Raw genomic sequence first — 57,671 nt, forward strand, 5'->3', positions numbered from 1 at the left:
AGGCAGCCAGCCCCTCCGAACTGCGCGCGGCACTGACCGCCTATTACGGCGCCAGCCCGATCGTGACGGTGGAAAGCGACAAGCCGGACGAACTGTTGCTGCGCGGCTCGATGGAACCGTCCGACAGCCTGACCCTGCGCGTGCTCGGTTCCGCCGACGGCAGCCAGGCACGCCTGATCGCCGTGCTCGACAATCTCGGCAAGGGTGCCAGCGGTGCTGCAGTGCAGAACCTCAACCTGATGGCCGGCCTCGACGAGACGGCGGGGCTGCGGCTCTAAGCTTCCGGACAAGCGTTGCGTGAGCGTCTTCCGCACCTTGCGGCAGGCCGTGACGCGCCCGATTGTCGCATCACGCATTGCTCCTGAAACGGCCACTGCACAATTTTCAGGCATCGACTGCCCAAATCTTGAACAGAACTTGCTGCAATGCCCCCCGCCGCAACACGTATGCATGTTATATGACTTGGTAATTCGTGCGATTCCGCTCTTTTCGCGCCTGCACACATGCCCTACCAATACGACGATCGCATTGGCACGATTCTTGATGGGAATCGCGCGCGGGGCATCTGGTTCCCGGACCGGAAACCTCCTCAATAATGTCCGGGAACAAGTGCAGGGGTCTAGACAGGCGTGAAGAAGATCGAAGCCATCATCAAGCCTTTCAAACTCGACGAAGTGAAGGAAGCGCTGCACGAAGTGGGCGTCTCCGGCATCACCGTGACCGAAGCCAAGGGCTTCGGACGCCAGAAAGGCCACACTGAACTCTATCGCGGCGCAGAATACGTCGTCGATTTCCTGCCCAAGGTAAAACTCGAAGTCGTCGTGGCCGACTCGCTCGCCGAGCGCGTGGTCGAAGCGATTGCAGACGCTGCCCAGACCGGCCGCATTGGCGACGGCAAGATCTTCGTCGTGCCGGTCGAAACGGCGGTGCGCATCCGCACCGGCGAGCGCGACGACGACGCACTCTGAGTTCCCGGCCGCGCGCCGGGAACGTCATCCGCCTGGCGGAGCCGGGCAGCAAGATCGGATCCGGCCTCGCCGGACCGGGGATAAGCCGGAAATGGGGGCCGGCGCCGTTCCCGGAATGCCATCCACCCCTAACCTCTTTCGGGATCGGAAGAGAAAATCTGGAGAACCAAAAACATGGCAAGTGCAAAGGACGTCCTCAAGAAGATCAAGGACGAGGAGATCGAGTGGGTCGATCTTCGCTTCACCGACCCCAAGGGTAAGTGGCAGCACCTCACGATGTGCGCGGGCGTGATCGGCGAAGACGAGCTCGAGGACGGCCTCATGTTCGACGGTTCCTCGATCGAGGGCTGGAAGGCCATCAACGAGTCGGACATGATCCTCAAGCCCGACCTCGAAGCGGTTTATGTCGATCCGTTCTCGGCCACTCCGATGATGATCCTGTTTTGCGACATCGTCGAGCCTTCGACCGGCGAACTCTACGCCCGCGACCCGCGCTCGACCGCGAAGCGCGCTGAAGCGTTCGTCAAGTCGGCCGGTTTCGGCGACACCGTCTATGTCGGCCCGGAAGCCGAATTCTTCATGTTCGACGACGTGAAGTTCTATGACGGCTACGACGGCAACGGCTTCAAGATCGACGACATCGAGCTGCCGACCAACTCGAACAAGGACTACGACACGGGCAACCTCGCCCACCGTCCGCGCGCCAAGGGCGGCTACTTCCCCGTCGCTCCGGTCGATCCCTGCACCGACATCCGCGGCGAGATGGTCTCGACCATGCTCGAAATGGGCCTGCCCTGCGACAAGCACCACCACGAAGTGGCGGCTGCCCAGCACGAGCTCGGCCTGACCTTCGGCAAGCTGGTCACCACCGCTGACCGCATGCAGATCTACAAGTACGTCGTCATGATGGTGGCTCAGGCCTACGGAAAGACCGCCACGTTCATGCCGAAGCCGATCATGAAGGACAACGGTTCGGGTATGCACACGCATATCTCGATCTGGAACGACGGCGAGAACACCTTCGCCGGCAACGGCTACGCCGGCCTGTCGGACACCTGCCTGTACTTCATCGGCGGCGTCATCAAGCACGCCAAGGCCCTCAACGCCTTCACCAACCCGACCACCAACAGCTACAAGCGCCTGGTGCCGGGTTACGAAGCTCCGGTTCTGCTCGCCTACTCGGCCCGCAACCGTTCGGCTTCGTGCCGCATCCCCTACGGTGCCGGCACCAAGGCAAAGCGCGTGGAATTCCGCTTCCCCGACGCGATGGCCAACCCCTACCTGTGCTACGCCTCGCTGCTCATGGCCGGCCTCGATGGTATCAAGAACAAGATCCATCCGGGCGAAGCCATGGACAAGAACCTCTACGATCTGCCGCCGGCCGAACTCGCCGAAGTGCCGACTGTCTGCGGTTCGCTGCGCGAAGCTCTGGAATCGCTGGCCGCTGACCATGCCTTCCTCCTCGAGGGCGGCGTGTTCACCGAAGACCAGATCGAAGCCTACCTCGAACTGAAGTGGCCGGAAGTGCTGCGTTGGGAAACCACGCCGTCGGCCGTCGAGTTCGACATGTACTACAGCCTCTGATCTTTCGATCAGGCGGCGGCACAGTTCGCCGAGTGGGGCGTCCGGAGCAATCCGGGCGCCCTTTTCTTATTGTGGCCGGTGCGGCGGACGATGCCGCCAAGGCAGTGGCAAGCAAGGCAACGGCTCGCGAAAGTCCTGGCTGCCCCGAAGCACAAACCGTTTTCCTACAGCCCCGCTTCCGGTTTACTTGATTCGCCTTTCCCGCCAGCCACGGAGAAGGCCCATGCTGAACCGCAAGCCGATTTTCGATGAAGTACGCCTCTTGCTGGGGCGCGGCTTTGTGCAGGATGAAGTGTCCCGGCTTGATGGCGCGATCGACCGTTCGCTCGGCTTGTCATCCGGCGCCGCCGGGCCATGGCGGCTGGGCGCGGCCGGCACGGCGCTGATCCGGAAATGGGAGGGCTGCGGCAGGCGCCGTGCCGACCGCCGTTTCGAATCCTACCCCGATCCCGGCAGCGCCGACGGCAAGCCCTGGACGATCGGCTGGGGCTCAACCGGCCCCGATATCAGGCCCGGCACGATCTGGACCCAGGCCGAGTGCGACGCGCGGTTCGACCGGGACATTGTCCGCTACATCGAGGACGTGGCCAAGAGGCTGGGCGATGCCGCCACCACCCAGAACCAGTTCGATGCGCTGGTCTCGTTCCACTACAACACCGGCGCCATAGGCACCGCGACGCTGACCAAGCTGCACAGGCAAGGCCGGTTTACCGAAGCGCGGGCGGAATTCGGCAAGTGGATCTACAACGCCGGAAAACCGATGGAAGGCCTGAAAGCCCGCCGCGCCGAAGAAGCGGCGCTCTACGCCACTACGTGATCTACAGCCGCGGCAGCGTCACGCCCTTCTGGCCCATGTACTTGCCCGCACGGTCGGCATAGCTCGTCTCACACGGCTCGTTGCCCTGCAGGAAGAGGAACTGGCAGGCGCCTTCGTTGGCGTAGATCTTGGCGGGCAGCGGCGTGGTGTTGGAGAATTCCAGCGTCACGTGGCCTTCCCAGCCCGGCTCCAGAGGCGTGACGTTCACGATGATGCCGCAGCGGGCATACGTGCTCTTGCCGAGGCAGATCACCAGCACGTCACGCGGCACGCGGAAGTATTCAACGGTGCGGGCAAGTGCGAAGGAATTGGGCGGGATCACGCAAACGTCCGTCGTGCGGTCCACAAAGGAGTTTGCCGCAAAATCCTTGGGATCGACCACGGCCGAATCGACATTGGTGAAGATCTTGAACTCGGGCGCGACGCGCGCATCGTAGCCGTAGGAGGACAGGCCATAGGAAATGCACCCGTCGCGGCGCTGGGCCTCCACGAAGGGCTCGATCATGCCATTTTCCAGCGCCTGTTGCCGGATCCATTTATCGCTGAGAATCGCCATCCCCGGGTGATTCCCCAAGGCTGGCGCCGGAGCAAGGGACCCGCGCGAATTGTCCACCAGTCCTCCCCGATAATGGAGGTCGAAATATGTGTCAGTCCGCGCCCTTCACCAGCACGGCCAGCACAAGCGTTGCGGCAAGTTTCAATCTGGCGGTCTTAACCGGCGTCCTCGCTGTTCTGTTGGAAGCCGGTCTGGTTGCGGTCCTTCTAAACGCCCGCCACTCAGCCGCTCCGGAGGATTGACCAGACGCTGTTAAGCCTCGCGGGCCATGCTCAGCACGTGTCGCCTGGCGGGCACTGAGGGCGTCCGCCCTGCGGCGGACCGAAGCCGCCCGGCCCGCCCGGTCCATGCGTCTTGCCGGAACGGTCATCCGGGCGCAGTTCATCCATGGTGAGGAAGCCGTCCTGGTTCTTGTCCGCCGCGTCGAAGCGCTTGCCTTCGTAAGCCAGCAACTCATCCAGCGAGACGCCGGCATCGTAGTTGGTATTGGCCCTGGCGATCACGGTCCCGCTCAGCGGCTCGATCATATCGGCCAGCATGAGATCTTCCATGTCCTTGCCGGTCTCGGGCTTGATGGCATCGGCAATCTGCCCGTCGCGCGCACCGAAACCGCCACCTTCGCTGGACGCGGCCGAACCCATCTGTTTCTGCCAGACGACGAATTCGGCACGTGAAAGCATACCATTGCGATCGGTATCGACCGCCTCGAAGCGTGCCGAAATCACCGCCTCCCGCCGCGCGTCGATCACGGCGTGGAGTTCATCAAGCGCAACCGTGCCGTCGTGGTCTGCGTCCGCCATGCGAAACATGCCCGTGACCAGCTTGTCGAAATCCTTGCGCTTCACCGGCTTGGGCGCGCGCGGGGCCTTTCCGCCACCCGGCCCGCCTCCGGGACCTCCACGACCGCCGCCCATGCCGCCCCCCATGCCGCCGCCATCGCCCATGCCTCCCGGCATGCCCTGGGCCATGACAGCAGGAGATGACAGCAGCACCGAGGCTGCAACGAGCAGGGAGATCATGCGCATGGAGGCCCTATGCCTCCGCAATTTAGCCAGAAGATTGCACCGAGGGGAAAAAATGTCGCAACTTGTCGCGCTGCAGCTAGGCACTTTATTTCAAGGTTAACAATAGGCTGGTATTCCGCCCTCCATGACCCGTCCGGCACGCATCCTCGTGATCTTCGGCACCCGTCCCGAAGCAATCAAGCTGTTCCCTGTCGTCCATGCCCTCAAGGCTGACCCACGCTTCGAATGCGTGGTCTGCGTGTCCGCGCAGCACCGGCAGATGCTCGATCAGGTGCTGGAGATTTCCGGAATCGAGCCCGATCACGATCTCGACGTGATGCAGCCTGACCAGACGCTCGATGCACTCACCGCGAATCTTCTCACCGGTCTCGGCAAGGTGATGGATGCAGTGCAGCCGGATCGTGTCATCGTGCAGGGCGACACCGCCACCGCCATGACAGGCGCGCTCGCCGCCTATTACCGCAAGGTGCCCGTCGATCATGTCGAGGCGGGGCTGCGCAGCTACAACATCTATCACCCCTGGCCCGAAGAGGTGAACCGCAAGATCATCGGTGCCATGGCCAGCCTGCACTTTGCGCCCACCACCACCAGCGAGGCTGCGCTGCTCAAGGAAAACGTCGATCCCTCGCGCGTCCACGTCACCGGCAATACCGTGATCGACGCGCTCCACTGGGTCAGCGCCAAAATCGAATGCGAACCGGCGCTCGCATCCGGGCTCACCGAACTGGAAGCGAAATTCGCAGGAAAGCGCATCATCGGCGTCACCAGCCACCGGCGCGAGAACTTCGGCGAAGGCATGGAACAGATCGCGCAGGCCATTCGCCAGATTGCCGAACGACCCGATACGGCGGTGATCTTCCCCGTCCATCTCAACCCCAACGTGCGCAAGGTGATGAACGAGCGCCTTGCCGGCCTCGACAATGTCGCCCTGATCGAGCCGCTCGACTATCCGCATTTCGCACGCCTGCTGAACATCGCCGAGATCATGCTGACCGATAGCGGCGGCGTGCAGGAGGAAGCGCCCGCGCTCGGCAAGCCGGTGCTCGTCATGCGCGAGACGACCGAGCGCCCCGAAGGCGTTGAAGCCGGCACCGCGAAACTCGTCGGCACCGATGCCACGCGGATCGTTACCGAAATATCAACCTTGCTCGACGATACCGAGGCCTACAAGGCCATGGCGCGCGCCCACAATCCGTTCGGGGATGGGCAATCCGCGCGCCGGATTGTGGAGCTGCTCGCGAATGAAATCGGACAACAAGCCTGACGTCTGTGTCGTAGGGCTGGGTTATATCGGACTTCCCACTGCCGCCGTGATCGCCCGCGCCGGGTGCAAGGTGCTCGGCCTCGATGTTTCGCAGAACGTAGTCGACACGATCAATCGCGGCGAGATCCATATCGAGGAAGTCGATCTCGATGGACTCGTCCACGGTGTCGTCGCGCGGGGATTGCTCTCCGCCTCGACCGAGGTCGCCCCCTGCGATGTCTTCGTAATCGCTGTGCCGACGCCCTTCGACAAGAACCATGCGCCGGACATTTCCTATGTGCTGGCCGCCGGACGCACGATTGCGCCGGTGCTCAGGCACGGCGATGTGGTGATCCTCGAATCGACGTCACCGGTCGGCACCACCGAACAACTTCGCGACATGATCGCCACAATGCGTCCCGACCTCAAGGTTCCGGGGTTCACCGGCGAAATCCCCGACATCGCGATCGCCTATTGCCCCGAGCGCGTCCTGCCGGGCCGCATCCTCGAGGAACTGACTAACAACGACCGCTCGATCGGCGGCATCACGCCGCGCTGCGCCCGCAAGGCGCTCGCCTTCTACAAGCGCTTCGTGCGCGGCGAATGCGTCACCACTGACGCACGCTCGGCGGAAATGACCAAGCTGGTCGAGAACGCCTATCGCGACGTCAACATCGCCTTCGCCAACGAACTGTCGATCGTCGCGGACACAATGGGGCTGGACGTTTGGGAAGTGATCCGCCTTGCCAACCGCCACCCGCGCGTGAACATCCTCTCGCCCGGCCCCGGCGTCGGCGGCCACTGCATCGCGGTGGACCCGTGGTTCATCGTCCACAGCGCACCGGACGAAACCCCGCTGATCCGCACCGCGCGCGGCGTCAACGACGGCAAGATGCACCACGTGATCGCCGAGGCCGAAGCGCTGGTGGAAGCGCATCCTGACGCGAAAGTCGCCTGCCTCGGCCTCGCCTTCAAGGCCAACATCGATGACTTCCGCGAAAGCCCGGCCCGCTTCGTTACCAGCCGCCTCGCCCGCAAGTTCGGCAACCGCATCCATATCGTCGAGCCCTATGCCGCCGAACTGCCGATCGAATTCACGGATACCGGCGCGGTGCAGATCGACATCGACGATGCGCTGGAAACCTGCGAGATCCTGATCGTGCTCGTCGACCATGACGTGTTCCGCGTCGTGCCCCTCGCCGAACGGGCGGACAAGCTTGTCTACGACACGCGAGGGATCTGGCCCGACCAGCCCCGCGTGGTGCGCGAGGAGGAAGCGCAGCTGAAACTGGTGGGCTGAACGCACAAGCCGTCTGGAAATGCCGTTCGCCTCCTGCTAGTTGACCAGCTCATGATGAACCCGCCCGAAACCGTCTACACCGATTCCCACCGCGCCTGCTGCGACGGGGCAACCGACATCCGCGCCGGGGCCGCGCTCGGCCATCCGCGTGTCTGGCTGGAAATCGACGAGAAGGGCTATGTCGAATGCGGCTATTGCGATCGCCGTTTCGTACTCAAGGGCGGCCCGGCCGACCAGCAGGCAGCGTAAACGGCCGTTTCAATTCCCGTCACGCCCCCTATATCAGGGGGCATGACAGCTTCCGATCCCCGCTCGCTCCTCTATCGCCAGCTCACCCCCGAAGATGCACAGGCGCTTGCCGCCGAAACGCTCAAGGCCTGTGACGACGGCGAACTCTTCCTGCAGTTCGTGGCGAGCGAGGCCTTCGGGTTCGACGATGGCCGGCTGAAGACCGCAGATTATTCGCGCGATGCCGGCTTCGGCCTGCGAGGTGTTTCCGGCGAGATGACCGGCTTCGCCCACGCCAACGAGATTTCGGCGGCCGCGATTCGCCGCGCAGGCGAAACGCTGCAATTGCTCGATCCCGCCAAGGGCGCGATGGCGCCGCCGCCCGTGAAGAGCAACCGCCACCTCTATACAGACGCTTCGCCGCTCGACCTCGTGGGCTTCGCCGAAAAGGTGAAGCTGCTGGAGACCATCGACGCCGCCGCCCGTGCCCGCGATCCGCGCGTGGCACAAGTCAGCGCCTCGCTCACCGGATCCTGGTCTATCGTGGAGATCGTGCGCGCCGACGGGTTCCTCGCCACTGACGTGCGCCCGCTGGTGCGCCTCAGTGTCTCGATCGTTGCCGAGAGCAACGGACGGCGCGAGACCGGCTCGTTCGGGATTGGCGGCCGCTGGCTCTACGAAGACCTGTTCAAGCCGGAAACCTGGAACGAGGCCATCGACGTCGCGTTGAACCAGGCTCTGGTCAACCTTGAGAGCGTGGATGCCCCGGCGGGCGAAATGCCCGTGCTGCTCGCGCCCGGCTGGCCCGGCGTGATCCTGCACGAGGCGATCGGCCACGGCCTCGAAGGCGATTTCAACCGGAAGGGTACTTCCGCCTTCTCTGGCCGGATCGGCGAGCGGGTCGGTGCGCCGGGCGTCACCGTGGTCGATGACGGCTCGATCGAGGCACGGCGTGGTTCGCTTTCCATCGACGACGAAGGAACACCGACTCAGGAAACCGTGCTGATCGAGGACGGCATCCTCAAGGGCTACATGCAGGACCGCCTAAACGCCCGCCTGATGGGCGTCGAGCCGACCGGCAACGGCCGCCGCGAAAGCTATGCCCATGCGCCCATGCCGCGCATGACCAACACCTTCATGAGGGCGGGCAACGACGATCCCTCCGAACTGCTCAGCCGCATCAAGAACGGCATCTTCGCCAAGAACTTCGGCGGCGGCCAGGTCGACATCGTCTCGGGCAAGTTCGTGTTCTCCTGCACCGAGGCCTACAAGGTCGAGAACGGCAAGCTGGGCGCACCGATCAAGGGCGCGACACTGATCGGCGACGGCCCATCGGTACTAACCAAGGTCAAGGGCATCGGCAACGATCTCGAACTCGACCGCGGCGTCGGCGTATGCGGCAAAGGCGGCCAGAGCGTGCCCGCCGGCGTGGGTCAGCCGACCCTGTTGGTCGAGGGACTGACAGTTGGCGGCACAGCCTGACAGCGGTCATCTTGCGTTCAGAACGGCACACTAAGGTGCTCAAACGGGTGAGGTTTTCCGTCAGGAGAAATGGCCGTGAAGAAGTTGACCGCAGCACTCATTGCAACCCTGGCCGCTGGTGCCGTCATATCCGCATCACCGGCAGTGGCAGCCAAGTCCAAGCCAAAGCTGACGGGTGAGGAAAAGCTCGCCAAGATGCTGGAAGGACGCGAGGCCGGAAAGCCCGTGAACTGCATCTCCCTGTCCCAGGTTTCGCAGACCACCGTGATCGACAAGACCGCGATCGTCTATCAGGTCGGCTCGACATATTACGTCAACCGGCCGACCAATGCCGACCTGCTCGACAACGACGATATTCTGGTAACCCGCCTGTGGGGTTCGCAGCTATGCAGCGTGGACACCGTGCAACTGCACGATCGCATGGCTGGCCACATGTGGAGCGGTTTCGTCGGCCTGCGTGAATTCGTGCCGTACAAAAAGGTCAAGAAGTAAGAGCATAACCTGCTGCGGGCAGCTGGCTCCGTCCGCCCGGCACCCCCTCGCGCAGCCTTTCTGCACTATCTCCCGACCCGGTGCGCACAGCCGCCACGGGTCGGGCCCTTACGCGGTAGAGCGGCGATCGGCACAAGATGCAGACCTGCGCCCTGGCACCTGAATCGTGTCCCCTGCAGTCATCATCCGGACTAGGGCAACCGGGACAGCCTCCTCGGACGCGGCGCCGCAGGATTTCTGTGTTCGGCAATACAGTGGCCGTCCGGAACTGGCGCAGTCCGTTATTTGGGCCTATTCTTTATCCTGCGAAATGGACCCGACCGGAACTGAAACAAAATGTCTCATTTCCGCACGATGACTTGTTTCATCGCACCCCCAATTCGGTTGACCAGGCGACGACAAATGGCACAGATACAAGCATTGGGCGGGTGACAGGGGCCACAACCGTGCTGGATGAAATTGCTGACGTGCATACTGCTGAAAACCGGGTATCCGCAGCGATTTCCGTAGTAATTCCATCCTATAAGTCGGCGAACACCATCGGACTCACTTTGGAGAGCCTGTTGTGCCAGAGCTGGCAAGACTGGGAAGCCGTGGTGGTGGACGATGGCTCACCGCAAGACGATGCCGCCGTGGTGGAGCGCTACGCGCAGCTGGACGGCCGGATCCGGCTGGTCCGGCAGGAGAACCAGGGAGCGGGCCCCGCCCGGAACACCGGCCTTCTCCACGCCACGGGCGAATGGGTTATTTTTCTGGATTCCGATGATCAGCTGATACCGGATCATATGGAAAAGATGATGGCGGCCAGCCAGAGAAATCCGGATGCCGGATTGCTCCATTGCTCATGGCGGCGACTGCTGAACGGCGAGCCATGGGGCTTGACCCATGACGCAGCGGACGTGATCGATCCCTTCGCGATTTCCACCCGGACCTGCCCTTTCGCGATTCACAGCGCGATGACCAAACGCGCGGCGATCATGGAGGCTGGGGCGTTCGACCCGGCCTTGCGGGTGTGCGAGGACTGGGACCTGTGGCAGAAGCTGGCACGGATGGGCGAGCAGTTCGCACCAGTCTCCGAGATGGTGGCCGACATTCATGTCCGCGAGGGATCGCTCTCCAGCAACATGCTGCAGATGCAGAAGGACAGCGAGGCTGTGATCCTCCGAGGCCACGGCGTGGATGTGCGCCTGCCGCGCACCTTGCCTGAACTGGCCAAGGGGGGGTCCTCGCGAGGGCACGTCATAGCCATCTGGTGCACTGCGGTCTGGCTTGCCGGTATTTGCATCGGCCGGGGCGAAGATCCCACACCAGTGCTTGATCAGGTTCAGACCGAAGTGCCCGACGCAATGAATGGCTCGGTTCCGGCTTCCGGTCTGGGGGATCTGGTTTCCAGTCTGGCAGGAGGTATTGCCGTCGGCGTCTTCGGACCAGAGCCGGACTGGCTGCAACTCTGGCCGCAAATTGCTCCGGGCGTGGTCAGCCTGCGCAAGTTCCTGGATGGGAAGTCCATTTCCGGATCGTTCGGGAGCAGCCTTGTACTGGCGTTCGAGAAACAGCTGGCATCCCAGTTTCCAAGGGGAACCACGCTTGCGATGTCATGCCTGCATTTGCAGAAGCTGGACATCGCGCAGTCCATCCCGAACCTGATCCTGCCGGATGTGCGTCGCTTGAAATGCTGGGTATTCTTTGACGGCGAGGATCTGGGCGACTTCGAAAAGTTGGTTTTCGACGGTATTTCCGGGCAAAAGCTTGCGACCGAAATCCGCGCCCGGTTCGGGACGCCGGATCTGCGGCGGGCTCTCGCACGCAAGCGGCTTCTCCAGGGCCCTTTCCGGCGATGGAAAGGGCGCTATCTCTCCCATCGCAGCACGACGCGTTTGTGGCGAGCGTGGGCACGGCAATGGGTGCGCGACCGGCGGGGGCGCCAATGCCCCCCTTTCGAACGCATCACCGACCTGCTCTACGATGCCGCGCTCGCTCCACCGATCCTGACCGAGGCCGATACCGCCATTGAACGGATCATCGCCGACGAAGAAGAAAAGGCGGCCCGACATCCTCATCGCATGCCGGTCCCGGGCATGAGCACCATCAGGCCCCAGTCCGGGGAAATCATCGACTATGGTGACAAGGCCTATTGGGAGAACATCTACAATTCGGAAGATCCCTGGAACTACACGAACAACTACGAGACGGCCAAGTACGACCAGACGGCGGCGCTGATCGCCGGACGCCACTACCCCGAAGCGCTGGAACTGGCCTGCTCGGAGGGGCTGTTCACGCCCCAGTTGGCGCCTCTTTGCGGCCGGATTCTGGCTACGGACATTTCCTCTACCGCTATCGGTCGGGCCGAAGCAGCGCTGGCGTGCTTTCCGAACATTTCGACGGCCCAGCTTGATTTCGCAACCGATGACATTCCGGGCACCTATGACCTGATCGTCTGCAGCGAAGTTCTCTATTACTATGAGGAGCCCGGTGCACTTGACCGTCTGGCCGCGAAATTCGCCGCCCGCCTCAATCCTGGCGGCACGCTGGTCATGGCCCATGTCAACATGCTTGCCGACGAACCCGACCGAACGGGCTTCAAATGGGGCCACAGCGTGGGCGCCGTCAGCATTGGCCGGCAGTTCTCTGCCCATCCGGAACTGCAACTTTCCGCCGAGCTGCGGACCCCGCTCTATCGCATCCAGCGCTTCGAAAAGTGCGCTGCCGGTGCGCGGATCGAGCCCGATATTCTCTGGAGCGATACCGCCCACCCGCTGCCCGCCCGCGTTGCCGAAGCTGTGGCCTGGCGTGCGGAAAAACCGTCTGAGATCTCCGGCCAATGGCATGACCTCCCGATCCTGATGTACCATCGTATTGCCAATGACGGCCCTGAGGGTCTCGCGCAGTGGCGAACACTCCCCGCCGCCTTCGAACAGCAGCTGTCATGGATGCGGGACAACGGCTGGCAGGGCATCACGCTCTCACGCCTGCAAGAGACATTTGAACGCGGCCGTGCCCTTCCCGAGCGATCGGTGCTCCTCACGTTCGATGATGCAACGCGCGATTTCATGGACACCGCCCTGCCCCTGCTCCACCGCTACGGGTTTCCTTCGGCACTGTTCGTCCCCACCGGCAAAGTCGGGCAAACGGCGGACTGGGACCAGAGCTTCGGCGAAGCCGCCCCCTTGCTGAACTGGGAAGAGATCACGGCACTCCGATTTTGCGACGTGGAAATCGGCGCGCACGGCATCATGCACCTGCCCCTGACCGGGCTGCCCTCCGCACAGCTGTTACGGGAACTGGCCGGATCCCGCGCGGTGCTGCAACGGGTTCTTGACACACCGGTAACTGCCCTCGCCTATCCCTTTGGCGATTTCGATCCGGTCATCCGTGACGTTGCCGAGACCTGCGGGTATCGCCTGGCCTTCAGCTGTATCGATGGCCTCATGCAGCAGAATTCCGACAGCCTGGTGCTGCCGCGGCAGGAAGTGCGCGGTGGCATCAGCGTCACGGAATTCGCCGCGCTGCTGGGCGTTCAGGACAAGGCCTGATCCGGCGCACTGCTGCGCCCGGCACGAGGCACTCGGCCGCCATAGCCGTCGTGCCACCCACGACTGAGACCTCAACGGTCTCGAAAAATCTCCCCCCTGTCGGGAATTTCCCCGATGGCCCCTGTCTTTGCCAGCCCGCATGTTGGCGATCATCCCGCGCAATCAGGCTGCCCGGAGAAGACGGCGTTGGCATTCGCAACCTCTTCAATGATGGACTCTTGCGCAGAGTCGAGAATGCCCCGGGACCGTCTGGGATCCGGCATACCGGGAACAGCAACGGCTCTCGCCGTGCTGCTCGCAACAAGCCCTTCGCCTTCCTCAGCGACACCTCCCCGGCAACCCGAAAGCGCCGAAACAGAAAAGGCATCGCCGGAAGACCCATTGGGGCGCGGAACACCGCGAACCATGCAGATCGGCCTGCTCGACGCACTGGCCAAGAGGGATCTGGCGCACCTCACCCGGTATCTGGACGTCAAGGACCCAACATCAAAGGCCAGCCTGCGCAAGGCCAGGACGTTTTCCGAAGTCCTCGACAGCCAGGGCACGATGCTGCCCCGCATCGATCTTTCGCTGCGTCCCGAAGGCAATCTCGATGACGGGCTTCCCCCGGACGAGGAAACGATCGGCAGTTACGAACAGGACGGTGAGATCATTCCTGTTCTCGCGCGCCGTGTGACCCACGATGACGAGACCCCGCTGTGGCTCATTTCCGCGGACACCCTGGCGCAGTTGCCGGACCTTCCCGAAGCGCCCGCCAGCGAAATGGCGACGGCGGACCTCGAGGAGGACCACAGCCTCATGCTGTTCGGCGCCCCGCTCAAGAGCTGGGCGTTGCTGGCGGGGCTGGGCCTGACCCTTTTCAGTGTCATCGTCCTGGTATTCCGGGCGCTCTGCAGCCGGATAGGCCTGAGGCGTGGAGACATCGAACGCCACCCCGTATCCGACATCATCTTCGCGATCGTTCCGCCCGGCGCCCTGATGCTGGTCTATGGCGCGATGTCGCAGCTGGCCGTACCGCTCGGCGCCGGTCTCGTCGAGCGAACCGCCATTGCCCGATACTCCGGGATCTTCGTCTGGGCCGCCGCGACCTGGCTGGGATGGCGCCTGATCGGCGTTATGGGCGATCTCGCTGCCTGGCGGTTCCGCCGTGCCGGCCGCGTGCAATGGATCGGTGCTTCGAACTTCCTCATGCGTACGCTGCGGCTCGCCATGGTCATGCTTGGCGCCGCCGCACTCCTCGCCACATTCGGGATCGATGTCACCGCCGGGCTCGCCGCGCTAGGGGTTGGAGGCCTCGCGCTCGCGCTGGGCAGCAAGACGGCTGTGGCAGACCTAGTCGGCAGTATTGTCATCCTCGCGGACAAGCCCGTCCGAATTGGCGACAAGTGCAAGGTGGGCGGACGCATCGGGGATGTTGTCGACATCGGCATGAGGTCAACGCGCATTCGCACAATGGAACGTTCGATCCTGTCGATTCCGAACAGCGCCCTTGCCGACAAGGAGATCGAGAATCTCACCCTGCGAGATCACTTTCATGTCGAGCAAATGTTCGGAATATCCTTCGACGCAAACGCGCGGACTATTAAAAAGGTGCTCGATACCGCGCGGGCCGTGCTGGAGGCCGATCCGGACTATGTTCCCAGCACTTGCCCGGTCCGCTTCCGAGGGTTTGGCGAAGACTGTTTCCGGTTCCAGATTCGCGCGAACCTGCAGTGCCTTTCGCATGACGACGGCTATCTGCGGCAAGAACGCCTGCTGCTGGAACTGTTGAAACAGCTTGAGGCGGCAGGGATCACAATTGCCCTGCCTGCCCGAAGGCTCGAATTGGCGCCTGGCCCGGTGAGCGGCCCCTCGGACTCTTGGGAATCACCCGGAGCGCACATGGGGACAAACCCTGATTAGCCCGGCCCGGTGCTCCGGTTAGCCTTCATTTGGACTGACTTCAGTACGGCGTGCGGTGCGTGCCATTCAAGGTAGGAAATCCAGATGGGCAACAGCGATTTTTCCAACGCAGGAACAGTCAACCACACGCACTCGAAGGCGATCCGGATCGCCAGCGTGGCATCGGCCGCGGCTGTCGCGGCGGCCCTATCCTGCCCTGCCCCCGTCCGGGCGCAAACACTGGATGACGACTACTGGCTCAACGTCCAGGCCTACTATCCCAGGGTAGACACCAATGCCCGGGTGACGGCGAAGACCGAACAGGCAATCGGCACGGACATCGACTTCGAGAAGGATCTCAAACTCGATAACCGGGACGTTCTGCCCGCAGTATCGGCGGGGGCCCGCTTCGGGCACGTGGTTGTCGCCGCAGACTTCTTCAAGCTCAAGCGGAGCGGAAGCATCGATCTGGCCCGCGACCTCGTATTCGACGATGTGACGTACCCGGTGAATGCCCGCATCTCCAGCGGGTTCGACAGCAACATCTATCGCCTGACCGTGGGCTATGCCCTGGTACAACAGCCCGATCTGGAATTGGGCGCGGCCATCGGCGTTCATGCGACGCAATTCCAGCTTGAGCTTTCCGGCCAGGCGACGACCGATGGCGAGACGTTCGCGACCGAGAGGCGCCGGAAAAAAGTGTTCGCGCCGCTGCCGACAGTCGGCCTCTTTGCAACCTGGCGCCTTGCCCCGCGGCTGGAAGCCACCGGACGCGTCGACTACCTCTCGCTGAAGATCGGAGACTACGACGGCAGGCTGGTCAATGCGCAAGCCGGCGTGTCTTACAAAGTGCTGAAGAATGCCAGCATCGGTCTGGCCTACCGCTACGTCAATTATCGCATCAAGATCGACAAGGATGTCTGGAGCGGCCGGATCCGCTACGCACTCAACGGGCCGGCACTCATATTGCAGGCCTCATTCTGAAAAACCGCAGATGGAAGAAAAGGCCGCAGCCGGATCAGGCTGCCGCTTTCCGAGGCTGCTTGCCCATGTAACGAAGATACGGGATGCACAGCACCGTCGAAAGCACCAGCGACAGCACGATAGCGGCTGGCGCCAGAGACGCGGCGGGGAAGGTCTGAGTTGCGATGGCGACAGCCACCCCCGGGTGCCGGGTTGCCGCGGCAAGCGACAGGGCTGCCTTGTCACCCCGCTCGGGGCCACCGAAGAAATAGCCTGCTACCATCCCTGCGGCGATCGTGATGCACAACACCACCAGTGTCCCCTGCCCGATCACGTCACGGATGCCCGGAAGCATCATCACGACCAAGCCCAGCACCGCGAGGACCAGGAGAGCAGTACCGATCTTGCTGAGGATCGGGCTCAGCTGCGAAACGGCCGTGCCGAACATCGGGGAGAGCGCGAGGCCCGCAAGAAGCGGCGCCAGAACCGTGACGATAAGCGGCATGGCCACCGCCATGGGCGTTATCGCCGCTTCGACATCAAAAATACTTGCAGCAAAGGCGATGCCGAACGGCGCGACCACGATTGAGGCGAGCGTCGCTGCGAAGAGCAGGCCCGTCACATAGCAGGCCTCGCCCCCGGCCTTGATCTGCTTTCCCGGCAGGATCGGCGGCAGGGGAGAAAAGGCGATCGCGACAAGAGCAACCTTTACGGCGGGATTGAGATCGAATGTGCGTGCCAGAAGAATCGCCACCACCGGCACGACCACGAACATGGCGGCAAACGCCCCCAGGCCGAGGCGCCAATGAACGAACAGATAGCCGAGATCGGCGACCCTGGCCCGCAGGGCCAGTGCGAACAGCATCAGTGCAATGCTGATGACAAGCATAAGCTTGAGGATCACAATCACGCTCATCGGGATGTCCCCCAGGATGCGGCGCGGCGGGATGCCGCGCCAATCGGTCAGCGCGGCGGATTGACCACCACATATTGCACGGAGGAACCGGAATACTGCGGCTGATACCAGGTGTTGCCGCATTGCGAGTAGCTGATCCCGTTCACAGCCACAGTGCTGCAGTTCGGCGGGACACTACGCACGATCGAGCCCACTACGGCAGCGGTCACGGCCACCGTGGCCGCAGTCCGCGCCGGATGCCAGTGATCGTCCCAGTCGTCCCAATGGTCATGATGGTTATAGTGACCGCCGTGATGGCCCCGGTCGTTGTAGTTCACGTTGACGTTGTGATTGACGTTGACGTTGGCATTGCCACGCGCGGGCGGACGAGGACGGGAATGTCCTCCACCGCCACCACCGGGCCTTTTGCCGCCTGCGGCTGGCCGCCCTCCGCCACCGCCGCCGGGCTTTTTCGGAGGTGCGAGATGCGCCCCCGTTTCGTGGGCGTTGCCGACGCCCGGTCCGCCATGACCCGAGCGAAACGCAAAGCCGCTGGCGGGGACACTGGCAAGGACCAATACCAGCGTGGCTGATGCGGCGACGCCGCGAGAGTGGATGCCAGTCATTGATCGTCTCCCTTCTGTCCTGCGGCTTCGGCGATGGTGATGCGCTTCGCCGTGGCAGGCGGCGTGAACGCCAGCGTCGATGCGGGAATGTTCATCGCGGTGTCCCAGTGAAGAACCGCGGTATATTGCGGCATCGCCGGATCGACGCGGCTGGTTATGATGATCTTGCAAGGCAACGGCTTGTCGCTCTCTTCAAGCCAGAGCTGCCAGTCGACCTTTTCCTGCCGGAAAGCGTAGTGCATGCAGGTGCGATTGCCGATGTGCTCGGGCCTGATGACCAGGGCCTCCTTGATGCGCGCCCGGATCGTCTGATCGGTGCCCCAGGTAAACAGATCAGCCAGCGGTATTTCGATGTCGTATTCGGTGCGGGCCTTGTCCAGGGTCAGGCCGATCGTCGGCGGCGCAGCGAAGTCGGCGTAATATCCCAGCACAGGGGCATAGATCGTGAAGAGCTTGCCGTCATAGTACATCTCGCGCGTGCGGGTGTCAGACGCGGCGACGATCTTGAAGGCATCGGGCCTGTGAACCTTGAGGTCCAGTGCACCGCCGAACTGGACCTTCTGTCCGCCCTCCAGGACCACTTCCGTCGTGACATCCGATTTGACTTCGAAGGACGTCAGCGTCTGCAGGTACTGCGCCATGTGGTCCAGCGCGTCGAAAGCGTCCTGATCGATCAGGGAGTCGTCCGCCTCGGGCTGGTCCGCGGCCTGCGCCCATGCAGAGGCCGACACGCATGTTCCCACAAAGGCAAGGGTAGTAAGAGCACGTCGGAAAGTTCCTGGATTGGCCATTGCATCATTCCTCTTTCCCGGCTGGAAACCCCGCCTTCCTGCCCTGTCGGGCAAGCCTTGGGGGGTGTGGGGCCAGCGTTCGATCCGCCCGAACTATTGGCCCTGATCTCGGCGGTCCCTATCGGGGTTTTCTCCCATTAGCGGCGCTATCGACCCTGCCTGCCAAGGCTGCTTGCCCCCGATCGGCAATGGTTGTTCCGATCATTTCGGGAAAAGCAGGGTCATCACGAACCGCGCCCCCCATTCGGGGCCTCCGGCCGGACGCTCTGCATAGTATTTCGCGCCCACGCCGAGGCTGACCGGCTGTTTGCCGAATGCAAAAACATGGCTGACGGTCGCGTTGACCGGCACGGTCCAGGTCTTGTGCTTCCAGTCATAGGTGGTCTCGGTGTTGAGGCCGAAACTCGTCGAATCCGGCAGCGTTTTCGTGATGAAGGGCTGGATGAACGTCGCGCTGATGTCTTCCCGCTCGGACTTTCCGGCGAACGACCAGATGTGGTTGGCCAGCAGACCGAAAGTCATCCCCCCACCTTGCTTCAGGACAACAGCAGTGGGCCCGGCACCGAACTTCTTGGAGCCAAAGGTAGAATTGCCAGTAGGCCAGAGAATGACGGGTCCTACGCCCCAGACCAGTCCATTGCTGGATGCCTTTGGGGACAGGAAGAAGCTCTGCACCGTATCGCCCAGCCCGGTGTCGCCCCCTTGACCGCGAACGGTCTCGGACTGGGAGATTACCGGCAGGATGGTGCGGGTAATCAGGTTCCAGTCGGATGAAGCCGAAACAGGAATGACCGGCTGAATGTTAAGTGTAAAGCGGTCCCCGTCGGCCGGCCCGTAGCAGCAGTCGTAGTTGAACTGGAACGGTACCGAGATCAGGTTGGAAATCGGGTTCGCCAGCTGCTCCGCCAGCCCCTGTCCATTGCCCGCTTCTTCGGCATCCTGAGCGTGAACTGCACAGGAAACCAGCAGTGCTGCGGCGGCGAGCGCCCTTCCGGAAAAAGTAAAATGCATCTCGTGGTATCCGATCCCGTTTGAAGATCACCGCAATCCCGTCAGGTGAGACAGCAAGCCCTCAAGGTATCGATGCTGGCGGCCCGGGCAGCCATCAGGGCCAGCCCCGGTCGGAGCCGGGAAATACCGCCAAATCGACAGTCTGTTGCCGCCGCTCCAGCCGCCACCTCAGGAACCGCGGGCCTTCCCGGGCGGGATTACCCTGATTGCTCCCTGATACCGGTGTCTTCCAGACTGCGAACCAGACCAGCAACCCGGAGCACAAGCCAGATGACAGGCCAATCGCCCGCAGAATCATTCGCCCGGCCGGCACGGTCCGAGCCCGAGGACGTGCCCGAGCTTCCCACGATCGGCGCGGATGAGGCGGCCGAGGCCTCAACCATCTACTCCCGGTTCCGCACGGGCCTGTCGCGCCGTAGAACCAGTCTCTCGGAACACCGCACGGACTTGTCCGAGTTCCGCACCGACCTCTCCGGGACACGCACCGAACTGGGAATGCGACGCACGGGGATGGCCCTCCAGCGAACCCGCATGGCGGCCGACAGAACCTTGATGGCCGAAATCCGCACGTCGCTGTCAATGATAGGTTTCGGATTCACCTTGTACGAGACGTTCCGCCGGCTGAGTGCGGCCGTAGCGATCGCCGATTCCCATGCCCCCCGCAATTTCGGCCTGAGCCTGATCGTTCTGGGTTTGCTCATCCTCACGGGCGGAATCTGGCGCCACGTCCAGTTCGCCAACGAACTGCGCGCACGGCGCAAGGAACTGGTGGCCGACACCCTCATCCATGGCGACAGCGCCTACCCGATATCGGTGAGCCTGCTTGTGGCAATGGGGCTGTTTGTCGTGGGTGTCCTCGCTGTGCTGACCGTTGCCTTCGGACTCAGTCCGTTCGAATAGAAGACCCGGGACGCACCTTCACCCTTCGGCCGCCCCCCTCATGTCCGGCTCTTCAAACGCCTCGATGTCGCGTTCGAGGAAAAAGCTCAGTCCTGTGCGGATCGCGGCGATGGCAGCAAGTTTGCCGACGTCGTCCCACGAGGGGGAAATGGCGGTGCGAATGATGTCCGCGCCGAGCGCGAACTCCAGCGCCAGAATAATCCACTGGGCGAAGCGCATCCAGATCAGGCGCCTTGTCACGCTTTCGCTTTGCACGACGAGATGGACCGCCATGCGCGCCAGCGCCTCGACGGCACCATACATGACCAGCACCGCGACGACGCCTTCGAGCATCAGTGCCGAGGCCGAGGCAAATGTCATGAGGATTTCTTCCATGGTCATCAGGCCTCCCCGGAAAACTCACTGCTGCGGCAGGTTCATGGAAATCGGAACCGAGAAATCGAGCCAGAACGACATGCCCTTGAGTCGGTTAGTCGTTTCCAGTTCCCGGAACACGCGCGTCCGGAAGGTCGCAGGCACCCCCGCCATGACGACATTCGTCGCAGCGGTCACGCCAACCGCCACGGTTTCCCCGCGAAACGGCCCCAGCACACCGTTGTCGTTGCTGATTTGCCTAGCGTAGTACCCTTGTACGCCCAAGGAAAACCTGGGCGAGAATGCCTTTTCCACCGCTGCCTCGACATGGACTTCGTCGCCGCTGTCGTAGCCGGTATCGTCGTTCTTTCCATTGAACGTGTATCCGGCCTTGGCGGACAGGTCCCAGCCAGAGGCAGGGTCGTGCCAGCTCACTGCGGCCGAACCGTCCACGGCCCAGCGATGCAGCGAAAGATTGGCCAGCTGCCCCTCACGGTAATTGCCGACGGGCACATTGATCATCGACGAGAGTTCAAGGTGAACCTTCTCGCCATGCCAGCCGAGCATCACCAGCCCGACGGGATCTCCCGTCGTCAACGCGGTATCGCGCCGCCGGGCCGTAAGGGCAGCGCCACCCGGACCGGTGAGGACCGCGTCAACGTCGAGCATCGGCGCGCCCAGCGGAGCGGTCACTCCGACGGCCAGCGTCCCGCCCAGAAAGTCGGTGCTGGGAACGAACAGCAAGGTCGTGAAATCCGCGACGATCGTGGCATCGAGGCCGGCAACGATATTCCCGTTGAGGGGAAATTCCCGCTCGGCCTTTGCATCACCGTCGTAGACGTAGATGACCTTGTCGAAATACACACCCTCCACCGGCGGCATGACTGCGGCCGCGGGCCCGCCCGAGCCAAGCAGGTAGAGCGACGCCGCGCCTTCCGTAGCGTGAGCATGTCCGGACGCACCGAGCGCCAGCAGCACCGCCATGGCCGTTCCCGTCCTGGCGCTGCACCGTCCTGTCCTGCGGTTCCCCATGGCCGTCCTCCCGCAATTGCGTTGAACGTCCAGTTTAACCGTCAAGGACCGGCGGCTAATCGGGGATTACCCCCGGCGGCAGGGCTGATCGATCCCATAGCGGCGGACTGTGACCCCCGGGGTGCGCACCGCCGGCGCCTTCAGAATGCTTCGCCGATCCCGAAATAGATCGCGGATCCGTCCTTGCCCCAGGCGACATCGAACCGCAGGTTCACATTGTTGGACTCCGAAGCGAGATAGCGCAGGCCTGCCCCGCCGGAGGCCAATACATGGCTGTGCTTCCATATGTCGCCAGCGCTCGGCGCGATGCCACCCACCCCTGCAAAGCCGACCACCCCGAACCGCCTCGAGATTTTCTGCCTTACTTCGCCCTGCAGGACCCAGCTTGCCCGGTCGCGATACCGGCCTGCCTCGTAGCCACGCAGGTCGGCGTGCTGCCCGAAAAGGCACAGATCGTAGAACGGCGCCTTGCCCTTTACCGCGCACAAAGCCCTGCGGACGGCCAGTACCGTTTGCCTGGCCACAGGAAAGTACGCAGTCGACAGGATCTCCAGCTTGCGATGTTGGAAATCACTGCCGAGGAAGCCAGCGCCGAACATCCATGTTCCCGTGACCAGCACGCCCTTGCGAGGATTGAAGGGATGGTCACGGGAATCAAATGTGAAAGACGGGCCGATCGCGTTGACATTGCTGCGCAGTTCAACGCCCGGCAGTTCAAGCTCAGGGTGATCAGGCGTCGGAATGCTGATGGATGAGCGGATGCGCAGATAGCTCACCCTCACACCCAGATGCAGCCTGGAAAGCAGCCCATGATCGAACAGGCGCACCTGCCCGTCGATATAGGCCTTCAACCCCCTGTCCCTCAGATTCACTGAAATGCCAGCTGCTCCGGCCTGTGGACCAATGCCGTAAAATTTCAGCTTGGCATCGCCATACCCGGCAAGCCCACTGATCCTGAAACGGTCATCGTCCAGCGACATCTGGTGGAACAGCCCGCCGCCCCAGCTGTCGGTGCTGGTATACCCGGCCGCGACGCCGGTAACCCAGGGCTGGGGTGCATCGTTGGGATTGTAGTAGAGCACGCCAGCCAGTGCCGCCCCCGTTCCCAGAGCCGGATTGGACACCGGCAACGGCGCGATCACAAGGTCGGCAGATTTGCCGGCGGCGGCGCCATCTGAGGCAGGCGCGTCGCGGAGCGTGTCCGCCTGATCTTCCATTTCGGTCGGAATATAGGCCGCCTGAGCCTGGGCCCGACCGGCAAAGGGCATGGATGTGGCGATCAGCAGCAGGACGCATGACGGAAAGGCAAGGGTGCGCATTCGTTCTGTCCCGAAAGCGATATCCAGACCCTCACCCTAGGCAGAGCCGTCATCCGCTTCCTATCGGGTTTAACCCGGAGCGACCGGCGGCTGAGCGGCAGCACCTACCTTTGTCCCGGGGCAAATCCCGATGGCGGACTCGCTGCCGGCGGGACATCCTCACAGCATGTCTGAACGCGTTGTCTCCCTGCCCCTTGTCCTGCTCTGCATTTTGGGAGCAAACACGGCCCAGGCTCAGGACTCCGCGCTCGAACCGCGCGAGTATGCGCAACCATCCGAAGAACCGCTTCCCGCACCGCCATGCGATCCATCGATCCGGAATAGCGACAGCGTCCCGTTCCTGTGCCCGGCCAACCAGACGGATGACCGCCCCACCACCGGAAAAAAGACCCGCAAGCGCCTGTTTCCGCTGGGCGGGCAAGCCGCCATAAACCGCGGCTACCGCATTCCCGAGCCTTGGGGGCTGGGTCTTCTGATCGTGAAGAACACCAACAACTTCGACTCCCGCGACCTCGCCGTCGCCGTCGCCAAGGGCAATGTCCCCCCAGAGGACGCCACTCTCCTCCCTCTGCCCGCCGTGACCACGAACAGGCTCGAGGGCGACAACACCTTGTACGGGTTCAAGGCGGACCTGTGGCTTTTCCCGGGCGTAAACCTATTCGCATCGCTGGGTAAGGTGAAGGGAACGAACCTTATCGACGTCAATATCGATCTCGACGCGATCATTCCACGCCCGTTCTGCCGGCCGGCCAGGCCATGCGGTTCGGTCCACCTGCCGATCGAAACCAGGGTGGATAATGTCACGTTCACGGTGGGCACGGTGCTGATCTACGGGAATGAACACTGGTTCGCGCTGGGATCGATCGCCAAGACCGTGAGCATTTCCTCCCAGGACCGCTCGGACGTACGCTCCACCAATCTGGGAATCCGCGCAGGCCCGAGGTTCCGGCTCGGTGAAGACACCTATCTCGCGCCCTATTTCGGGGCCAACTATTTCGATCTCGATACGACCGTCAAAGGGGTCGTGACGAGCGGCCCGGTCTTCGACGACGGCGATACGATCAGCATGCGTTACCGGGTCGAGATGTCTGCAAGCCACCCATGGGCCGCGCTGGCCGGTCTCAATCTTGAATTGAACAGGCATCTGTCCTTGCAGGCCGAATTGCAGGCCAGCCAGGATTCAACCCGTGTTCTCACAAGTGCCAGCATCCGGTTCTGATCCCGGCTCGACGAGTCGCGCCAGGGTTTCCCCGGAAGCAGAGTCGAGGGGTTCCCCCGATTGCCAGGTCACCCCGGCCGTGGTCACCTTGGTTGCTAACGAACGATACCCGTTCCGGAGGATTCCATGCGCGAACACGTCACGTCGAACAGCGGCAATTCACCAAAACCTGATGCCGATGGCATGATATACCTCGATGGCGATACGTACTGGATGGGATCCGACGATCACTACCCGGAAGAAGCCCCATGCCATCGCGTGCATGTCGATCCCTTCTGGATCGACGAGGTACCCGTTACCAATCGCCAGTTCAGTGCCTTTGTCGCGGCGACAGGCCATGTCACGACAGCCGAGATCGCGCCTGATCCCGCAGACTATCCTGGCGCCCTGCCCGAAATGCTGCGTCCAGCCTCGCTTGTTTTCCAGCCGCCCGGTCGCCCGGTGCCACTTACCGACATCGGCCAGTGGTGGGACTACCGCTTTGACGCGAACTGGCGCCATCCCCTTGGACCTGGCTCCACAACCGAAGGGCTTGAAGACCATCCCGTGATCCATGTCTCCTATACGGATGCATGTGCCTACGCCCAATGGGCCGGGAAAGATCTGCCAACCGAGGCCGAATGGGAATATGCGGCACGGGGCGGCCTCGAGCGGAAGGAGTTTGCATGGGGTGACGAGCTCATGCCCGATGGCAAGGCCATGGCCAACACATGGCAAGGCGCCTTCCCGAATGAAAACACCCTCGTTGACGGGTACGAGCGCACGTCTCCGGTTCGCACCTACCCGGCCAACGGCTTCGGCATTTTCGACATGATCGGCAATGTGTGGGAATGGACAAGGGACTTCTTCGCCGATGGGCATCGGTCCGTCCCCGTGCGTCCGTGCTGCGCCCCCCGCAACCCTCGCGGCCCCGCCATCAGCGAGAGCTACGATCCGGCGATGCCCGATATCCGGATTCCCCGTCGCGTATTGAAGGGGGGATCACACCTTTGCGCCCCCAGTTACTGCCGCCGTTACCGCCCGGCGGCTCGCCACGCACAGCCGGTGGATACCTCCACAAGTCATGTCGGCTTCCGCTGCGTGATTCGTGGTGATCGGGGAAACCCCTAAGGTATTTCACCCAGCGGCTTCTCTTCAAAAAAAGCTAACCCGACAAGAACACTTATGATAAATATCTTCCAAAAGAATGATATCTTGCGTAGAAAAAGGTTTATATTCAACTAACGAAACAAACAATATAGATGGAATTAAATTTCCTCAACATGTCTTTGAAATACAGGTGTTTTCGTATAAAAATTTCAATGCGATAAATTGATATTTTCCAGGATGAAATCCCGTGCATCAAAGCACATGGGGGTAGAGATGCTGATATCCGACTATGCATTGGTCTCTCACGAGAGCCCACAAGCTGTCGCAACCCACGGCCACACACCTTCACATTGGAAAATGGAACTCGCCCTTCTTCGGGCGCGAGATGCCGAACGGCGCAGCATTGCACGAGATTTGCACGATGTTACCGCGCAATTGCTGTTGAGGCTTGAATTCAATCTCCACGCCATCAGCACGGCAGACAGCGCGGTGACCGATATCGCTTGCAAGGATGCCGGAGACGTCGTCACACAATTGCAGCAACAGGTGCGTTGCGTTGCCTACCTGCTTCATCCGCCGGAACTGGAAACCTTGGGTCTGCCCGGGGCACTTGATGCGCTTGCAGCAGGGATGTCCGCCAGAACCGGCATCGAGATTGGCTTCAAATGCCGGGGCAATCAGGGCAAAAACTCGAAGCAGACGGAAATGTCGCTGTTCCGGATCGCCCAGGAAGCACTCATGAACGTGTTCAAGCACAGTGGTGCGCGTAGGGCAGAAATGCGGCTGCACTGCAGCGGCAACTGGCTGTGCCTGCGCATCCGTGACTTTGGCGTCGGCATCGCAACCGGACGCGGCCTGGACCGCAACAGCGGCGTCGGGATCAACGGGATGAAATCCCGTATGGCCGAACTGGGCGGCCGGATCCGGGTCAGGCCGCTGGAAAATGGGACTTCGGTAACGGCCGTCGTCCGCGACAGCGTATCCGGCTGACCGGCCAGAACTGTTCACAGGGAAAGACCAGTCCGTGAACTAGGGTTCTATGATATTGTTGCGCACGGCGTAACGCACCAGATCGGCCGTCGTCTTGAGGTCCAGCTTGTGCATGGCAGCTGCGCGGTGCGTTTCGACAGTCTTGATCGACAAGTCGAGAATGGCCGCGATTTCCTTGTTCAGGCGCCCTTCTGCAATAAGCTGCACGATTTCGCGTTCACGCGGAGTCAGCGCCGCCCCGGCCGAGTTCTTGGCTGCAGACTCGATGAACCGGTCCAGCAGGGTCTGCGAAACATTGCCCGAAAAATACGGCCGCCGGATCGAGAGCGCTTCGACAGCGGCTACCAGATGCTTGCTGGCATCCGACTTCAGCAGATAGCCGCGCGCGCCTGCCGTCAGCAGTTCTGCGAGAACATCCTCACGATCGTGCATCGTGAAGATCAGCACTTCCACTCGCGGCATTTCCTTCTTGATCACCCGCGTGAGTTCAAGGCCGTTCATCATCGGCAGGGAATAGTCGAGGATGGCGATATCCGGCTGGGTCGAACGGATGATCTCCAGCGCGTCACGCCCGTTCGACGCTTCTCCGATAACCCGCCAGTCAGGATGCGAAGACAGCATGCTGCGCACGCCAAGCCGGATCGCTTCGTGATCGTCGGCGAGAACAATGCGGCGAACTGGACTGCTCAATTTCCCCTCCTGGTTGGCCATCGGGGCTGGTTTGCACGTAATCTGAGTGAGCCATCTTTTCGCAGTTAAAAAATGACCACCATCGGGGAAACCCCCCGGTCCTGATTTATGCGCCCCTATCGCCGCAAGACGAAATTCAGCGGAAACCGGCATTCAACGCGCGATGAACGCTGCCTTTTCGTCTCGCCGGTTCAGGGGTTTGTCCCGATGGCAAACCGGAATGCCGGGCAGAAAATAGCCGCCAGTCCTCTGGAGAACGGCGATGACGGCATTCGGAACCTGGTTGCTGACCACACCCATCTGGCTGATCGCCGCTGCCATTTACGGCGGCATGATCCTGTCGGCCCTTGCCGGCTGGAAACTGCGTGCGAAAAGCGCGGATGACGTATCACCGCGTGCGAAAAGCGAGGAGGGCTATGTCGTCTCGTCCGTGATGGGTCTTCTGGCCCTGCTGGTCGGGTTCACTTTCGCGCTGGCCATAGATCGCTACGACACCCGCCGTAAGCTGGTGCTCGAGGAAGCGAACGCCATTGGCACGACCTACCTGCGCACCCAGCTGCTCGAGGAACCGCATCGCACGCGGATCAGCAACCTGCTCCTTTCTTATACGGAAAACCGGGTCGATCTCGCGCGCTCCGCAGACAACGAGACCCGGCGCAACGACCTGAAGGCGAGCAACCTGATGGTGGAGCAGCTCTGGGCTGCTACTGTCGCCGCCTTTCCCACCATCCAGACCCGGCCGCTGTCGAGCGCCTACATCGGCTCCGTCAACGAAGTGATCGATCTCGATTCGGCTCGCCAGCAATCGCGGCGATCCCATGTGCCGGTGGAAGTGTTCATGATGCTGGTGCTCTACCAGCTGATCGCGGCGGGCGTGCTGGGTTACGTTCTCGCCGGGCGGCGCGGGCGCACCACGGCCTCGCTCCTGCTGATCCTCTTTGGCGGCGCGCTCATTCTGGTGATCGATATCGACCGCCCGACCTCCGGCGGCATCACCGAAGACCAGCGCCCGATGGAACAGCTTCTCGAGACGATGAAGGCTCAGCCTCCCGGCACCTTTGACGTCCCGATGGTGCCACCAGTTTCGGAGGACTTGCCGCCACAATGACCGCTCGGGCCAGCGCCCCCGGCAACCCGGCAGACTCCCCGGCCAATCTCAGGGCAAATCCCCATAGGACCGCGTCACGAAGGCGGCCAGATTTCCCTCAGGACCGGAATGCTCGCCGCCACCGAGATGTTCCGGTCCGGCCCCGTTCCCGAAAAATCCCAATCGACGGAGAAAGCCAATGGCATCGAGACCCAACATTCTGGTCATCTGGGGTGATGACATCGGCTGGCAGAACGTCAGCGCCTATGGGCTGGGCACAATGGGCTACACCACGCCCAACATCGACAGCATCGGCTACGAGGGCATCCGCTTTACCGATCACTATGCCCAACCTTCCTGCACGGCAGGCCGGGCCTCGTTCATCACCGGCCAGTATCCGATCCGCTCGGGGATGGTCACTGTCGGCCAGCCGGGCGAGCCGCTCGGCCTGCAGCCTGCCTCCCCGTGCCTCGCCGAAGTGCTGAAGGCCGCCGGTTATCGCACCGGCCATTTCGGCAAGTCGCATCTGGGCGACCGCAACGAACACCTGCCGACCAACCACGGGTTCGACGAATTCTTCGGCAACCTCTACCACCTCAACGTCTCCGAAGAAGACCAGCAACGCGACTATCAGGCCTTTGCAAAGGCCTATTCGGGCAGCCTCGAGGAGTACGAGAAGAAGTTCGGCGCACGCGGCGTGCTGCATTGCTGGGCGACTGACAAGGACGATCCGACCGAAGACCCGCGCTTCGGCAAAGTCGGCAAGCAGAAAATCGTCGATACCGGCCCGCTCCATCAGGACCGCATGCACGAGGTAGACGAGAAGGAATTCATCCCGCCCGCGCTCGAATTCATGAAGAAGGCCAAGGATGCGGACGAGCCCTTCTTCGTCTGGCTCAACACCAGCCGCATGCACCTCTACACACGCCTCAACGACAAATGGCGCTATGCAGCCGAGAAGTACTCTTCGGAAGCCGACCTGCACGGCTCGGGCATGATGCAGCACGACCATGATGTTGGCATCGTGCTGGACTTCCTCAAGGAACAGGGCCTCGATGAAAATACCATCGTCTGGTACTCGACCGACAACGGCCCCGAGCACTCGTCCTGGCCGCATGGCGCCACCACGCCATGGCGCGGCGAGAAGATGACCACCTACGAGGGGGGCATCCGTGTCATCTCGATGCTGAAGTGGCCGGGTGTCATCGAACCGATGCAGCTCAAGAACGGCATCCAGTGCCATCAGGACATGTTTACTACGCTGGCGGTCGCGGCCGGTGTCAAAGACGTGAACAAAAAGGTCCTGGAGGAGAAGCAGCAGTACATCGATGGCGTGAACAATCTCCCCTATTGGAAGGGAGAAAGTGAAGATTCGGCACGCAATCACTTGTTCTTCTACAATGAATCCAAGCTCGCCGCGCTGCGCATGGGCCCGTGGAAATGGCACTTCGCCACCACCGAGGACTATTACGGCACGATCACCGGCCGCTCCAAGCCGCTGGTCTTCAACATCCGCATGGATCCTTTCGAAAGCTACGACAACTCGGACAGCTACGGGCACCTGATCCAGAAAGTCTCATGGCAGACCGGACCGCTCGGCGAACTCATGAAGGAACACCTCGGGACGCTTGCCAAGTACCCCCCGGTACAGGGCGGCAAGAGCTTCGACATGTCGAACGTGGTCGAGCAGTTCATGAGCAAGGGACACGACTGACGCCCCAACGGGAGTGCTGCCACCCCTCCCCCCCCGCAGCACTCCCGCTGGACATTGCCCCGGCCGGATCGTTCGTAACGAACACCGCCGGGGCAATGTCCAGTTTCACTCAAATATTTACGAACATAGGAAAAGAAAGCGTCCTGAACAGTCCTCGGACTTTCCCGAAGTGACCTCAGGGTTGCCCCCGATGGCCCATCAAGGTTCCTCCTTCCTAACAATGCAGGGCTTCTAAGCCCCCTTGTTCTCAGGGCGGCCCCACCGAGGAAACGACATGGCTCTCAACGAATACAAATCCGGTCACGCCTTCTCCGGCGTGGCTGGCCGCACGTTCGACGTCTCGCAGCCCGCATGGCCCGCCCCAAACCGCGCGAAAGCGGGGGCTCCTAACGTCCTGTTCATTGTCCTTGATGACACCGGGTTCGGCCATCTTGGCTGCTACGGCAGCCCGATCCGGACGCCCAACATCGATGCGCTCGCCGCCAGCGGCCTGCTCTACACCAACATGCACACGACAGCGCTGTGCTCGCCCTCGCGCACCTGCTTCATCACCGGGCGCAACCACCACTCGAACGGCATGGCCTGCATCACCGAACGCGCGACGGGCTTCCCGGGCTCGAATGGTATCATCCCGTTCGAGAACGGCTTCATCTCGGAAATCCTCCTCCAGCAGGGCTACAATACATATGCCATCGGCAAGTGGCACCTGACGCCCACGGAGCAGACTTCCGCCGCAGGTCCCTACGACCGCTGGCCGCTGGGCCGCGGCTTCGAACGCTACTACGGCTTCCTCGGCGGCGACACGCACCAGTACTATCCCGAGCTCGTGCGCGACAATTCGCAGTTCGAACAGGAGAAGAGCCCCGAGGAAGGCTAGCACCTCACGGTCGACCTCGTCGAAAAGGCCAAGGGCATGATCGCCGATGCCAAGCAGGTCGCACCCAGCAAGCCCTTCTTCATGTACTTCTGCACCGGCGCGCAGCATGCGCCCCACCACGTGCCCGTCGAATGGGCCGACAAGTACAAGGGCAAGTTCGATGGCGGCTGGGACGTTTACCGCAGGGAGACGTTCGCGCGCCAGAAGGAGCTCGGCATCCTCCCCGCCCATGCCGAACTCTCCCGCCATGACCCCGACGTGCAGGACTGGAACGCCCTCAGTGATGACGAGCGCAAACTCTACGCGCGCATGATGGAGGTGTTCGCGGGCTTCCTCGAGCACACGGACCACTACATCGGCGAACTGATCCAGTTCCTCAAGGACATCGGCGAATACGACAACACGCTGATCATGTTGGTCTCGGACAATGGTTCGAGCGCCGAAGGCGGCCCATCGGGTTCGGTCAACGAGAACAAGTTCTTCAACAACGTGCCCGACGACCTCGCGCAAAACCTTGCCGCAATCGAGGACATCGGCGGACCGAAGTACTTCAACCACTTCCCCTGGGGCTGGACCCATGCCGGCAACACCCCGTTCCGCCGCTGGAAGCGCGAAACCTATCGCGGCGGCGTGTCCGACCCCTTCCTGATCTCATGGCCGAAGGGCGGCATCCGCACCCAGTTCGCTCACGGTATCGACATGGTACCCACCGTGCTTGACTGCCTCGGGATCGAACCACCGCCAACGATCCGCGGCGTCACCCAGTCGCCGATCCAGGGGTTCAGCCTCAAGTCCTCCTTCGAGGACCCTGCGGCCGAGGCACTGCACAAGACCCAGTACTTCGAGATGTTCGGCACGCGCGCGCTCTACCATGACGGCTGGCGTGCGGTTTGCCCCCGGCCGGGCACTTCGTTCACCGAGGCCGATCATGCCTTCGGCGATGCGATCGACCACGACATGCTCAACACACTCGATGCGGAATCATGGGAACTCTACAATCTCGACGCCGACCCGACCGAAACCACTAACCTTGCCGACAAGGAACGCGCGCGGCTGATCGAGATGATCGGCATGTGGTATGCCGAGGCAGGCAAGTACAATGTGTTGCCGATCGACAGCCGCACCACCGAGCGCCTTGCCACGGAGCGTCCGCAGATCGCCGAAGGGCGCACCCGCTACGTCTACTATCCCGGCACCCAGACCGTCCCCGGCAGTGCGGGCCCGCGCCTGCTCAACACCGCGCACTCGGTCTCGGTCCATGCGACCATCCCCGAGGGCGGCGCCGAAGGCGCGCTGTTCACCATCGGCGGGAATGATGGTGGCTTCTGCATCTACATGAAGGACGGAAAGCTGGTCTACGGCTACAACTACGTCGCCGACCAGCGGTGCAGGATCGCGTCCGCCGACGACGTACCCTTGGGCGATCACATCCTCAGCATCGAATTCGAACCGACGGGACAGGCGGACATCGCCAAAGGCATGGGAACGCCCGCAACATTGCGGCTGCTCGTCGATGGCGAAGAAGTGGGCGAGGGCGAGATGCCCAAGACGATCCCGCTCCAGTTCGGGCTTGCGGCAGGCATCACGATTGGCAGCGACAACGGTTCGCCTGTCATGCTCGAAGACGAATACCGCCCGCCCTTCGCGTTCTCCGGCACCATCCACAAGGCGCTTGTCGACGTCACCGGCGAACCGCTCGAGGACAAGGAAGAGGCGATCAAGGCCTACCTCAAGATGGCCATAGCGCGGCAGTAATTGGCAGGATGTTGGCTGAGCAAGATCATTCCCGGTGGGGTATATCTAGTCCCTGGACACTTCGCCGGGAATGACTGACACGGGAAGCGGCGGAACCTGCGGAGCACTTGCAGGCCTCCCGGCGCGCAACCATGGCATGGCCCCGGTGATGGCCCCGGCCGTCCAGCGGGAATGATGCTGCACTTTCCGGCTTTCGGCGGGGTCCTCCCAGATGGCTATGGACTGGCCGCTGATGGAGAAGACCTCGCCGGTAACCTCCGCCGACTGGTCCGAAAGCAGATATGCGGCCAGCGGCGCGATATCTTCGGGCACCGATCCGATCTTCAGCCCGGAGGCTTCAGTCATGCGCGTATCGGCGACCGGAGAGAGCACATTGGCCCGGATGGCGTGTTCTCTGCCGGCCAGGGCGACACTCTTGGTCAGCCCGACGATCCCCGCCTTTGCCGTCCGGTACGGCGCCCGGTTGGGATCGCCCATCACATAGCCAGAACCAATCGCGACCAGCGAACCACCTTGGCCATTTGCCACCATGGCTTTGAATGCGGACTGGAACATCAGGAAATGCCCCTTGAGATGGGTGGCAATCACCTCGTCGAAATCGAATTCAGTGAGTTCCATGAAGGGCCGGTGTCGCAGTATCCCGGCACAGCAGACGAGCCCGTCCACCCGCCCCCACGCGTCCAGCGCGCTATCGATGATCGCGCGGGCACCTTCGCTGGTCGCCACGGATGCGGATACCGGCAAGGCAGCCCCGCCTTTATCCACGATCTCCCGCGCGACACTTTCGGCCACCGCCGGATCAGGACCACTGCCATCGAGCGCCGTGCCATGGTCGGCCACAATCACCCTCGCCCCCTCGCGTGCAGCTTCAAGCGCGATCGCGCGGCCTATGCCACGCCCTGCGCCGGTTACGACAACGGCCTTTTCCGCAAGCAGCGCCATATCCCGTCCATCCTCCCATTTTTCTTCTTCTCAGTCAGATGGCGGCCAGATCTCGCTCCGGTTCAGCCGAACCGTTCCAGCAGGGCCAGCGCCCCCGCCACCTGAGAGCCCGACGCGGCCTTGTCCTTCGCAGCGAGGCCGTGGCGATCGATGTATGATTCCAACGCCTGTCTGAGCACGCCCAGTTCGCCGGTCAGGGCCGCACACCGGTCCGCGCTGAAGTGGCTCAGAAAGGCTTCGGCCGTCTCGAAGGCCCGCGCTTCGGCCCGGCGTTTGAGGTCCTGTGCCTTTTCCGTCGGCAGCAGCAACATTGCGCGCTTGTGGTGGGGGTTGTCCGCCTTTGCCAAAAGCCCTTTCTCGACCATTTCGTTCACGATCCGCTGAATGACCTGGCGCGGATGGCCAAGGTCGCGGCCGATCTGGGGAACAGTCGGCGGGACAGGTGCGTCGAAAACGGCAAAGAGAACAAGCTGCTGCAACACCGACATGTCCGCCGCGTCGGACAGCTCCGCGAATAGGTCCTCGAAGCAGCTGCGCAATCGCAGGATTTCGTCGATTACCGCCAGGAAGGGATTTGATGTGACTGGTCCGCCCATGGCGATCAGTCATCCCAGACGATGTGCAGCTTGTCGATACCGAGGATATGGCTGCACAGGTATTCGACCGGCTTGTCCGGATCGAGCCGGAAGCGCGGCAGGCGTGTCAAAAGTTCCTCGTAGAGCGTCTGCAGTTCCAGCCGCGCCAGATGCGCGCCCAGGCACCGGTGCGGGCCCGCGTTGAACGCGATGTGCGACTTGTTGTCACGGTCGAGATCGTAAGTGCCCGGATCAGAATAGGCTGCCGGATCGAGGCTGGCGCCGGGCAGGTAGAGCATGACCCGCTCGTTGGCCTTCATCTGCACGCCCTTGAACTCCAGATCGTGCGAAACCCGGCGAACCGGAACGACGAAGCTGTAAAGCCGCAGCATTTCCTCGGCCGCCTTGGGGATCAGAACTGGTTCCGCACGCAGCCTGTCCTGCAGGTCCGGATTTTCGGCAAGGTGGCGCACGGCATAGCCGATGGCGTTCATCACCGTGTCGAGACCGGCAATGAACAGGAGAACGCCATAGTTCTCCATGTCGTCCAGCGTCATCGGCTTGCCGTCGATCTCGACCTTCCAGAGCATGGAGAGGATGTCGTCTCGCGGATTGTCGCGGCGGTCGAGGATCTCGTCTCGCATGATCGCCGCGACTTTCATGAGGCGCTGCATCGCAGCCATGTTGCCATCCGGCCCTTGCGCGGAAAGCCGCCGGTTCAGCATCGCCCGGTACGGCGGGATCATCTGCAGCGACAACCCCACCTTGCCGAGCAGCTTTTCGATCCGGCTGACGATCCCGGCAGCCTTCATCATGCGCTGCGCCGCGGCCGGGTTGGCGTCGGATGCTTGCGCGGCGAAGTTCTCCTTCACCAGTGCCCGGTATTCCGGCATCATTTCCAGCGGCAGGCCGAGCATCTTCAGGAAGATCTGGACCGGCAGCGGCTCCGCCACGGCGCTCATGAATTCGCAGCGCCCCTGAGCAACGACAGGATCGATCAGATCGACAGCAAGATCGCGGATCTTGGCCTTGAGGCCAGAAACGGTCTTCGGCGAGAAGACGGTCTGCAGGGGCTGGCGGTACTTTTCGTGCAGCGGCGGATCGAGCAGGATCGGATAAGGGATCGGCACATGGGGTGATCCCTTCGGCATCATCGCCAGCATCGCCAGCAATTGCTCGTGCGGCATGGGTTCGCTGGAGAACGAGGCCGCATCGCGCGCGCCATCGAACACCGCCTCCTTGCCGAAGAACACCCAGTGCCCGCCGTTGCGCGGAGTCCAGAACACGGGCGGTGCTGCTTGCGAGAGTTCGAGAATGCGCGCGTGCGGATCGGCCTTGAGGGCCGGATCACCGAACATGTCGAAATCGAAAACCGCGCTGTCGGGAATGTGGCCGGGCGTCGGCGTGAGGGGGCTTGGTGATGCCAGCGTGGCCATGAGACGTCCTCTCCTGCTCACCCAGATTATGGATGACACTAAACCATATTGGAACTTAATGTTCCATATTGTCTCTATTGCGTCAAGGTGGTAGGCCATGGCCAGTGAAACACCGGACGGCGTGCCGGACTTCGGAAAAGCCGGTGCAGCGTTACAAACGGCCGTCCCGGGAGAGAGGTGCGATGCAGATTGAAAAGCCGCAGATGAAAAAGGTTCTGATCGATACCGACGGCGCGGTGGTGCGGCTGACTTTCAACGATCCCGGCACTCTCAACGCGATGGACGCGCAGATGGCGAACGAGGTTCGCGACGCGGTCAAATATGTCGCCGATCCCCAGAACGGGTTCCGCTGCCTGCTCATTACCGGGGCAGGCAAGGGGTTCTGTTCCGGAGGCAGCGTCGCCTGGATGGACAGTGCGCGGCAGGAAGGCGAATCCGGCTCGCGAACCGACCATGGCGTCACTTTGGGAACGCACCATCATTATGTCCTGAAGACACTCCGGAACCTGCCTATTCCGATTGTCACCGCCGTGAACGGTCCGGCGGCCGGGCTCGGTTTTTCCTATGCGCTGGCGGGCGACATGGTGGTCGCGGCCCGCTCCGCATTCTTCCTTTCCGCGTTCCGGCGCATCGGCGTCTCCCCCGATGGCGGCCTCAGCTGGATGCTCCCGCGGATCGTGGGCTGGGCGCGCGCCAAGGAACTTATGGTCATGGGCAACCGGCTCTCTGCCTCGGACGCTCTGGACTGGGGGCTCGTCAACCGGGTGTTCGACGACGGCACCTTCATGGATGAAGCCATGGCCATTGCCCGCGAACTCGCCGAAGGGCCCACGGTAGCCATCGGCATCACGCGCCAGCTGTTCTGGGAAAGCTGGTCCCGCTCCTACGAGGAGCAACTCGATCAGGAAGAACGGCTGCAGCCCCGCACTTTCGCCACGCACGATGCGGCCGAAGGCGGGCGTGCGATGCTGGAGAAGCGAAAGGCCGTCTTCCTGGGACACTAGATCAACAGGAGTGGCCAGGTTGCGCGGCCAGCAAAGACAAGAGGAGAGATGCGAAATGGAAATGAACGACATGATCCTCGTCAGCGTGGACGATCACCTGATCGAGCCCGGCGACATGTATGACCGGCAGCTTTCGGGCGATCTTCTGGCCAGCGCGCCCAAGCTGATGACGATGGACACCGGGCAAAGTTACTGGACCTATCAGGGCATGCGTTTGCCGGTAACGGGCCTAAATGCAGTGGTCGGCCGCGTACCCGAGGAATACGGGATGGAGCCGACTTCGCTGGCGCAGATGCGGCGCGGGTGCTGGGATCCCAGGGCGCGGCTCGACGACATGAACGCCGATGGCATTGCCGTGCAACTGAATTATCCGACCGCCGTAGCCATGGATGGCTCAATGTTCGCCAACGCGCCTGACAAAGATCTCGCGCTCAAGCATCTGCGCGCCTACAACGACTGGCACAGCGACGAATGGTGCGCCACCGATCCCGCCCGCTTCATCCCGCTTGGCATCCTGCCGGTGTGGGACATGGATGCCACGGTTGCCGAGATGAAACGGCTGGCGGACAAGGGCTTCCGTTCGGTGACGCTGAACGACAACCCGACCAAGGTCGGCCTGCCCTCGATCCACAACGAATACTGGGTGCCATTCTTCCACGCGGCAGTCGACAACGACCTTGTCGTCTCGATCCACATCGGCCCCGGCAATCCGTCACCGCAAGCCTCGCTCGAAACGCCGATTGATGCCTGGATCACGACGATGCCGATGTCGGTCAGCGTCTCCATTGCCGACTGGCTGAACCTGCACGTCCTGCAGGAACTGCCGGACCTGCGCGTCAACGTGGCCGAAGGCGGCATCGGCTGGGTGCCGGCCCTGATCGAGCGGGCCGATTACGTCTACCGTCACCACCACAAGTGGACCCATGCCGATTTCGGAGGGAAGCTGCCCAGCGAGGTGTTCCGCGAGCACTTCATGGTCTGCTTCATCACCGATCCCTATGGCCTCAGGAACGTGGAGTACATCGGCGAGGACATCGTGGCCTTCGAGGTGGACTATCCGCATTCGGACTCGCCGTGGCCCTGTTCACCCGAGCAATTGTGGGGGCAGATCGATGGCCTCTCCGACCGGTTGCTCAACAAGGTGACGCACGAGAACGCGCTCAACTGGTTCCGGTTCGATCCGTTCACGACGCACCGCAAGGAAGAGCTAACAGTAGGCGCACTGAGGGCCAGGGCGAAGGCTGCCGGGGTCGATACCACTCCGCAGAGCTTCGGGGGCGCCCGTCCACTTGCTACCGGCGAAAAGAGACGCGTGACTTCGGGCGACATCCAGAAAATGATGGGCATCATGGCACAGGCCGCTGAAAATGCCTGACCGCATCCAACCGTCCCATGAAGCGAAAGGCCGCGTTCCTGGGGCGCTGACCGATAGAGCGGGCAGGTTGCGCGGCCAACAATGACAAGAGGAGAGGCGCACAACTGGTCCCGGTTCGGTCTGCCACATTACCCGGCCGCTTGCTGAGGCCCGCCATCCGCTCATGAATGAGCAGCCAACAGCAATCGGCTGCCTAATGATTGGTCACCGGCAGCCAGTTCTCATGATCGCCCGCCTCGAACCGTTCTTTCGGCGCCTTGCCTGCGAGTGGCCATAGCGGACGAAGCGTGTCGCCATCGAACAGAAAGCCGCCGCGCATGACAGAGACGATGCCGCGGGCATTGGCTATGTCGTTTCTGGGGTCGGCTTCCAGCACCAGCAGATCTGCGAGCTTGCCCGGCTCGATCGTGCCGAGATCGGTCAGCCGTCCAATGGTTTCCGCCGATCCGGCCGTGGCCGCGTGGAGAACCGCAGCTGCTACCATGCCGCCCAGAACATGCGCTTCCATTTCCCAGTGATAACCAATTCCCGGCGCCTCGCCATGCGAGCCCATACCGACGAGCACCCCGGCTTCGGCCAGGCGCGCGGCATCGCGGGCAATGACCGGGAAACGCTCTTCCGAGAGGGGAAGAAAAGCGCGGCTCGAAGTGATTTTCTGGCGGATCGCATAGGGCGGCCAGAAGCGCCGAAGCTTCTCGTCCACGACCGGATCGTCGTGCGCGATGATCCAGTCCATCGCCGGAGAGCCGCTATTGGTGATGCTGAGCGTGGTATCGTAGCTCGTGCGCATAGCCTTCATGACCGCGATCACATCGTCGCCCAGCGGCGGTGCAGGCAGCGCGTGCTCGTTACCGGCATAGCCGTCGAGAATCTGTGTCAGGTCGAGCTTGAGCGCCAGCGCGCCCTCGGTCGTCGGCATCAGGTGCTGTTCCCGCGCAGCCATGGCCAGCCATTGGCGCACTTCGCGGTCGCCGGTCCGGTATTCCTTGATATTGGAAAGACGATAGCCTTCGGAATAGCGGCTCAGCACGCGCCTCGCATCGTCGAGCGAACCTATGCGCACTTTCGAGAACACCGCCGGCCCCGTCGAACGCAAGCGCGGGCCAAGAATTAGCCCTGCGTCGATCATGCTCTCGTAGCCGATCTGATCGATGCTCAGCGTCGAGGGATCGAAGCTGGTCGTCACCCCATAGGCCAGCCGCGCGCGCAGGCCCCATAGCTCGCTGGACCAGTTGCCGCGGCGGATCTCGCCGATGTGATCGTGCACGTCGATGAAGCCGGGCATGATCGTCTTGCCGGTCACATCGCGGATCGTGGCATTGGCGGGCACCGCGAATGAAGTTCTCGGGCCGACGGCGGCAATCCGGCTCCCCACGACGAGCACGTCCGCATTCTCGATCACCTGGTCATGGTGCGCCATGGTGAGAACGCGGGCACCGCGCAAGAGTAGCGCACCATCGGGCACCGCGCGGGGCAATGTGGCCGTGAGCCGCATCTGCCGCTCCGGTTTGGCCGCTGCGGTGTCGAAACGGCTCCACAAGATGCCCGCAACCGCATCGAGTGTGCCCGGCCCGCTCCACTCGAACCAGTCGACTCCCATGCCCGGCAGGACACGCGCCGGACTATCAGGCGAGAGCAGGTCAACGGCTTTGGCAGGATCGGCTGGACGTGGAAGGACATAGAGCCGGTCTCCGATGACGGCCGCTATGGTCCGGCCATCAGGGCTGATGCGCATGTCGTCGACGGGCGAGTTGCCCTCGACGAAATAGTAGGATGGCCCGGTGACCTGCGCGGCTGGTGCGATGCTGCCATCCGCCAGATCGATGCTGACAAGACCGTTGCCGCTGAAAAGGTAGGCCTTTCCGGGCTCGCTGGTGAATTGCGGACGGCCACCCAAGTTGCCCTGCGCAACCACTCGGGCCGCGCCGCTCGCCGGATCGAGTTCAACCAGTTCGCTTTCGCGCACCGGGCCGAACTCAAAAAAGTTCTGCCGCCGCTCGTCGAGCGCGGAACGCAACACCAGAACGCGTTTTCCGCCGGGCGTGAAGACCGGGTAGCGGTAGTAGGCCGGAATGGCTGCAATCCTGCGGGCGCCCTTTCCATCCAACGCCGACGTCCACACCGTTCCGCCGTCAGCCTCCGACCAGGAGACGAAGACGAGGCGCTTGCCGTCCGGGCTCCACGCCGGTTGAGCAGGCAGATCGAGATCGATCGGCAGCCGGCGCGCCGTACCGGTACCCACGTCCTGAACCCATATCCCGCCGAGCGCCGCGAATGCCACGTGGCGCCCGTCCGGCGAAGTGGCAGGCTCCATTGCCAGTTTGGACACGACGGGTCCGGTTTCCTCACGAATGGCAAAGCGCGTCGAAGGGCCGACGGCAATGCGGGCGTCAATCTCTCGCGCCAGCGCGCGCGGTGCCGTGCCATCGGTCGGCTGCCGCTCAAAGTGGCCATCGCGACTGAGCACGATAGCCTTGCCATCAGGCGTGAACGCCATGCCCGGCACCATGCCCTGCCAGGAAGACGCCTGCATCGCATCGAGTTGCGTCTGCCCCAGCGCGACGTCCTGCCCGGTCGCCAGATCGCGCAGACGCAGTGCCGACCTGCCGTCGCGCCGTGTCACGTAGGCAAGGTGGCGGCCATCCGCAGCAATGCGCGGCGAGAAGTAGGCGTCCTCACTCGTGCCACGGGCGCCCGGTCCGGCGATCACCTCCTGTTCTTCGCCGGTGGCGAGGTCGCGACGAAAGATCGTCCATTTCGTAGGCAGGTCGAATTCGAGGCCGCCCACGCGGCGCGCATAGTAGAGCCAGCGGCCATCGGCGGATGCCGAGGCATCGAGCGTCGAGCGCCACGCGTCGCGCGGAGCATCGGCCCCGGGCTTTACCGGCACCAGCAACTCGGGCTTGCCAGTCAAAGGAAAGCGCCAGAGTTCGTAATTGTTGAGATCAGGGCGAAAGCGGCTTGCGAATACGACGCTGCCGTCCGCGCTCCACGTTGGCGAGACCATCACGGTCTCGTCATCGAACGCGGTGATCGCGCGCGCCTGAGAACCGTCGGGATGCGCAATCCAGATATTCTCGGAACCGTCGCGGTCGCTGGTGAAGGCAATCCATTCGCCGTCAGGTGAAAAGCGCGGCTGACTGTCGAAGGCGAGCCCCTGGCTCAATTGCCGCGCCTTACCGCCAGCCGCAGGCATCGCATAGAGGTCTCCCAGCACGTCGAAGACAATTGTGGCGCCATTGGGGGAGACATCGAGCGACGACCATGTTGTCCGCTCCGGATGAACATCAAGCACGCGTTCGGGCTTCAACGGCAGATCCGCCGCAGCCGGGACTGCAGCGCTCAACGCCAGTCCGGCCAGAAGCCATGCGCGCAGGATCGGCAGTGTCATCGTGCACTTCCTTTCAGTGTCCTTCGCCGCATCACGCGCGCCGGGCGCTTCTTCCACCACAGGTAGACGCCGGTCACGCACATGCCGAAAATGACCAAACCCATGATGATCACGAGGATTTCCGTAGGCAGTCCTGCGATGTGCCCGCTGTGGACCGGATAGAGCCACCGGTACATCGCGAGGTTGCCGTTTCCGTGATAGGGATCGAACACTTCGGCGAGGCGTCCGCTCTGGGCATCGAAGTAAAAATAAATCGGACCGAGATCGTGGTAGCTGAGCAGGCCGTTGTCGGTCATCGTCACGCCGATGCGATCTTCTGCGGCATCGTAGAGCACCGTTGCAGGATGCCAGGTTTCGTCCATCTCCTGTGCAACTGCGCGGGCCTGCTCCACCGCCGTGAAAAATGTCAGCGGGCCCTTCGCCTCGCTCTTCGGCAAGGCAAGCTCCCTCTCCGGCACCAGCCGGTCGACCACGGGACCGTAGGCTTCGCCAAAGAAGTTCATGCAGACCGAAGTGACCGCCAGCAAGGTAAGCGGCACCAGCAGCCACAGCCCGGACGAACGGTGCAGGTCCATCATCAGGCGCGGGAACGCGCTCTTGAAGCTGAACCGCCATGTGCGTTTCCACTGCTTCCAGAAGGCCCCGCGCGCCGGGAAGGTCAGGTAGATTCCGACGAAATTGCTCACCAGCCATGTAAGGGCAATCACCCCCATGAACCAGCGGCCATAGTCGCCAAGCATGAGAGTATAGTGCACGCTGTGCAACAGGCCCGCGATACCGCGCCTGCTTAGTGCGGCCTTTGAAGAGCGGGTTCCTGCCAGTTCGCCGGAGGCCCGATCCAGGAAAACCTGGTCGATATCCTGCACGCCATCGCGCGCTGTCACCTTTACCGGAATACGGGCATCGACGGGGACGGATAGCGGAAACGATCGCACGGTAAACTCGGGGTGGCTGGCCCTAAAGGCTTCCACCAGCCGCGGCACGGGCGGAGCCTCCCGAACAGGCGACTGCCGGAACAGATCGGCGTTTATCGCTGCATCAAGCGGCCGCAGGTATACCAGCACGCTGCCGGTCAGGGCGGCAAATCCCAGAAAAACGAGAATAACCAGTCCGGAATAGCGGTGGGTAGCCATCCAGAATTCGCGTCCCTTGATCGTCATTCCCCTCTTCACCCGCTACGAATGGATACCAGCGACAGGCTAGTCCAGCCGGTCCCGGTTCAGTGCCCGGATCCAGCTGCGCATGGTCTCGTCCGGATGCGCCTCGACGAGCTCGCGCAGCACGGCATCGTCTTCGTCCTGCGCCAGCTTGAACGTCGCATCGATCGCCGTGACCTGCGCCTCGAACCCGATAATGGCACCCAGCATGGCGTCATAGCGCCCACCGAGTTCCGCCGGTTGCCATGGCTTGTCACGCCCGGCCTCGCAAGCATCGACGAGCCGCCGCACCGCGATTTCGGTGAGGGCCTCGTCAAATCGGACCTGTGCCTCGACCCGCAGCGCGGCATAGTTCCATGTCGGTCCCCAGTTGCGCCTGCCGCTATGCTGCGGCGAAACATAGGCTTGCGGTCCGGTGAAGAGGAAATGCGCCGTCGGGCTTTCGCAAAGCAATGTATGAAGCGTCCGGCGCCGGGACATGTGCCCGAGCAGTCCCGTGAGCCGGCCATCCTCGCCGTACAGTCCGAGCATGGGCAGCAGAGTGGCCGTCTCGACCGGCGCGCCCGGGGCCATGACCCAGGACAGCGGATACTGTGCAATGAGCCGACGCACATCCTCGTTGCCGTAACGCGCAAACAACGGGTCTGTCATCGAGCCCTCCTGCCCCCACTGGCGAGAAAATTGCAAATGGACACCGGATCTCCAGCTCTTCCTTGAGACTAGCCTTTTTATTCGGCTTGCAATGGCCCCTGCACAAGTGCCAATTGGCGTTAATGGCATGGTCCAATATAGTCCGGACTGCTAAGCCTGCCGCAAAGGTGAAAGGTGGCGCGGCGATGTTACGACCCTGGCAGATATCCCTCGGAGCACGGATCGATCCCGCCCGCGACACACCGATCTACATGCAGATCATCCATGCCCTGATCCGCGACATCGAGACCGGAAGGCTTGCCTCGGGCACCTACCTGCCCAGCAGCCGCGAACTGGCCGCGGCCCTCGCCGTCAATAGGAAGACGGTTGTGCTCGCCTATGAAGACCTGATCGCGCAAGGCTGGCTCTGCACCGAGGGAACGCGCGGAACAGTCGTTTCGCGCTCGTTGCCGGCACCGCCGAAGCCCGCAGGTTCCGGAGCGGAATTGGCCAGTGGCAGCACGCATTACCGCTTCGCCGCACCGCCCGAACGCCCACTGGCCTTGCCCGGCGGCTCCGGCATAAAACTGGACGAGGGGGCACCGGACGGACGCTTGTTTCCCAGTGAGCAACTGGCGCGGGCTTACCGCACAGCCGTCCAGCGGGACTCGCGCGCCAACCGCATGCAGTACCGCGATCCGCGCGGCTCCCCCCGTCTGTGCGAGGAGATCGCCGGGATGCTGAGGTCTCAGCGCGGCCTCAATTTCACCGCCGCCAATATCTGCATCACCCGCGGCAGCCAGAATGGCCTCTTCCTCGCGCTCCAGACCTTGATCCTGCCGGGCGATGCCGTGATGGTCGAGGAACTGACATACGAGCCCGCCATCGCCGCGATCGAGGCACTGGGCGGCAAGGTGATCGCGGTGGGGCTGGACGAAGGCGGCATCGATGTCGTCGAAATGGAAGCCGCATGCCGCCGCCACGCCGTGCGCGCGGTGTTCCTCACCCCGCACCACCAGTTCCCGACGACGGTCGCGCTAAGGCCGGAACGGCGCCTGCAGGTTCTGGAGATCGCGCGCCAGTTCGGCGTCGCCATCATCGAGGACGATTACGATCACGAGTTCCACTTCCAGTCGCAGCCGCTTCTGCCGATGGCAGGCTACGCGCCAGGTCAGGTGATCTATCTGGGCTCCATGTCCAAGCTTCTCCTGCCAGCGCTTCGCATCGGCTATCTTGCGGCGCCCAAGCCGGTGATTGCCGCGATCGCGCACCGGGTGTCGCTGACCGATGGGATGGGCAACACCGTGACGGAAGATGCCTGTGCCGACCTGATCGAGAGCGGCGAGGTACGGCGTCATGCCCGCAAGGCATGGCGCATCTATGCCGAGCGCCGGCAATTCTTCGCTGACCTGCTTCACAGCGAACTGGCCGGACGCGCGCATTTCGACATGCCGGACGGAGGACTGGCGTTCTGGGTCCGTTTCGACGGAGATCTCGACGAGATCGAAAGCAAGGCACAGGCCACCGGCCTGCGCTTTGCCAGCCACCGTTCGTTCATGGCACGCGACAGTGCCGCCAAGGGCCTGCGCCTCGGTTTTGCGAGCCTCGACAAGACCGAAGCCGAGCGTGCCATCACAGCGCTGGCGAAGGCAACGCGCTGAAGCCCGGGGCCTTGGTCCCTGCGAATAGTCATAAATTGGTGGTTTCAGGCTCCACTGACGAGTCCAATAGTTGAACCGGTCAGCAGGCAGCCGGAACGCAACTATGACTACGACCTTCGACCGCCGCAAATTTCTCGTCCGATCTGCCGGGGCAGCAGCGGGGATGTTCGCGACCGGACTGGATTTCAAACGCCAGGCCGCGTTCGCCGCAGGAATTCCCGTCGACACCATTTTCACCAATGCGCGCATCTGGACCGGTGAAGGGCGGCGCGTGTTTACGGACGCGATTGGCATTATCGACGGGCGCATAGCGGCACTCGGTCTGGAGGCCGCGAACAGTCTGGCCAGTGCCAGGACCCGGCGTATCAATCTTGAAGGCGCGCTGGTCACCCCCGGATTCACCGACTGTCACGTCCATTTCACCCTTGCTTCGGCCACGCTGGGTCAGCCATCGCTGCGCGACGCAGCGGACAAGGCGGAATTTACCCGCCGCATTGCCGAAGCCGCACGCGCCATGATGCCGGGCCAGTGGCTGCAAGGGGGCAACTGGGACAACGACCGCTGGGGCGGCGAATTGCCTACGCGGGACTGGATCGACGCCGTCACACCCAACACGCCTGTCGCCGTGGTTCGCTACGACTTGCACATGGTGCTGCTGAACTCGGCCGCACTCAAGGCGATCGGCATCGACGATGGCATTGCCGACGTGCCGGGCGGTGTCGTTGGACGCGACGCCAGAGGCCGCCTCACCGGCATCTTCAAGGATGCGGCCAAGGATCTGGTGGTGGGACGCATTCCCACGCCGCGCGATGCCGAAATCGACGCCGCAAACCGCAAGGGGATCGCGCTGGGCATCTCGAAGGGTGTGACACAGGTTCACGAACCCGGGGTCAGTTGGGAAACATTCCATTCGGCACGGCGGATGAGGGCCGCAGGCGGTCTCGACATGCGCTTCTATGCGATGACGCCCCTCAAGGACTGGGAAAAACTCGCTGCAGTCGTTGCCGAGGAAGGCCGCGGCGATGAATTTGTTCGCTGGGGCGGATGCAAGGTTGTCTTTGACGGCTCGCTCGGTTCGCGCACGGCCTTGTTCTATAAGCCTTACTTCGACGATCCCGCAACGCACGGCATTACCGTTACCGATGAAGCCGACATGCGGAATTGGGCGATCCAGGCGGACAAGGCCGGTTTCCAGATTTCCGCCCACGCCATTGGTGACGAAGCGAACGACATCGTGCTCGACATGCTGGCGGCAACGGCCCGCACCAATGGCCCACGCGACAGGCGCAGCCGGATAGAGCACGCGCAGCACCTCGCCCCGTCGGCCATCGGGCGCTTCGCCGAACAGAACGTCATCGCTTCGGTCCAGCCCTTTCACGCCATTGACGACGGGCGCTGGGCCTTGAGGCGGATCGGCGAGAAGCGGCTCGAGACGACATATGCGTTCGAATCCCTGATCGCGAGCGGCGCGCACGTCTGCTTCGGCTCGGATTGGCCAGTGGCCCCGTTGGACCCGCTCACCGGGCTCAAGGCAGCGGTCCTGCGCGAGACGCTCGACGGGGCCAATCCGGATGGATGGTTTCCAAAACAGCGGGTTGAAATCCATGACGCGCTGCTCTCCTACACGCGGAATGCCGCTTATGCAGGCGGCAGCGAAGCCGATACAGGCACGCTAGCACCGGGGCGGCTGGCCGATTTCGTCGTTTGGGATGAAGATCTTACAACCGTCGATCCGGACCGGCTCGATCAGGCGAAAGTGATGGGCACCTGGCTGGGTGGCCGGAAGGTTTTCGGCTGAACAGTTATTGGACCCCTGAAAGACCCAAAACTGGATGTTTTGCAGGGGCTAGCGAAAGCCGAACGTCGAAGGGCTGGAAGTCAAGACATAACACCATTAATGCAATTAAATCGCAATAGCGAACAATCGCATCCATTGAGGGATTTGACCATGCCGTACACATCCAATCGCATTCGTTCAGCGCTTCGTGGCAGCAGTTGCCTCGCTTTCGCGGCCGGCCTTGCCACAATCACTGCCCCCGCTTTCGCCGAGGACGTGAAGACCTCGCAGGAGATCGTCGTCACGGCACAGCGCGAAAATGCGACCCACGTGGAGAATGGCGGCTCTGCAGGCGTGCTCGGCAACAAGCCGGCCGAGGACCTGCCCTTCAACGTGCGCAGCTTCGATTCGACGCTAATCCTCAACCAGCAGCCCAAGTCGCTGGGCGAAGTGCTGGAAAACGATCCCACCGTGCGCACCACCTACGGCTATGGCAACGCAGCCGAAGCGTTCGTCATCCGCGGCTTTGAACTTTACGGTGACGACGTCGGCCTGAACGGCCTTTACGGGATCACCCCGCGCCAGCTCATCGCACCGGAACTGTTCGATCAGGTTCAGGTGCTGAACGGCTCCTCGGCCTTTCTCAATGGTGCAGCGCCCGGCGGCTCCGGTCTTGGCGGCAGCGTCAACCTGCTGCTCAAGCATGCCGGGCAATCCGACCTCAACCGCGTGACGCTCGGCTATACGTCGGACTCGCACTTTGGTGGCAGCTTCGATGTTTCGCGCCGGTTTGGTGATCTCGGCGTGCGCATCAACGGCAATTATCAGGATGGCCAGATGGGCATCGACCGGGAGGACCGCATGAGCCAGGTCCTCGGCGTCGGTCTTGACTGGTCGCACGGCCCTGTCCGCATGAGCCTCGATCTGGCCTACCAGAAGGTCCGCGTCGATGATCTCCGGCCCAAGGTGACGATCTACACGTCAGTCGTCCCGAGTGTGCCGGATTCGGATGCGAACTACGCGCAGGCCTATACGTACTCCAAGCTGCGCGACATCTTCGGCGTGTTCAATTTCGAGTACGACTTTGCCGACAATGCCACGATGTGGTTCAAGGCCGGTGCGCGCGATGGCTCCGAAGACGGCATCTACGGCGGCTTCAACCTGTTCGATGCCACCACCGGCGATGGCTCGGGCAACGCCCTCTACGTGCCGCGCACCGACAACAACGAGGCCGTGGAAGCGGGCGCGCGCGCCAAGGTCGGCAGCGTCATCACCCAGGAATTCGTCGTGGGTGCCAATGCCAGCTGGCAGGTCAACCGCAACGCGTTCGATTTCCTGTACGGCCCCGGTTTCGCCGGTTTCTCGACGAATCTCTATGACACCCCGCAGGTGGACATCCCACGCTCCACGCTTGTCGGCGGCGACCTCAACGATCCCTATCCCATCTCACGCACCCGCCTGTGGTCTGCCTTCGCTTCCGACACGATCGGATTCTGGGATGACCGTATTCTCGTGACCGGCGGCCTTCGCCTGCAGACGATCAAGATCAAGAGCTACGGCTACTACGACGGCGGCGCGCTCTCCTCGGTCTATGACGACGACGCCGTGACGCCAGTGGTGGGTCTCGTGGTCAAGCCGGTGGAGGGCGTGTCGCTCTACGCCAACCGCATCGAAGCCCTGCAGCAAGGCCCGACCGCAGGCTTTGGCGCGGCCAACTTCGGCGAAGTCTTCCCGCCCTACGTCTCGACCCAGTACGAGGTTGGCGGCAAGGTGAAGGTCGGCCCGATGTTCGCGAGCCTCGCCTGGTATCAGATCAAGAAGCCCTACGGGTATATCGACAACAGCACGCTGGTCTATGCGATCAATGGTACGCAGCGTAACCGCGGCGTCGAATTCACGCTGAACGGCGAAGTCCTGCCCGGCTTGCGCCTGATCTCGGGCCTGTCCGTGACCAAGGCGAAGCTGCTGGCCTCGGCGGATGCCAATGCGGGCACCGAAGCCAAGGGCGTGCCGGACTGGACCGCCAACGCCAATCTGGAATGGGATACGCCGCTTGAGGGCTTCACGCTCACCGGCCGCGTGACTTATACCGGCAAGCAGTGGGTCGATGTCGCGAACACGCTTCGCCTGCCGGACTGGACCATCTTCAACGCCGGGGCCCGCTATGTCTTCGCCGCCGGCGATGTCCCAGTAACCTTGCGCTTCAACGTCGATAACATCGCGGACAAGCGCTACTGGGCCTCGGCCTACGACGACTTCTCGGCCGCACTCCTGCAGGGCCAGCCGCGAACCTTCAAGGCGTCGATCTCCGCCGATTTCTGATTCTCCATCCCAACCAACTGGCGGGGCCGGCTCTACATGCCGGTCCCGCCTTTTTGTCTCCGCTTGAATTCCGCTAAAGGAGGCGAAAGGACACACGAAATGACGTCTCCTCCTTTCCCAGACGACGATGTCGATCCCGAAATCCGCGACTGGCTGACGCAGATGTTTGCCGCCTCGGCCGCGCTGGGCTCACGGCCTGGAATGCCATGGGAAGAACTGCGGGCCATCGCGGAGAAACAGCGTGAACCATGGCGCACCGGCGGCCCCGCGATGTTCGCGACCGAAGATCTCTCCATCGGCGATCACGCCATCCACATCCGCATCCACCGCCCTATCGAGGCCGAAGCCCTTCCCATACTGGTCTACCTGCATGGTGGAGGCTGGACGCTTTTCAGCACCGATACACACGACCGACTGATGCGCGAATATGCGGCGCGAGCAGGAATTGCCGTGCTGGGCATCGATTACCGGCTGGCTCCTGAGCACCGCTTTCCCGCCGGGCTCGATGACGTTGTCATGGTACTGGACTGGCTGCGTGCCGATGGTCCGAGCCACGGACTGGATCCGGCCTGCTATGCCCTGGGCGGAGACAGCGCCGGGGCCAATCTCGCCCTGGCTGCCGCCATCCGGCAACGCGATGCAGGCTTACCCGGACCGGCTGCCCTGCTGCTCAATTACGGTGCCTTTTCCCGTGCCTCTTATCCCAGCTACGACCGATACGGTGATGGCGACCGGTACATGCTCACCGGCCCGGAAATGGACACCTTCTGGGATGCATACCTTGGGCCGGAACACACCGGTGATCCGCTCGCGGAACCGCTTTGCGCTGATCTGAAAGGGCTTTGCCCGGCATGGCTGTGCGTAGCACAGTGCGATGTTCTGCTGGACGAGAACCGGGAAATGGCGCGGCTCCTCGCAGAGGCAGGAATTAGCGTGGATTGCCACATCTATGATGGCGCAACGCACAGCTTTCTCGAAGCTGTCGCCATTTCGACACTCGCAACCAAATCCATTGCAGAATCCGCAGAATGGCTTACTGAAAAATTACAGTAATATGTGAAACATTAAAATACCTTTTATTGTAATTATTTTATATAATATAATATTATTATATAAACTTTTCTGCGCAAGAATTCTCTGAGATATCAAAATCTTCTGAACGTAAAAGAAGAGCGCGAACTCACGAATCTGATCGGAGGATCAGGAAGTGGCATTGAAGCGGGTGAGGATCGTCGGCTCGCTCACAGAGACCGCTGAACTGCACTTCTGTTTCGTTGGTGATGTTGATGGCATCGAACGTCAGGCGAAGATTCTTCCGCAGGTTCAAGGACGGCCGCGATTGTCGGAGTCGTGCAGTTGGTCGCTGGTCAGCTTGAGCCGCACACCAGTCTCACCCAGGACGAAGGCAGCATTCGTCAGTGCCGCAATTTGGTCGGCTGCACGATCCAGCGGAAGGCCTCCAGGCCGGATGTTCGACACGCAATTACGCTCGGCATCGATCCGGCCGATTCGGGGATGCAGCGTGATATAGGCGCCGATGCCATCTGCAGCGCTCAGCCCCGGGCGCTCACCGATCAGCACTATGACGATCGACGCCCCCAGTGCCTCGCCGATGTCGTCACCCAGCGCGACCCGCGCTTGCCGCGCGATTGTCACCGGCGCAAAGCTGCGGACTGCCAGCCGCCCAATGATTGCCTCGGCGAGCGCAACTCCGTGCTCCGCGATCCCGCTTGCCGAAAGTCCATCAGCAATTACCAGTGCCACTTCGCCGCGGCAGGTTTCCAAAGCTGCACGGCTTTCCGCCGCAAGGCGCCGGCCGAGGTCGGGGCGGCGCAGATAGGTCTCCCGGTCCGGTGCCCGGCTGCGGACGGCGGCCGTCGGCCGGCCCGCAATCTCGGCGGCGAACCCGTCGGACAGAGCGGCATGGACCGCATCGCGCGCAGCGGCATGGGCAAGCTGAAACGCCAGCATCGGCGTGGTCGCCAACGCGGTTCCCGCGCGCGCCAGCCCCACGCGCGCCGGCGTTAGCGCGCGAAGACGCGCGGTGAGATCGCTCGGGGCGAGTGGCTCAGCCAAGTGCCGAGATCGCTTTCAGCGCGAGTCCGGGCAACGACGGATGCCCGGACAGCCGGCCATCGGCATCCATGATCCCGTTGGAGGCAAGCCATGCCTCGAATTCCGGCGCAGGACGCAGGCCCAGCACATCGCGGATGTAAAGCGCATCGTGGAAGCTGGTCGATTGATAGCCGAGCATGATGTCGTCTGCCCCCGGTACGCCCATGATGAAGTTTACACCGGCCACGCCCAGCACGGTCAGGATCGTGTCCATATCGTCCTGATCGGCCTCGGCATGATTGGTGTAGCAAATGTCGAGCCCCATCGGCAGGCCGAGCAACTTGCCGCAGCAATGGTCCTCCAGCGCGGCGCGCAGGATCTGCTTGCCATCATAGAGATATTCAGGGCCGATGAACCCTACCACGGAATTGACCAGCAGGGGATCGTAAGCTCGTGCCACCGCATAGGCGCGGCATTCGAGCGTCTGCTGGTCAACGCCGTGATGTGCGTCGGAGGACAGGCACGAGCCCTGACCCGTTTCGAAATACATCACATTGTGCCCCACCGTCCCTCGCCCCAGCGCAAGCGTCGCCTCATGCGCCTCGCGCAGCAGTGCGAGGTCGATCCCGAAGGCCCGGTTGGCGGCCTCGGTTCCCGCGATCGACTGGAAGCAGAGGTCGACCGGCGCACCGCGGCGGATCAGCTCAAGCGTATTAGTGACATGGGTGAGCACGCAGGATTGCGTGGGTATGGCAAGCGCATGTACGATCTCGTCGAGCATCGTCAGCAGTGTTTGTGCCGTGTCGAGATCGTCGCCGGCAGGGTTAATTCCGATCACCGCGTCGCCCGATCCCAGCAGCAACCCGTCGAGCGTCGCAGCGGCGATAGCCGAAGGGGCGTCGGTCGGGTGGTTCGGCTGCAACCGCACCGAGAGCCGGCCGGGAATTCCCAGGGTATCGCGAAAACCGGTGACCACACAGAGCTTTCGTGCGACCGATACCAGGTCCTGGTTTCGCATAATCTTGGAGACTGCGGCGACGATTTCGGGGGTTAGCCCAGGTGCAAGCGCGCAGATTTCCGGGCCATCGGCGGCCAGCAGCCAATCGCGAAACGCGCCGACGGTGAGACCAGCAACCGGCCCCAGTGCCCTGTGATCCTGTGTGTCGGCGATCAGTCGCGTCACCTCGTCGGCCTCGTAGGGAACGACCGGGTGTTCGACAAAATGGGTCAGCGGCAGATCGGCCAGCAGCCACCGCGCGGCAATCCGGTGCGCCTCGCTTTCTGCCGCGACTCCCGCCAACACGTCGCCCGAGCGTAACGGCGAGGCGGCCGCCAGCACCGCCGCCAGCGAGGCGAAGCGATAGCGTGTGCCGCCACAATCGACATGCAAATTCCCCATGACGCCCATGCTGTCCGAACCGGCGTAACAGTACAAACGCAAATTGCCCTGTCGAGCAGGACCAGTCGCCGTACCTCAGTGCGAGCTAAAATGCCCGCTCACCGCGTTCGACGCGCAGCAGGAGATTGCGGATCAAAACCAGAAGCGCACGCCAACCACGAAGTTGGTAACACTCGCCTCTTCTCCCGACGCGCGGGCGTAGTCGGCGCTGGTACCGACCTTCCACTCCTGTGCGATCCCCATGTAGGGCGCGAACTCACGCCGGATTTCGTAGCGAAGGCGCAAACCCGCCTCGATACGGTCCACGCCGCTGCCAATGCCCAGTTCGGGAATATCCTGGGCCGCCAGATTGATCTCTGCGCGCGGTTGCAGGATCAAACGCTGCGTGATGCGCTGGTCGAGTTCGCCTTCGACGCGAGCCGTCACATCACCCTTGTTGGAGATGAACGCTGCCGCATCCATCTCGAAAAGGTAAGGCGCCAACCCCTGTACGCCGATGGCCGCATGCGCCCGTGACGGCCCGGCCAGATCCTGGCGGACACCTGCCTGCAGATCCCACCAGGGGCCGATGGCATGGCTCCACAACGCCTGGACTTCTGCTCTCTCGGGCTTCTCGCCGAAATTGCCCTCGCCTTCGCTTTTGAACCAGAGCTTGTCGATATGCCCGCCGTATGAGCCCTGGACGTCCCAGGTGTAGCCATCTTTACCCTCATGGGCGTGGAATTCGGCGCGGTCTGCCATGAGCCAGAAGACGGGCATGCCACTGGCTTCTCGAACCACGTGCATCCGCGATGCCGCCATGACATCCGCTCCGACGAACTGGTCGGCCGCAAAGTCGGGACCGGAGAAGGCCTCGGCTGGCGGTGGTGCCTGGGGGATGTCCCCGGCAGGCATTGGGGCTGCACTTCCATGGGTCATGCCCATGCCGTGCCCCATCTGCATATGGTCCATCCCCGAGTGATCCATGGAACCATTCATCATCGAATGATCCATGGCCTCTGGGCTCTCCATCGCATCGCCTGAAGAGACGCTGCCTGGCGTGCCGGTGCTGCTGCCCGAAGGATCAGCGGACGTTGGCGCGGATGTGTGTTGATGATGGCCGGCGTGATCCATCTGATCCTGCGCGAACGCTGGGCTCGCGGCCAGCAGCGGGAGGGCGAGAAGGTATCTCACTGTCCGGCTCCTTCCTGCAGCGGACGCACCGTCACGATCTGAAACATGCCCTGGTGCATGTGGTAGAAGAGGTGGCAGTGGAACGGCCAGTCGCCCGGGGTATCGGCCGTCAGGTCGAAGGTCGCGCTGCCACCGGGCTGAACATTGACGGTGTGCTTGCGGGGCTGGCGGTCGCTCGGCGCGCCGTTGACCAGTTCGAAGAAGTGGCCGTGCAGGTGTATGGGATGGACCATCATCGTGTCGTTGACCAGCCGCACGCGAACCCGTTCATTAAAGGCAAAGCGTATGGGCTTGTCGGTCACGGCGTCGAACTTCTGGCCGTCGAACGACCACATGTAGCGTTCCATGTTGCCGGTCAGGTGAATTTCCTTGAGCCGCGATGGCCTGCGCAGATCGGGGTTGGTCCTTGCGGCGGTCAACTGCTTGTAGGTCAGGACCCGGTGACCGGCCTGGTCGAGACCGAGACCGGGGAAGTCCATCCGGTCGGCCGGGTGCATCGCGACCATGTCCATGCCCGGCCCGGCCTTGACGCTGGCGGGCAGGCGCGCGGTGTCACGCATGTTCATGCCGGAACCTGTGTTGCCCTTGCCGGTCCCCATGTCCATTCCGCTCATGTCCATGCCATCCATCGCGCCATGGTCCATGCCAGCCATGGCGCCGGCATTCATCGCCATGCCCATGTCGGCCATTGTCAGGACCGGTGGTTTGCGCAGCGCCGGGACGGAAGCACGGGCCCCTGGACGCGATGCCAGCATCGCCACGCCCATGCCGGAGCGATCGATGGACTCGGCCACGAAGGCGAAAGCATCGGCATTCTGCGGCGTGATCAGAACGTCATATGTTTCGGCAACGCCTATCTGGAATTCATCCGTCTCGACCGGATTCACATTCTGCCCGTCTGCCGCGACCACGGTCATCGGCAGGCCCGGAACGCGGATGTTGAAGAACGTCATCGCGCTGCCGTTGATGATGCGAAGGCGAAGTCGTTCGCCCGGCGTGAAGGGCAGTTCGAGGCCGTCGTCGGGGCCATGGCCATTGATCAGGTAGGTATAGGTCCATCCGCCGATATCGGCGATGTCGGTCGGGCTCATGCGCATCTTCGCCCACATCCGCCGCTCAGCGCCGCTCAGCGCATAATCGTCAGTAGCGGTGGTCCGGTGATAGTTGAAATAGTCCGCCTGTGTCCGCAGTTTCTTCATGACCGTCATGGGGTGCATCGGCGACCAGTCGGACAGCATGAGCACATATTCCCGGTCCCAGGTGAAGGGATCGGGCTCGAGCGGATCAATCACGATCGGGCCGTAATGCCCCATGGGCTCCTGCAGTGTATGCGCATGCCACCAATAAGTGCCCGACTGACGGATCGGGAATTCATATCGAAAGGTCTCGCCGGGCTTTACCGCGGCCATGGTCACGCCCGGCACACCGTCCATCAGGAACGGGACAAGCAAGCCGTGCCAGTGGACCGACGTCCCTCCCGAACTGTGGTTGACCAGATCGACGACAAGGTTCTGGCCTTCCTTCAGCCGCACCAGCGGCCCGGGCAACGTGCCGTTGACGGTGACTGCCGGCCCGTACCGCTTGCCCGTCCGGAAGGCAGCATCCGCCACGGTCATTGTCAGGTGCTCACCGGCAAGAACATCGCTTCCCCGCCGTGCAAGCGTCCCGTTCGCATGCCCCGTCGCCCACGCGGGCATGGCCTGCATCAGGCCGAGCGTTCCCATTGAGGCAGCTCCGGCGGTGAGGAACTTGCGCCGATCGATCTCTGACATCATTGAACCCTGTTGTTGGTGTCGGGTCTCTCTACGAACGAAACGGCCAGCCCCCTCAGAAATCCGTGAATTTTTCCCGCAAGCGGTTGCGGGCCCGATAGATGCGCATTTCGACGGCCTTTTCCGAGACCCCGAGAATCGCGGCGGCCTCGGCCTGACTGCGGCCATCGAAGGTGACGAGCACGAACGGCTCCTTGAGACGCTGGGGCAGCCGGGAAATTTCCCGTTGCACCATTTCCATCATCTGGCGGCTGGCGAACTGCCGGTCGGAAGCGGGTTCGGGATCGGCAAGGCTTTCGAGACGATCTGCCGCACCCAACCGGAAAAAGCGCCGCAAGGTCCGGCGGCGCATGGCATCGCGGCATTTATTGATGGTGATCGTGCTCAGCCATGGCCCCAAGGGCTTGGCAGGATCGAAGCGATGCAGCGCCAGCCAGGCCGCGGCCAAGGCATCCTGGACGGCATCCTCCGCATCGGGGAGGTCTGCGAGCATTCCCGAGGCGAGACGGATCAAACGCGGAGCATGCATCGCGACGATCTGGTCGAACGCACCGCGATCACCGGCCCTTGCGGCTGCGACCAGCTTTGCCTCGTCCCTGTTGCCCTCCTGCGACACGGGCCGCCTAAGTCTTGGGTTGGCTGGTGAGGGCCTTGTTTACCTCGCGGTCAAATTCCTTCTGCTGCTCCGGGGTCAGCAGCGCGCGCATCCGGAAGACGTGGCGCACAGTCGCCTTTTGCAGATCCCCCATGCGCAGGTGAACACGATCGATCGCGGTAGCGACTTTCGGGCCGTAACGATGCTCCTCGGTCATGGCCTGGGCGAGCCCTGCATTGGCAGAGCGCAGCGCCAGTTCGAGGTCATTGTGTTCGGCAGCAAAATCGCGTTCGATAGCCTCGAGGCTCACCTCTTGTGCCTGTGTGAGGTCAAGTTCCTCATGGACGAAAGCATGCACGCCAGCCGGAGCGTCGCGGCCATCCAACCAGCGATTGGTGGCGTAAGCGCCGAGACTGCCCGCAGCCACCGCCAGAACCAGCAGCAACACGGCAAAATAGGGCGTGACCTTCATGGCGAAACGTGCAGCAATACCGCTGGCGAAAGATCCGTTCCGTCAGCAAGAGCCGTGCGCGCACCCTCTGCCTTTGCCGGGCTTTGGGTAACGCCTACGCCCGTCCCCAGGGCGACGGCAAAAATGGCAAGGCCGAGAACGGCTCGCCGCCTCTGGTCGCGAGCCTCGACCATCTGCCCGATGCGCTGCCAGACCTTCGCATGAAATTCCGACCCGGCATCGCCTGTCCCGGCGGGCCCGGCGAGGTCCCGAAGGCAATTGTCGAATTGATAGTCATCCATCGTTCGGTCTCCCCGACCATACCTTGTTGCCGCTATACGTGTTGCAGGCACTTCTCCCCTCAAAAAATTATGAGGGCTGCATTGAGCGCAAACGTAATCCTGATCTGAAGCGATCGAAATGAAGCCGCTACGGAACTTGTCCCGGCATCGACCGCTGCAGGACCGGCGCACCCAGGCGTGGCCGGAACATGTCAGGAGGAGAGAGACAATGAAGACCTTCTTGCTTGGTTTCGGGGCGCTGGCACTGGCCGCAAGCCCAGCCATTGCCGTCGGCCAAGACAGCAGCAATACGCAGGATGGCGGCAAGCCGCAGCAATGTTCGCAGTCTGCTGACGGCAAGACCGAGTGTCCGGTCACGAATTGCCCCATGTCCGGCACCGGGCAAATGGGTCAAGGCATGGCCGGAGGCCAGACGATGGGGCAGGGCCAGATGAGTGGCCAGGGGCACATGATGAACCACGGTCAGATGGCGCAAGGTCAGATGGGCCAGGGCCAAATGAACGGCCAGGGGCACATGATGAATCATGGACAGATGGCGCAAGGTCAGATGCCCATGTCCGGCAATTGCCAGTCGCCGGGCCAGAACGCCATGCACGGCGCCGGCCACATGCATGGTCACGGCCAGACGGACGGACAGCCCCAGCAATGATCCTTTGATCCTTTCGTGCGGCAGTTGGGCAGCTTGTCGAAACTACCGGGCGAAAGGGGCAAGGCCTGACACGACGATATGAGGCTTGAGCCATGAACCAGCACAGCCACGAGGATCAGAACTCCGCGACAGGGCAAGGCCCGGTCTACACCTGTCCCATGCACCCCGAAGTGCAGCAGACGGAACCGGGCGACTGTCCGAAATGCGGAATGCATCTCGTGCCTGCAGACACGGCGCAGGCTGAAGGCCATCATTGCTGTCACCATCACCATGGCGGTATGGACGATCAGAAGCCGGCTGCCGCTGATGGCCGCTACGACACTGTCCCGGGCGGCTATTCCGGTGCGGTCTATACCTGCCCGATGCATCCACAAGTGCGTCAGACCGGGCCGGGCTCCTGCCCGATCTGCGGAATGGGGCTGGAGCTGGAATCGGCGGCCATGGCCGAAGAGGGGCCGAACCCGGAACTCGTCGATTTCACCCGGCGCTTCTGGATTGGTGCAGCGCTGACCCTTCCCCTGCTGGTGCTTTCAATGGGGCCACTCGTTGGTCTCGGCGACATCCGCCAGTTCTTCGGGGAACGG

At 62.5% G+C, this 57,671-nt stretch carries 48 protein-coding genes and 2 pseudogenes (1 of these 50 running past the window's edge); 27 read left to right on the forward strand and 23 right to left on the reverse strand.

All coding sequences use genetic code 11. The annotated features are described in order from the left end of the window. The 4 genes and pseudogenes from MTR64_RS07285 to MTR64_RS07300 form a co-directional block, all read left to right on the forward strand. A pseudogene (locus tag MTR64_RS07285) lies at positions 1–278 on the forward strand (N-acetyl-gamma-glutamyl-phosphate reductase); the annotation flags it as partial. A gap of 351 nt (positions 279–629) precedes the next feature. After that, a complete protein-coding gene (locus MTR64_RS07290; RefSeq protein WP_243992353.1) occupies positions 630–968 on the forward strand; it encodes a P-II family nitrogen regulator in 339 nt (112 codons plus the stop codon). Between the two features lie 174 nt (positions 969–1,142). Continuing rightward, on the forward strand, positions 1,143–2,552 hold the full coding sequence (gene glnA, locus MTR64_RS07295; RefSeq protein WP_243992355.1) for a type I glutamate--ammonia ligase: 1,410 nt from the start codon (positions 1,143–1,145) through the stop codon (positions 2,550–2,552). Positions 2,553–2,775: 223 nt separating this feature from the next. Next, complete coding sequence (locus tag MTR64_RS07300) at positions 2,776–3,369, forward strand: lysozyme (protein WP_243992357.1); 594 nt, start codon at positions 2,776–2,778, stop codon at positions 3,367–3,369. Position 3,370: 1 nt separating this feature from the next. Here MTR64_RS07300 and dcd read toward each other — a convergent pair whose 3' ends face one another. Both dcd and MTR64_RS07310 read right to left on the reverse strand, forming a co-directional pair. Continuing rightward, positions 3,371–3,925 carry a dCTP deaminase gene (gene dcd / locus MTR64_RS07305; protein ID WP_243992359.1) on the reverse strand — a complete coding sequence of 185 codons (555 nt, stop codon included), beginning with the start codon at positions 3,923–3,925 and terminating at the stop codon, positions 3,371–3,373. 272 nt (positions 3,926–4,197) lie between these two features. Next, positions 4,198–4,950, reverse strand: a complete 753-nt coding sequence (locus MTR64_RS07310) for an EF-hand domain-containing protein (RefSeq protein ID WP_243992360.1) — start codon at positions 4,948–4,950, stop codon at positions 4,198–4,200. Between the two features lie 124 nt (positions 4,951–5,074). On the opposite strand from MTR64_RS07310, the gene wecB reads away from it, so the two are divergent. From wecB to MTR64_RS07350, 8 genes are all read left to right on the forward strand, one after another. After that, positions 5,075–6,214, forward strand: a complete 1,140-nt coding sequence (gene wecB, locus MTR64_RS07315) for a non-hydrolyzing UDP-N-acetylglucosamine 2-epimerase (RefSeq protein ID WP_243992362.1) — start codon at positions 5,075–5,077, stop codon at positions 6,212–6,214. After that, entirely contained in the window at positions 6,192–7,493 is a 1,302-nt protein-coding gene (gene wecC, locus MTR64_RS07320) for a UDP-N-acetyl-D-mannosamine dehydrogenase (protein WP_243992364.1), read from the forward strand. The genes wecB and wecC overlap by 23 nt, the downstream gene beginning before the upstream one ends. A gap of 51 nt (positions 7,494–7,544) precedes the next feature. Next, a complete protein-coding gene (locus MTR64_RS07325; RefSeq protein ID WP_243992366.1) occupies positions 7,545–7,742 on the forward strand; it encodes a zinc-finger domain-containing protein in 198 nt (65 codons plus the stop codon). 42 nt (positions 7,743–7,784) lie between these two features. After that, positions 7,785–9,203, forward strand: a complete 1,419-nt coding sequence (gene tldD, locus MTR64_RS07330; protein ID WP_243992368.1) for a metalloprotease TldD — start codon at positions 7,785–7,787, stop codon at positions 9,201–9,203. Positions 9,204–9,278: 75 nt separating this feature from the next. After that, a complete protein-coding gene (locus MTR64_RS07335; RefSeq protein ID WP_243992370.1) occupies positions 9,279–9,695 on the forward strand; it encodes a hypothetical protein in 417 nt (138 codons plus the stop codon). Between the two features lie 467 nt (positions 9,696–10,162). Next, positions 10,163–13,228, forward strand: coding sequence for a glycosyltransferase (locus MTR64_RS07340; protein WP_243992372.1), 3,066 nt, complete (start codon positions 10,163–10,165; stop codon positions 13,226–13,228). Positions 13,229–13,633: 405 nt separating this feature from the next. Continuing rightward, on the forward strand, positions 13,634–15,130 hold the full coding sequence (locus MTR64_RS07345; protein ID WP_243992374.1) for a mechanosensitive ion channel family protein: 1,497 nt from the start codon (positions 13,634–13,636) through the stop codon (positions 15,128–15,130). 84 nt (positions 15,131–15,214) lie between these two features. Then, entirely contained in the window at positions 15,215–16,093 is an 879-nt protein-coding gene (locus tag MTR64_RS07350; protein ID WP_243992376.1) for an autotransporter outer membrane beta-barrel domain-containing protein, read from the forward strand. Between the two features lie 34 nt (positions 16,094–16,127). Here MTR64_RS07350 and MTR64_RS07355 read toward each other — a convergent pair whose 3' ends face one another. The 4 genes from MTR64_RS07355 to MTR64_RS07370 form a co-directional block, all read right to left on the reverse strand. Next, positions 16,128–16,988, reverse strand: a complete 861-nt coding sequence (locus tag MTR64_RS07355; RefSeq protein WP_243992378.1) for a hypothetical protein — start codon at positions 16,986–16,988, stop codon at positions 16,128–16,130. 47 nt (positions 16,989–17,035) lie between these two features. Then, the gene (locus MTR64_RS07360; RefSeq protein ID WP_243992379.1) at positions 17,036–17,593 is read right to left on the reverse strand and encodes a hypothetical protein; all 558 of its coding nucleotides are present in this window, start codon (positions 17,591–17,593) and stop codon (positions 17,036–17,038) included. Next, positions 17,590–18,324 carry a DUF2092 domain-containing protein gene (locus MTR64_RS07365; RefSeq protein WP_243992380.1) on the reverse strand — a complete coding sequence of 245 codons (735 nt, stop codon included), beginning with the start codon at positions 18,322–18,324 and terminating at the stop codon, positions 17,590–17,592. Before MTR64_RS07365 ends, MTR64_RS07360 begins: the two co-directional genes overlap by 4 nt. 261 nt (positions 18,325–18,585) lie before the next feature. After that, the gene (locus tag MTR64_RS07370; RefSeq protein ID WP_243992381.1) at positions 18,586–19,395 is read right to left on the reverse strand and encodes a hypothetical protein; all 810 of its coding nucleotides are present in this window, start codon (positions 19,393–19,395) and stop codon (positions 18,586–18,588) included. Between the two features lie 270 nt (positions 19,396–19,665). Here MTR64_RS07370 and MTR64_RS07375 point away from each other — a divergent pair, with 270 nt between their 5' ends. Continuing rightward, complete coding sequence (locus tag MTR64_RS07375; protein WP_243992382.1) at positions 19,666–20,295, forward strand: YidH family protein; 630 nt, start codon at positions 19,666–19,668, stop codon at positions 20,293–20,295. An 18-nt stretch (positions 20,296–20,313) separates the two neighbouring features. Here the strand turns inward: MTR64_RS07375 and MTR64_RS07380 are convergent, their stop codons facing one another. The 3 genes from MTR64_RS07380 to MTR64_RS07390 all read right to left on the reverse strand — a co-directional run bounded on the left by MTR64_RS07380 (position 20,314) and on the right by MTR64_RS07390 (position 23,000). Then, on the reverse strand, positions 20,314–20,676 hold the full coding sequence (locus MTR64_RS07380; RefSeq protein WP_243992383.1) for a DUF1622 domain-containing protein: 363 nt from the start codon (positions 20,674–20,676) through the stop codon (positions 20,314–20,316). An 18-nt stretch (positions 20,677–20,694) separates the two neighbouring features. Continuing rightward, a complete protein-coding gene (locus MTR64_RS07385) occupies positions 20,695–21,681 on the reverse strand; it encodes a SphA family protein (RefSeq protein WP_243992384.1) in 987 nt (328 codons plus the stop codon). Positions 21,682–21,821: 140 nt separating this feature from the next. Then, positions 21,822–23,000: a BamA/TamA family outer membrane protein gene (locus tag MTR64_RS07390; RefSeq protein ID WP_243992385.1), complete on the reverse strand. Its 1,179-nt coding sequence runs from the start codon at positions 22,998–23,000 to the stop codon at positions 21,822–21,824. Positions 23,001–23,130: 130 nt separating this feature from the next. On the opposite strand from MTR64_RS07390, the gene MTR64_RS07395 reads away from it, so the two are divergent. The 3 genes from MTR64_RS07395 (at position 23,131) to MTR64_RS07405 (ending at position 26,298) form a co-directional block, all read left to right on the forward strand. Then, positions 23,131–24,219 (forward strand): autotransporter outer membrane beta-barrel domain-containing protein, encoded by a 1,089-nt coding sequence (locus tag MTR64_RS07395; protein WP_243992387.1) that lies wholly within the window; start codon positions 23,131–23,133, stop codon positions 24,217–24,219. A gap of 126 nt (positions 24,220–24,345) precedes the next feature. Then, the gene (locus tag MTR64_RS07400) at positions 24,346–25,329 is read left to right on the forward strand and encodes a formylglycine-generating enzyme family protein (protein WP_243992389.1); all 984 of its coding nucleotides are present in this window, start codon (positions 24,346–24,348) and stop codon (positions 25,327–25,329) included. Between the two features lie 336 nt (positions 25,330–25,665). Beyond that, the gene (locus MTR64_RS07405; RefSeq protein ID WP_243992391.1) at positions 25,666–26,298 is read left to right on the forward strand and encodes a sensor histidine kinase; all 633 of its coding nucleotides are present in this window, start codon (positions 25,666–25,668) and stop codon (positions 26,296–26,298) included. A gap of 39 nt (positions 26,299–26,337) precedes the next feature. On the opposite strand, the gene MTR64_RS07410 is transcribed toward MTR64_RS07405, so the two are convergent. Then, positions 26,338–26,988 (reverse strand): response regulator, encoded by a 651-nt coding sequence (locus MTR64_RS07410; protein WP_243992393.1) that lies wholly within the window; start codon positions 26,986–26,988, stop codon positions 26,338–26,340. Positions 26,989–27,250: 262 nt separating this feature from the next. Between MTR64_RS07410 and MTR64_RS07415 the strand changes: the two genes are divergently transcribed. The 3 genes and pseudogenes from MTR64_RS07415 to MTR64_RS07425 all read left to right on the forward strand — a co-directional run bounded on the left by MTR64_RS07415 (position 27,251) and on the right by MTR64_RS07425 (position 32,421). Further along, positions 27,251–28,096, forward strand: coding sequence for a hypothetical protein (locus tag MTR64_RS07415; RefSeq protein WP_243992395.1), 846 nt, complete (start codon positions 27,251–27,253; stop codon positions 28,094–28,096). A gap of 178 nt (positions 28,097–28,274) precedes the next feature. Further along, on the forward strand, positions 28,275–29,789 hold the full coding sequence (locus tag MTR64_RS07420) for an arylsulfatase (protein WP_243992397.1): 1,515 nt from the start codon (positions 28,275–28,277) through the stop codon (positions 29,787–29,789). Positions 29,790–30,063: 274 nt separating this feature from the next. Then, positions 30,064–32,421 (forward strand): annotated as a pseudogene (locus MTR64_RS07425) (arylsulfatase). Between the two features lie 45 nt (positions 32,422–32,466). Here the strand turns inward: MTR64_RS07425 and MTR64_RS07430 are convergent. From MTR64_RS07430 to MTR64_RS07440, 3 genes are all read right to left on the reverse strand, one after another. Next, positions 32,467–33,363, reverse strand: coding sequence for an SDR family NAD(P)-dependent oxidoreductase (locus MTR64_RS07430; protein WP_243992399.1), 897 nt, complete (start codon positions 33,361–33,363; stop codon positions 32,467–32,469). Between the two features lie 62 nt (positions 33,364–33,425). Further along, on the reverse strand, positions 33,426–33,959 hold the full coding sequence (locus tag MTR64_RS07435) for a MarR family winged helix-turn-helix transcriptional regulator (RefSeq protein WP_243992401.1): 534 nt from the start codon (positions 33,957–33,959) through the stop codon (positions 33,426–33,428). A 5-nt stretch (positions 33,960–33,964) separates the two neighbouring features. After that, positions 33,965–35,374 (reverse strand): cytochrome P450, encoded by a 1,410-nt coding sequence (locus MTR64_RS07440; protein ID WP_243992403.1) that lies wholly within the window; start codon positions 35,372–35,374, stop codon positions 33,965–33,967. A gap of 182 nt (positions 35,375–35,556) precedes the next feature. On the opposite strand from MTR64_RS07440, the gene MTR64_RS07445 reads away from it, so the two are divergent. Next, the gene (locus MTR64_RS07445) at positions 35,557–36,378 is read left to right on the forward strand and encodes an enoyl-CoA hydratase-related protein (RefSeq protein WP_243992405.1); all 822 of its coding nucleotides are present in this window, start codon (positions 35,557–35,559) and stop codon (positions 36,376–36,378) included. Between the two features lie 55 nt (positions 36,379–36,433). After that, positions 36,434–37,753 carry an amidohydrolase family protein gene (locus MTR64_RS07450; RefSeq protein WP_243992406.1) on the forward strand — a complete coding sequence of 440 codons (1,320 nt, stop codon included), beginning with the start codon at positions 36,434–36,436 and terminating at the stop codon, positions 37,751–37,753. 193 nt (positions 37,754–37,946) lie between these two features. On the opposite strand, the gene MTR64_RS07455 is transcribed toward MTR64_RS07450, so the two are convergent. The 3 genes from MTR64_RS07455 to MTR64_RS07465 are packed head-to-tail and all read right to left on the reverse strand — an operon-like array spanning position 37,947 to position 42,952. Continuing rightward, complete coding sequence (locus tag MTR64_RS07455; protein WP_243992407.1) at positions 37,947–41,144, reverse strand: amidohydrolase family protein; 3,198 nt, start codon at positions 41,142–41,144, stop codon at positions 37,947–37,949. Continuing rightward, on the reverse strand, positions 41,141–42,304 hold the full coding sequence (locus MTR64_RS07460; RefSeq protein WP_243992408.1) for a PepSY-associated TM helix domain-containing protein: 1,164 nt from the start codon (positions 42,302–42,304) through the stop codon (positions 41,141–41,143). Before MTR64_RS07460 ends, MTR64_RS07455 begins: the two co-directional genes overlap by 4 nt. A gap of 39 nt (positions 42,305–42,343) precedes the next feature. Beyond that, positions 42,344–42,952 carry an FMN-binding negative transcriptional regulator gene (locus MTR64_RS07465; protein WP_243992409.1) on the reverse strand — a complete coding sequence of 203 codons (609 nt, stop codon included), beginning with the start codon at positions 42,950–42,952 and terminating at the stop codon, positions 42,344–42,346. Between the two features lie 122 nt (positions 42,953–43,074). On the opposite strand from MTR64_RS07465, the gene MTR64_RS07470 reads away from it, so the two are divergent. The 4 genes from MTR64_RS07470 (at position 43,075) to MTR64_RS07485 (ending at position 49,744) form a co-directional block, all read left to right on the forward strand. Further along, the gene (locus tag MTR64_RS07470; RefSeq protein WP_243992410.1) at positions 43,075–44,592 is read left to right on the forward strand and encodes a PLP-dependent aminotransferase family protein; all 1,518 of its coding nucleotides are present in this window, start codon (positions 43,075–43,077) and stop codon (positions 44,590–44,592) included. 103 nt (positions 44,593–44,695) lie between these two features. Further along, entirely contained in the window at positions 44,696–46,390 is a 1,695-nt protein-coding gene (locus MTR64_RS07475) for an amidohydrolase (protein WP_243992411.1), read from the forward strand. 150 nt (positions 46,391–46,540) lie between these two features. Then, positions 46,541–48,691 carry a TonB-dependent receptor gene (locus tag MTR64_RS07480; RefSeq protein WP_243992413.1) on the forward strand — a complete coding sequence of 717 codons (2,151 nt, stop codon included), beginning with the start codon at positions 46,541–46,543 and terminating at the stop codon, positions 48,689–48,691. Between the two features lie 99 nt (positions 48,692–48,790). Next, complete coding sequence (locus MTR64_RS07485; protein ID WP_243992415.1) at positions 48,791–49,744, forward strand: alpha/beta hydrolase; 954 nt, start codon at positions 48,791–48,793, stop codon at positions 49,742–49,744. Between the two features lie 270 nt (positions 49,745–50,014). Here the strand turns inward: MTR64_RS07485 and eutC are convergent, their stop codons facing one another. From eutC to MTR64_RS07520, 7 genes are all read right to left on the reverse strand, one after another. Then, entirely contained in the window at positions 50,015–50,767 is a 753-nt protein-coding gene (eutC, locus tag MTR64_RS07490; protein ID WP_243992417.1) for an ethanolamine ammonia-lyase subunit EutC, read from the reverse strand. Next, positions 50,760–52,145 carry an ethanolamine ammonia-lyase subunit EutB gene (locus MTR64_RS07495; protein WP_243992419.1) on the reverse strand — a complete coding sequence of 462 codons (1,386 nt, stop codon included), beginning with the start codon at positions 52,143–52,145 and terminating at the stop codon, positions 50,760–50,762. Before MTR64_RS07495 ends, eutC begins: the two co-directional genes overlap by 8 nt. 132 nt (positions 52,146–52,277) lie before the next feature. Beyond that, on the reverse strand, positions 52,278–53,318 hold the full coding sequence (locus MTR64_RS07500; RefSeq protein ID WP_243992421.1) for a copper resistance protein B: 1,041 nt from the start codon (positions 53,316–53,318) through the stop codon (positions 52,278–52,280). Next, on the reverse strand, positions 53,315–55,090 hold the full coding sequence (locus MTR64_RS07505) for a copper resistance system multicopper oxidase (RefSeq protein ID WP_243992424.1): 1,776 nt from the start codon (positions 55,088–55,090) through the stop codon (positions 53,315–53,317). Before MTR64_RS07505 ends, MTR64_RS07500 begins: the two co-directional genes overlap by 4 nt. 55 nt (positions 55,091–55,145) lie before the next feature. Next, positions 55,146–55,706, reverse strand: a complete 561-nt coding sequence (locus MTR64_RS07510) for an RNA polymerase sigma factor (protein ID WP_243992426.1) — start codon at positions 55,704–55,706, stop codon at positions 55,146–55,148. A gap of 7 nt (positions 55,707–55,713) precedes the next feature. Further along, complete coding sequence (locus MTR64_RS07515) at positions 55,714–56,157, reverse strand: periplasmic heavy metal sensor (RefSeq protein ID WP_243992428.1); 444 nt, start codon at positions 56,155–56,157, stop codon at positions 55,714–55,716. After that, positions 56,154–56,438 (reverse strand): hypothetical protein, encoded by a 285-nt coding sequence (locus MTR64_RS07520; protein WP_243992430.1) that lies wholly within the window; start codon positions 56,436–56,438, stop codon positions 56,154–56,156. Before MTR64_RS07520 ends, MTR64_RS07515 begins: the two co-directional genes overlap by 4 nt. Positions 56,439–56,646: 208 nt before the next feature. Here MTR64_RS07520 and MTR64_RS07525 point away from each other — a divergent pair, with 208 nt between their 5' ends. Both MTR64_RS07525 and MTR64_RS07530 read left to right on the forward strand, forming a co-directional pair. Beyond that, positions 56,647–57,087, forward strand: coding sequence for a hypothetical protein (locus tag MTR64_RS07525; RefSeq protein WP_243992432.1), 441 nt, complete (start codon positions 56,647–56,649; stop codon positions 57,085–57,087). A gap of 92 nt (positions 57,088–57,179) precedes the next feature. Next, a protein-coding gene (locus MTR64_RS07530) for a copper-transporting P-type ATPase (protein WP_243992434.1) crosses the window boundary here: on the forward strand, positions 57,180–57,671 show its 5' portion. It continues 1,878 nt past the right edge of the window; the window shows 492 of its 2,370 coding nt (coding positions 1–492); its start codon is at positions 57,180–57,182; the stop codon falls past the right edge of the window.

The sequence above is a fragment of the Novosphingobium album (ex Hu et al. 2023) genome, assembly GCF_022832385.1.
Taxonomy (GTDB): domain Bacteria; phylum Pseudomonadota; class Alphaproteobacteria; order Sphingomonadales; family Sphingomonadaceae; genus Novosphingobium; species Novosphingobium album.

Excerpts from the sequence above, each read along its gene's own strand:
- MTR64_RS07450 (WP_243992406.1), top strand. The coding sequence starts at position 36,434 with ATGGAAATGAACGACATGATCCTCGTCAGCGTGGACGATCACCTGATC.
- MTR64_RS07445 (WP_243992405.1), top strand. The coding sequence starts at position 35,557 with ATGCAGATTGAAAAGCCGCAGATGAAAAAGGTTCTGATCGATACCGAC.
- MTR64_RS07345 (WP_243992374.1), top strand. The coding sequence starts at position 13,634 with ATGCAGATCGGCCTGCTCGACGCACTGGCCAAGAGGGATCTGGCGCAC.
- MTR64_RS07495 (WP_243992419.1), bottom strand. The coding sequence starts at position 52,145 with ATGGGGAATTTGCATGTCGATTGTGGCGGCACACGCTATCGCTTCGCC.
- MTR64_RS07520 (WP_243992430.1), bottom strand. The coding sequence starts at position 56,438 with ATGGATGACTATCAATTCGACAATTGCCTTCGGGACCTCGCCGGGCCC.
- dcd (WP_243992359.1), bottom strand. The coding sequence starts at position 3,925 with ATGGCGATTCTCAGCGATAAATGGATCCGGCAACAGGCGCTGGAAAAT.
- MTR64_RS07360 (WP_243992379.1), bottom strand. The coding sequence starts at position 17,593 with ATGACTGGCATCCACTCTCGCGGCGTCGCCGCATCAGCCACGCTGGTA.
- MTR64_RS07370 (WP_243992381.1), bottom strand. The coding sequence starts at position 19,395 with ATGCATTTTACTTTTTCCGGAAGGGCGCTCGCCGCCGCAGCACTGCTG.
- MTR64_RS07430 (WP_243992399.1), bottom strand. The coding sequence starts at position 33,363 with ATGGCGCTGCTTGCGGAAAAGGCCGTTGTCGTAACCGGCGCAGGGCGT.
- wecC (WP_243992364.1), top strand. The coding sequence starts at position 6,192 with ATGAAATCGGACAACAAGCCTGACGTCTGTGTCGTAGGGCTGGGTTAT.
- MTR64_RS07415 (WP_243992395.1), top strand. The coding sequence starts at position 27,251 with ATGACGGCATTCGGAACCTGGTTGCTGACCACACCCATCTGGCTGATC.
- MTR64_RS07460 (WP_243992408.1), bottom strand. The coding sequence starts at position 42,304 with ATGACGATCAAGGGACGCGAATTCTGGATGGCTACCCACCGCTATTCC.
- MTR64_RS07440 (WP_243992403.1), bottom strand. The coding sequence starts at position 35,374 with ATGGCCACGCTGGCATCACCAAGCCCCCTCACGCCGACGCCCGGCCAC.
- MTR64_RS07480 (WP_243992413.1), top strand. The coding sequence starts at position 46,541 with ATGCCGTACACATCCAATCGCATTCGTTCAGCGCTTCGTGGCAGCAGT.
- MTR64_RS07515 (WP_243992428.1), bottom strand. The coding sequence starts at position 56,157 with ATGAAGGTCACGCCCTATTTTGCCGTGTTGCTGCTGGTTCTGGCGGTG.
- MTR64_RS07375 (WP_243992382.1), top strand. The coding sequence starts at position 19,666 with ATGACAGGCCAATCGCCCGCAGAATCATTCGCCCGGCCGGCACGGTCC.
- MTR64_RS07485 (WP_243992415.1), top strand. The coding sequence starts at position 48,791 with ATGACGTCTCCTCCTTTCCCAGACGACGATGTCGATCCCGAAATCCGC.
- MTR64_RS07310 (WP_243992360.1), bottom strand. The coding sequence starts at position 4,950 with ATGCGCATGATCTCCCTGCTCGTTGCAGCCTCGGTGCTGCTGTCATCT.
- MTR64_RS07420 (WP_243992397.1), top strand. The coding sequence starts at position 28,275 with ATGGCATCGAGACCCAACATTCTGGTCATCTGGGGTGATGACATCGGC.
- MTR64_RS07350 (WP_243992376.1), top strand. The coding sequence starts at position 15,215 with ATGGGCAACAGCGATTTTTCCAACGCAGGAACAGTCAACCACACGCAC.
- tldD (WP_243992368.1), top strand. The coding sequence starts at position 7,785 with ATGACAGCTTCCGATCCCCGCTCGCTCCTCTATCGCCAGCTCACCCCC.
- MTR64_RS07455 (WP_243992407.1), bottom strand. The coding sequence starts at position 41,144 with ATGACACTGCCGATCCTGCGCGCATGGCTTCTGGCCGGACTGGCGTTG.
- MTR64_RS07525 (WP_243992432.1), top strand. The coding sequence starts at position 56,647 with ATGAAGACCTTCTTGCTTGGTTTCGGGGCGCTGGCACTGGCCGCAAGC.
- MTR64_RS07435 (WP_243992401.1), bottom strand. The coding sequence starts at position 33,959 with ATGGGCGGACCAGTCACATCAAATCCCTTCCTGGCGGTAATCGACGAA.
- glnA (WP_243992355.1), top strand. The coding sequence starts at position 1,143 with ATGGCAAGTGCAAAGGACGTCCTCAAGAAGATCAAGGACGAGGAGATC.
- MTR64_RS07405 (WP_243992391.1), top strand. The coding sequence starts at position 25,666 with ATGGAACTCGCCCTTCTTCGGGCGCGAGATGCCGAACGGCGCAGCATT.
- MTR64_RS07470 (WP_243992410.1), top strand. The coding sequence starts at position 43,075 with ATGGCATGGTCCAATATAGTCCGGACTGCTAAGCCTGCCGCAAAGGTG.
- MTR64_RS07400 (WP_243992389.1), top strand. The coding sequence starts at position 24,346 with ATGCGCGAACACGTCACGTCGAACAGCGGCAATTCACCAAAACCTGAT.
- MTR64_RS07465 (WP_243992409.1), bottom strand. The coding sequence starts at position 42,952 with ATGACAGACCCGTTGTTTGCGCGTTACGGCAACGAGGATGTGCGTCGG.
- MTR64_RS07505 (WP_243992424.1), bottom strand. The coding sequence starts at position 55,090 with ATGTCAGAGATCGATCGGCGCAAGTTCCTCACCGCCGGAGCTGCCTCA.
- MTR64_RS07325 (WP_243992366.1), top strand. The coding sequence starts at position 7,545 with ATGATGAACCCGCCCGAAACCGTCTACACCGATTCCCACCGCGCCTGC.
- MTR64_RS07395 (WP_243992387.1), top strand. The coding sequence starts at position 23,131 with ATGGCGGACTCGCTGCCGGCGGGACATCCTCACAGCATGTCTGAACGC.
- MTR64_RS07385 (WP_243992384.1), bottom strand. The coding sequence starts at position 21,681 with ATGGGGAACCGCAGGACAGGACGGTGCAGCGCCAGGACGGGAACGGCC.
- MTR64_RS07300 (WP_243992357.1), top strand. The coding sequence starts at position 2,776 with ATGCTGAACCGCAAGCCGATTTTCGATGAAGTACGCCTCTTGCTGGGG.
- MTR64_RS07475 (WP_243992411.1), top strand. The coding sequence starts at position 44,696 with ATGACTACGACCTTCGACCGCCGCAAATTTCTCGTCCGATCTGCCGGG.
- wecB (WP_243992362.1), top strand. The coding sequence starts at position 5,075 with ATGACCCGTCCGGCACGCATCCTCGTGATCTTCGGCACCCGTCCCGAA.
- MTR64_RS07355 (WP_243992378.1), bottom strand. The coding sequence starts at position 16,988 with ATGAGCGTGATTGTGATCCTCAAGCTTATGCTTGTCATCAGCATTGCA.
- MTR64_RS07380 (WP_243992383.1), bottom strand. The coding sequence starts at position 20,676 with ATGACCATGGAAGAAATCCTCATGACATTTGCCTCGGCCTCGGCACTG.
- MTR64_RS07390 (WP_243992385.1), bottom strand. The coding sequence starts at position 23,000 with ATGCGCACCCTTGCCTTTCCGTCATGCGTCCTGCTGCTGATCGCCACA.